At 66.2% G+C, this 57451-nt stretch carries 49 protein-coding genes and 1 tRNA gene (2 of these 50 running past the window's edge); 39 read left to right on the top strand and 11 right to left on the bottom strand.

Annotated features, from left to right (window positions below):
- From DIR46_RS11760 to DIR46_RS11740, 5 genes are all read left to right on the top strand, one after another.
- Positions 1-302: the 3' end of a response regulator gene (locus DIR46_RS11760; RefSeq protein ID WP_109345397.1), read on the top strand. The gene continues 427 nt to the left of window position 1, outside the view; only the last 302 of its 729 coding nucleotides appear in the window; its start codon lies beyond the left edge, outside the window; the stop codon is at positions 300-302.
- The gene (locus DIR46_RS11755; RefSeq protein ID WP_109345396.1) at positions 299-1660 is read left to right on the top strand and encodes an ATP-binding protein; all 1362 of its coding nucleotides are present in this window, start codon (positions 299-301) and stop codon (positions 1658-1660) included. Before DIR46_RS11760 ends, DIR46_RS11755 begins: the two co-directional genes overlap by 4 nt.
- Positions 1661-1787: 127 nt before the next feature.
- The gene (locus DIR46_RS11750; protein ID WP_109345395.1) at positions 1788-2990 is read left to right on the top strand and encodes an efflux RND transporter periplasmic adaptor subunit; all 1203 of its coding nucleotides are present in this window, start codon (positions 1788-1790) and stop codon (positions 2988-2990) included.
- A complete protein-coding gene (locus tag DIR46_RS11745) occupies positions 2987-6121 on the top strand; it encodes an efflux RND transporter permease subunit (protein WP_109345394.1) in 3135 nt (1044 codons plus the stop codon). Before DIR46_RS11750 ends, DIR46_RS11745 begins: the two co-directional genes overlap by 4 nt.
- A gap of 208 nt (positions 6122-6329) precedes the next feature.
- Positions 6330-7271, top strand: a complete 942-nt coding sequence (locus DIR46_RS11740; protein WP_109345393.1) for a hypothetical protein — start codon at positions 6330-6332, stop codon at positions 7269-7271.
- Positions 7272-7336: 65 nt separating this feature from the next.
- On the opposite strand, the gene hemB is transcribed toward DIR46_RS11740, so the two are convergent.
- Positions 7337-8344 carry a porphobilinogen synthase gene (gene hemB, locus DIR46_RS11735; protein ID WP_109345392.1) on the bottom strand — a complete coding sequence of 336 codons (1008 nt, stop codon included), beginning with the start codon at positions 8342-8344 and terminating at the stop codon, positions 7337-7339.
- 20 nt (positions 8345-8364) lie between these two features.
- Positions 8365-9108: a ribosome biogenesis GTP-binding protein YihA/YsxC gene (gene yihA / locus DIR46_RS11730; protein ID WP_109345391.1), complete on the bottom strand. Its 744-nt coding sequence runs from the start codon at positions 9106-9108 to the stop codon at positions 8365-8367.
- 145 nt (positions 9109-9253) lie between these two features.
- Between yihA and DIR46_RS11725 the strand changes: the two genes are divergently transcribed.
- From DIR46_RS11725 to msrQ, 5 genes are all read left to right on the top strand, one after another.
- Complete coding sequence (locus tag DIR46_RS11725) at positions 9254-9928, top strand: c-type cytochrome (protein ID WP_109345390.1); 675 nt, start codon at positions 9254-9256, stop codon at positions 9926-9928.
- Positions 9929-10048: 120 nt separating this feature from the next.
- A complete protein-coding gene (locus tag DIR46_RS11720; RefSeq protein WP_109345389.1) occupies positions 10049-12142 on the top strand; it encodes a cytochrome c biogenesis protein ResB in 2094 nt (697 codons plus the stop codon).
- A gap of 24 nt (positions 12143-12166) precedes the next feature.
- The gene (gene ccsB, locus DIR46_RS11715) at positions 12167-13345 is read left to right on the top strand and encodes a c-type cytochrome biogenesis protein CcsB (protein ID WP_109345388.1); all 1179 of its coding nucleotides are present in this window, start codon (positions 12167-12169) and stop codon (positions 13343-13345) included.
- 68 nt (positions 13346-13413) lie between these two features.
- On the top strand, positions 13414-14394 hold the full coding sequence (msrP, locus tag DIR46_RS11710; RefSeq protein ID WP_109345387.1) for a protein-methionine-sulfoxide reductase catalytic subunit MsrP: 981 nt from the start codon (positions 13414-13416) through the stop codon (positions 14392-14394).
- Complete coding sequence (gene msrQ / locus DIR46_RS11705) at positions 14394-15017, top strand: protein-methionine-sulfoxide reductase heme-binding subunit MsrQ (protein ID WP_109345386.1); 624 nt, start codon at positions 14394-14396, stop codon at positions 15015-15017. The genes msrP and msrQ overlap by 1 nt, the downstream gene beginning before the upstream one ends.
- Positions 15018-15050: 33 nt before the next feature.
- Here the strand turns inward: msrQ and lysA are convergent, their stop codons facing one another.
- Together lysA and lptM are read right to left on the bottom strand one after the other, a co-directional pair.
- The gene (gene lysA / locus DIR46_RS11700; RefSeq protein ID WP_109345385.1) at positions 15051-16328 is read right to left on the bottom strand and encodes a diaminopimelate decarboxylase; all 1278 of its coding nucleotides are present in this window, start codon (positions 16326-16328) and stop codon (positions 15051-15053) included.
- Entirely contained in the window at positions 16328-16519 is a 192-nt protein-coding gene (lptM, locus tag DIR46_RS11695; protein ID WP_109348002.1) for an LPS translocon maturation chaperone LptM, read from the bottom strand. Before lptM ends, lysA begins: the two co-directional genes overlap by 1 nt.
- 41 nt (positions 16520-16560) lie before the next feature.
- Here lptM and cyaY point away from each other — a divergent pair, with 41 nt between their 5' ends.
- Positions 16561-16890, top strand: coding sequence for an iron donor protein CyaY (gene cyaY, locus DIR46_RS11690; protein ID WP_109345384.1), 330 nt, complete (start codon positions 16561-16563; stop codon positions 16888-16890).
- Between the two features lie 64 nt (positions 16891-16954).
- On the opposite strand, the gene DIR46_RS11685 is transcribed toward cyaY, so the two are convergent.
- Entirely contained in the window at positions 16955-19288 is a 2334-nt protein-coding gene (locus DIR46_RS11685) for a penicillin-binding protein 1A (protein ID WP_109345383.1), read from the bottom strand.
- Positions 19289-19611: 323 nt separating this feature from the next.
- Here DIR46_RS11685 and DIR46_RS11680 point away from each other — a divergent pair, with 323 nt between their 5' ends.
- The 8 genes from DIR46_RS11680 to DIR46_RS11645 all read left to right on the top strand — a co-directional run bounded on the left by DIR46_RS11680 (position 19612) and on the right by DIR46_RS11645 (position 29570).
- Positions 19612-20676: a pilus assembly protein PilM gene (locus DIR46_RS11680; RefSeq protein ID WP_109348001.1), complete on the top strand. Its 1065-nt coding sequence runs from the start codon at positions 19612-19614 to the stop codon at positions 20674-20676.
- Positions 20676-21308, top strand: a complete 633-nt coding sequence (locus tag DIR46_RS11675; RefSeq protein ID WP_109345382.1) for a PilN domain-containing protein — start codon at positions 20676-20678, stop codon at positions 21306-21308. The genes DIR46_RS11680 and DIR46_RS11675 overlap by 1 nt, the downstream gene beginning before the upstream one ends.
- The gene (locus DIR46_RS11670) at positions 21305-22009 is read left to right on the top strand and encodes a type IV pilus inner membrane component PilO (protein ID WP_109345381.1); all 705 of its coding nucleotides are present in this window, start codon (positions 21305-21307) and stop codon (positions 22007-22009) included. Before DIR46_RS11675 ends, DIR46_RS11670 begins: the two co-directional genes overlap by 4 nt.
- The gene (locus DIR46_RS11665) at positions 22006-22542 is read left to right on the top strand and encodes a pilus assembly protein PilP (RefSeq protein ID WP_109345380.1); all 537 of its coding nucleotides are present in this window, start codon (positions 22006-22008) and stop codon (positions 22540-22542) included. Before DIR46_RS11670 ends, DIR46_RS11665 begins: the two co-directional genes overlap by 4 nt.
- Before the next feature lie 12 nt (positions 22543-22554).
- On the top strand, positions 22555-24753 hold the full coding sequence (locus DIR46_RS11660; RefSeq protein WP_109345379.1) for a type IV pilus secretin PilQ: 2199 nt from the start codon (positions 22555-22557) through the stop codon (positions 24751-24753).
- A 31-nt stretch (positions 24754-24784) separates the two neighbouring features.
- The gene (locus DIR46_RS26575; protein WP_162819495.1) at positions 24785-26698 is read left to right on the top strand and encodes an Ig-like domain-containing protein; all 1914 of its coding nucleotides are present in this window, start codon (positions 24785-24787) and stop codon (positions 26696-26698) included.
- Between the two features lie 105 nt (positions 26699-26803).
- The gene (aroKB, locus tag DIR46_RS11650; protein ID WP_229446634.1) at positions 26804-28414 is read left to right on the top strand and encodes a bifunctional shikimate kinase/3-dehydroquinate synthase AroKB; all 1611 of its coding nucleotides are present in this window, start codon (positions 26804-26806) and stop codon (positions 28412-28414) included.
- Between the two features lie 10 nt (positions 28415-28424).
- Positions 28425-29570, top strand: coding sequence for a deoxyguanosinetriphosphate triphosphohydrolase (locus DIR46_RS11645; protein WP_109345377.1), 1146 nt, complete (start codon positions 28425-28427; stop codon positions 29568-29570).
- 302 nt (positions 29571-29872) lie between these two features.
- Here DIR46_RS11645 and DIR46_RS11640 read toward each other — a convergent pair whose 3' ends face one another.
- Positions 29873-30388 (bottom strand): DUF3224 domain-containing protein, encoded by a 516-nt coding sequence (locus tag DIR46_RS11640; RefSeq protein WP_307719138.1) that lies wholly within the window; start codon positions 30386-30388, stop codon positions 29873-29875.
- A 123-nt stretch (positions 30389-30511) separates the two neighbouring features.
- Between DIR46_RS11640 and DIR46_RS11635 the strand changes: the two genes are divergently transcribed.
- On the top strand, positions 30512-31333 hold the full coding sequence (locus DIR46_RS11635) for a helix-turn-helix domain-containing protein (RefSeq protein WP_109345376.1): 822 nt from the start codon (positions 30512-30514) through the stop codon (positions 31331-31333).
- A gap of 4 nt (positions 31334-31337) precedes the next feature.
- On the opposite strand, the gene mutY is transcribed toward DIR46_RS11635, so the two are convergent.
- From mutY to mutM, 3 genes are read right to left on the bottom strand one after another with little or no spacing between them, the layout of a single operon-like run.
- A complete protein-coding gene (gene mutY, locus DIR46_RS11630) occupies positions 31338-32462 on the bottom strand; it encodes an A/G-specific adenine glycosylase (protein ID WP_109345375.1) in 1125 nt (374 codons plus the stop codon).
- A 17-nt stretch (positions 32463-32479) separates the two neighbouring features.
- Complete coding sequence (locus tag DIR46_RS11625) at positions 32480-34378, bottom strand: dynamin family protein (RefSeq protein WP_109345374.1); 1899 nt, start codon at positions 34376-34378, stop codon at positions 32480-32482.
- Positions 34379-34403: 25 nt separating this feature from the next.
- Positions 34404-35237 (bottom strand): bifunctional DNA-formamidopyrimidine glycosylase/DNA-(apurinic or apyrimidinic site) lyase, encoded by an 834-nt coding sequence (mutM, locus tag DIR46_RS11620; protein ID WP_109345373.1) that lies wholly within the window; start codon positions 35235-35237, stop codon positions 34404-34406.
- A gap of 108 nt (positions 35238-35345) precedes the next feature.
- Between mutM and DIR46_RS11615 the strand changes: the two genes are divergently transcribed.
- The 7 genes from DIR46_RS11615 (at position 35346) to pth (ending at position 41573) form a co-directional block, all read left to right on the top strand.
- Positions 35346-37217 (top strand): tetratricopeptide repeat protein, encoded by a 1872-nt coding sequence (locus tag DIR46_RS11615; protein WP_109347999.1) that lies wholly within the window; start codon positions 35346-35348, stop codon positions 37215-37217.
- A 68-nt stretch (positions 37218-37285) separates the two neighbouring features.
- The gene (locus DIR46_RS11610; protein WP_109345372.1) at positions 37286-37906 is read left to right on the top strand and encodes an outer membrane lipoprotein LolB; all 621 of its coding nucleotides are present in this window, start codon (positions 37286-37288) and stop codon (positions 37904-37906) included.
- Positions 37907-37909: 3 nt separating this feature from the next.
- Complete coding sequence (gene ispE / locus DIR46_RS11605) at positions 37910-38809, top strand: 4-(cytidine 5'-diphospho)-2-C-methyl-D-erythritol kinase (RefSeq protein WP_109345371.1); 900 nt, start codon at positions 37910-37912, stop codon at positions 38807-38809.
- Positions 38810-38874: 65 nt separating this feature from the next.
- Positions 38875-38951, top strand: a tRNA-Gln gene (locus DIR46_RS11600).
- Positions 38952-39096: 145 nt separating this feature from the next.
- On the top strand, positions 39097-40047 hold the full coding sequence (locus DIR46_RS11595) for a ribose-phosphate pyrophosphokinase (protein ID WP_109345370.1): 951 nt from the start codon (positions 39097-39099) through the stop codon (positions 40045-40047).
- A gap of 194 nt (positions 40048-40241) precedes the next feature.
- On the top strand, positions 40242-40829 hold the full coding sequence (locus DIR46_RS11590) for a 50S ribosomal protein L25/general stress protein Ctc (protein WP_071360693.1): 588 nt from the start codon (positions 40242-40244) through the stop codon (positions 40827-40829).
- A gap of 159 nt (positions 40830-40988) precedes the next feature.
- The gene (pth, locus tag DIR46_RS11585) at positions 40989-41573 is read left to right on the top strand and encodes an aminoacyl-tRNA hydrolase (protein ID WP_071360692.1); all 585 of its coding nucleotides are present in this window, start codon (positions 40989-40991) and stop codon (positions 41571-41573) included.
- Positions 41574-41593: 20 nt separating this feature from the next.
- On the opposite strand, the gene DIR46_RS11580 is transcribed toward pth, so the two are convergent.
- Positions 41594-43474 (bottom strand): DUF3857 domain-containing transglutaminase family protein, encoded by a 1881-nt coding sequence (locus DIR46_RS11580; RefSeq protein ID WP_109345369.1) that lies wholly within the window; start codon positions 43472-43474, stop codon positions 41594-41596.
- 131 nt (positions 43475-43605) lie between these two features.
- Here DIR46_RS11580 and DIR46_RS11575 point away from each other — a divergent pair, with 131 nt between their 5' ends.
- The 6 genes from DIR46_RS11575 (at position 43606) to DIR46_RS11550 (ending at position 51354) form a co-directional block, all read left to right on the top strand.
- Positions 43606-44655 carry a lysophospholipase gene (locus tag DIR46_RS11575; protein ID WP_109345368.1) on the top strand — a complete coding sequence of 350 codons (1050 nt, stop codon included), beginning with the start codon at positions 43606-43608 and terminating at the stop codon, positions 44653-44655.
- A 150-nt stretch (positions 44656-44805) separates the two neighbouring features.
- A complete protein-coding gene (gene ychF, locus DIR46_RS11570) occupies positions 44806-45897 on the top strand; it encodes a redox-regulated ATPase YchF (protein WP_109345367.1) in 1092 nt (363 codons plus the stop codon).
- Positions 45898-46020: 123 nt separating this feature from the next.
- Entirely contained in the window at positions 46021-47532 is a 1512-nt protein-coding gene (locus tag DIR46_RS11565; protein WP_109345366.1) for an AAA family ATPase, read from the top strand.
- Between the two features lie 21 nt (positions 47533-47553).
- On the top strand, positions 47554-49128 hold the full coding sequence (locus DIR46_RS11560) for a DEAD/DEAH box helicase (protein WP_109345365.1): 1575 nt from the start codon (positions 47554-47556) through the stop codon (positions 49126-49128).
- Positions 49129-49228: 100 nt separating this feature from the next.
- On the top strand, positions 49229-50074 hold the full coding sequence (locus tag DIR46_RS11555; protein WP_109347998.1) for an MOSC domain-containing protein: 846 nt from the start codon (positions 49229-49231) through the stop codon (positions 50072-50074).
- A gap of 149 nt (positions 50075-50223) precedes the next feature.
- Positions 50224-51354, top strand: coding sequence for a GGDEF domain-containing protein (locus DIR46_RS11550; protein WP_109345364.1), 1131 nt, complete (start codon positions 50224-50226; stop codon positions 51352-51354).
- Here the strand turns inward: DIR46_RS11550 and DIR46_RS11545 are convergent, their stop codons facing one another.
- Positions 51355-53334, bottom strand: a complete 1980-nt coding sequence (locus DIR46_RS11545; protein ID WP_109345363.1) for a monovalent cation:proton antiporter family protein — start codon at positions 53332-53334, stop codon at positions 51355-51357. It abuts the gene before it with no gap.
- 156 nt (positions 53335-53490) lie between these two features.
- Here DIR46_RS11545 and DIR46_RS11540 point away from each other — a divergent pair, with 156 nt between their 5' ends.
- The 6 genes in view from DIR46_RS11540 to DIR46_RS11515 are tightly spaced (at most 48 nt apart) and all read left to right on the top strand, a layout consistent with a single transcriptional unit that may run on beyond the window.
- Positions 53491-54489 (top strand): KpsF/GutQ family sugar-phosphate isomerase, encoded by a 999-nt coding sequence (locus tag DIR46_RS11540; protein WP_205289115.1) that lies wholly within the window; start codon positions 53491-53493, stop codon positions 54487-54489.
- Positions 54489-55043, top strand: a complete 555-nt coding sequence (locus DIR46_RS11535; protein ID WP_205289114.1) for a KdsC family phosphatase — start codon at positions 54489-54491, stop codon at positions 55041-55043. Before DIR46_RS11540 ends, DIR46_RS11535 begins: the two co-directional genes overlap by 1 nt.
- Before the next feature lie 11 nt (positions 55044-55054).
- Positions 55055-55660 carry an LPS export ABC transporter periplasmic protein LptC gene (gene lptC, locus DIR46_RS11530; protein WP_109345361.1) on the top strand — a complete coding sequence of 202 codons (606 nt, stop codon included), beginning with the start codon at positions 55055-55057 and terminating at the stop codon, positions 55658-55660.
- A gap of 48 nt (positions 55661-55708) precedes the next feature.
- Positions 55709-56257: a lipopolysaccharide transport periplasmic protein LptA gene (gene lptA, locus DIR46_RS11525; RefSeq protein WP_109345360.1), complete on the top strand. Its 549-nt coding sequence runs from the start codon at positions 55709-55711 to the stop codon at positions 56255-56257.
- Positions 56258-56268: 11 nt separating this feature from the next.
- Positions 56269-57021 carry an LPS export ABC transporter ATP-binding protein gene (lptB, locus tag DIR46_RS11520; protein ID WP_109347996.1) on the top strand — a complete coding sequence of 251 codons (753 nt, stop codon included), beginning with the start codon at positions 56269-56271 and terminating at the stop codon, positions 57019-57021.
- 11 nt (positions 57022-57032) lie between these two features.
- Positions 57033-57451 carry the beginning of an RNA polymerase factor sigma-54 gene (locus tag DIR46_RS11515; RefSeq protein ID WP_109345359.1) on the top strand. 1057 nt of this gene lie beyond the right edge of the window, so only the first 419 of its 1476 coding nucleotides appear in the window; it begins with the start codon at positions 57033-57035; the stop codon falls past the right edge of the window.

Here is a 57451-nt window from a genome sequence, read left to right as displayed (position 1 = left end):
CGCTCGACCTCACCGCGCGCCACCTGCTGAACCCGGACGGCATCGTGATCATGCTTTCTGGCGCCGAATTCCGCCTGCTGCGCGTGTTCCTCGAGCATCCGAATCGGGTGCTGAACCGCGACCAGCTGCTCAACCTCACGCAAGGGCGCGACGCCGACCCGTTCGACCGCTCGATCGACATCCAGATCAGCCGCCTGCGCCAGAAGCTGGGCGAGGATGCGCGCATGCCCCAGATCATCAAGACGGTCCGCAACGGCGGCTACGTGCTGGCCGGCCAGGTGACGGTGGAGCCGGCGGCGTGAAGGATTTCTTCGGGTCGATGACGGGCCGGGTGTTCCTCACGCTGCTGCTGGGCGTGTGGATCTCGGCCGCGCTGATCCAGCTGGCGGCCGACTACCAGCGCTGGCGCGACTGGGAGCGCCAGCTCGAGCAGCACAGGCTCGAGCGCGCCGAGCAGCTGGTCATGGCCACCGAGATCGTGCCGGCCGAGGCGCGCTCGATCTATCTCGACGTCGCCAACCGCCCCGGCCTGGAACTCGCAGTCGCCGACACCCAGCCTGAGGCAGCCCCGGCGACGTCCTTCGCCCAGCAGCTGGCCGCACGCCTCGGCAAGGGCTACCGGGTCGAATCGGTCACTGCACGCCCGGCCGCCTGTGACACCGCGCAGCGCCTGCCGATGATGTACGGCCTGCTCAGCATGGCGTATGGCGGCGCCTGCGAATCGCTCAACCTGCACCTGCGCGATGGCGCCGAGCTGCGCCTGTCGGTGCTGCCGCCGCGCCTGGCGCGGGACGGCGACACCGACCTGCGCATCCTGGTGGCCCTGTTCATGGTCAGCATCGCCGTGCTGGCCTACCTGGTGGCGCGCATGACCACCCGGCCGTTCAAGCAGCTGGCCCAGGCCGCGCAAGACCTGGGGCAGGACATCAACCGTCCGCCGCTCGACCTCACGGGCGCCAGCGAGATCCGCCAGGCCAGCGCCGCCTTCAACGCGATGCAGGCGCGCATCCGCCAGTACATCTTCCAGCGCACGCAGATGCTGGCCGCGATCACCCACGACCTGCAGACGCCGCTCACGCGCATGCGCCTGCGGCTCGAGAAAGTATCGGACAACGAATTGCAGGAACGCCTGATCGGCGACCTGTCGGCGATGCAGGAAATGGTGCGCGAAGGCCTGGTGCTGGCGCGCAGCATGGACACCACCGAGGCGATGCAGATGCTGGACCTCGATTCGCTGCTCGAGGCGGTGTGCGCCGACGCCAGCGACGCCGGCCAGGACGTCACGCTGCAGGGCAAGGCCACGATGGCGGTGCTGGGCCGGCCGCTCGACCTGCGCCGCTGCCTGGGCAACCTGATCGACAACGCGGTGAAGTACGGCCGCGATGCGCGCGTTTGCGTCGACCGCATCAACGGCACGGCGCGGGTGCGCATCCGCGACAGCGGACCGGGCATCCCGCGGAGCGAGCTGGGACGGGTGTTCGACCCGTTCTACCGGGTCGAGACCTCGCGTTCGCGCGAATCGGGCGGCACCGGCCTGGGGCTGACGATCGCGCGCAACATCACGGAGCAGCACGGCGGCAGCATCACCCTTGCCAACCACCCGGAAGCCGGGCTGGAGGTGACCCTGATGCTGCCGGCCTACTATCCGAACAAATCGTGAACGAACAACTCGGTACACGCAGCGGTAACAACACTGTGGGACAATGCGCCGCCCTCATTCCAGGGCGGGCGGCATGGCCACCACGATCATTGATGGAGTCGCCGACGACGGGCGGCAAGGGACGAGAATGAAAAAGAAGAATGTCGGCGTCATCGCCGGAATCGCGGCGCTGGTGCTTGCCGGCGGCTGGTACCTGAACCAGAGCAATGATGCCAAGGCCGAGGCAGGATCGGCCCAGGGGCCGGGCGGCGCCGGCGGCCCGCCGCCGGTGACCGTCAATGTGGTGACGCCCGAGCGGCGCGACGTCGGCGTCGAACTGTTCGCCAACGGCAGCGTGACCCCGATGAAGACGGTCAACCTGCATCCGCAGACCGTTACGACGATCCGCAAGGTGCATATCCGCGAAGGCCAGTTCGTCAAGGAAGGCCAGCTGATGTTCTCGCTCGACGACCGCGCCGACATGGCCAACGTCGCGCGCGCCGAAGCGCAGGTGGCGCGCGATTCCGCCACCCTTGCCGACCTGGAGCGCCAGTACAAGCGCAGCCAGGAACTGGTGGCCCAGAACTTCCTGGCCCAGAGCGCCCTCGATTCCCTGCTCAGCCAGGTCGAAGCCCAGCGCGCGCTGGTGCAGTCGAACCAGGCGGCGGCCCGCGCCACGCAAGTGAGCGCCAGCTATACCACGATCCGCGCACCGATGGCCGGCCGCGTCGGCGCCATCGACGTCCACCCGGGCGCCCTGGTGCAGATGACCACCTCGCTCACCACCATCACCCAGCTCGATCCGATCAACGTCTCGTTCACCTTGCCGGAATCGACGCTCGGCGCGCTGCTGTCCGCCCAGAAGCGGGGCAACGTCGAAGTGCGCGTCAACTCGGGCAACAGCGCCGGCAGCGGCAAGGACGAGGATGCACCGGTCGTCGGCCGCCTGAGCTTCATCGACAACGCCGTCGATCCGCAGGCCGGCACCATCCGTGTGAAGGGCGAGTTCGCCAACGGCGACACCTCCCTGTGGCCGGGCCAGTACGTGACCGCCAACGTGGTGGTGCAAACCCTGGCGAATGCGGTGGTGATCCCGCAGACCGCCATCATCACGTCGACCAACGGCACCTTCGTCTACGTGCTCGGTGAGGGGAACTCGGCGCGCCAGGTCCCGGTGCAGCGCGTGTACGCCTTCGGCGACCGCGCCGCCGTTACCGGCCTCAAGGGCGACGAAAAGGTCATCACCGAAGGCAAGCAGAACCTGCGTCCGGGCGGCAAGGTGCGCCTGGCCGGGCAGGGCGCCAAGCCGGCCGCCGCGCCGGCGCCAGCCAAGCAGGGCGAACAGGCATGAATCTGTCCGAATTGTGTATCCGCCGTCCGGTGATGGTGGTGCTGCTGTCGCTCAGCCTGGTGCTGGTCGGCATCCTGTCGTACATGCAGATCCCGGTCGCCGCGCTGCCCAGCTATAACACGCCGGTCATCAACGTCTACGCCAACCTGGCCGGGGCCAGCCCCGAGACGATGGCGTCGTCGGTCGCGCTGCCGCTCGAGAAGCAGTTCTCGACCATCGCCGGCATCAAGCTGATCACCTCGACCAGTACCCAGGGCGACACCAATATCGTGCTGGAGTTCGACAACGAGATCGACGTCGACAAGGCGGCGGTGGACGTCCAGGCCGCCCTGCTGGTCGCCCAGCGCCGCCTGCCGCTCGAGATGACCGAGATGCCGTCGTACCGCAAGGTCAACCCGGCCGACGCCCCGATCCTGTTCATGCACCTGACCTCGCCGTCGATGGACTTGTCGGAGCTGAACGACTACGCCGAGAACCTGATCTCGCCGGCGATCTCGACCGTGCAGGGCGTGTCGCAGGTCTCGATCAACGGCGGCAAGCGTTTCGCCGTGCGCGTGCGCGCCCGTTCCGACCTGATGAACGCCCGTAATATCTCGATGGACGAGCTGGCGGCGGCGCTGCGCGCGGCCAACTCGAACACGCCGCTGGGCATCCTCGACGGCCCGACCCAGGCGCTGACCATCCAGGGCGGCGGCCAGCTGATGCGGGCGGCCGACTTCGCCAACCTGATCATCGCCACCCGCGAGGGCCTGCCGGTGCGCCTGCGCGACATCGCCGAGGTGCAGGACAGCTACCAGTCGGTCAAGGCCATGGGCAGCCTGAACGGCGAGCGCTCGATCTCGCTGATGGTGCAGCGCCAGCCGAATGCGAACACCGTCCAGGTGGTCGACGCGGTGCGCGCGCTGATCCCGCGCTTCGAGGGACAACTGCCGGCCTCGATCAAGATCGAACTCGTCAACGACCGCTCGCTGTCGATCCGCGAGGCGATCCACGACGTCAACCTGACCCTGGCCGGCACCGTGCTGCTGGTGATCCTGGTGATTTTCCTGTTCCTGCACCGCGCGGCGGCTACCTTCATCCCGGCGGTGACGGTGCCGATCTCGCTGCTGGGCGCGCTGTCGCTGCTGTACTGGTTCGGCTACAGCCTGGACAACATCTCGCTGCTCGGCATCACGCTGGCGGTCGGCCTGGTGGTCGACGACGCGATCGTGGTGCTGGAAAACATCGTGCGCCATATGGAGATGGGCAAGAAGCCGATGGCCGCCGCCCTCGTCGGCGCGCGCGAAGTGGGCTTCACCATCATTTCGATCTCGATTTCCCTGGTGGCGGTGTTCATTCCGATCTTCTTCATGCCGGGCGTGATCGGCCTCCTGTTCCGCGAATTCGCCGTGATTGTCGGCCTCGCCGTGCTGGTGTCGGCCCTGGTCTCGCTGACCCTGGTGCCGATGCTGTGCTCGCGCCTGCTCAAGGATGGCGGCCACGTCGATCCGAAGGACATGTCCTGGATCGGCCGCCGCTTCGAGGCCGGTTTCACGCGGGTACGCAATGGCTACGGCCGTACCCTCGACCTGGCGCTGCGCTTCCGCTTCATCGTCCTGATGCTGGCGGCGGGCACCTTCGTGCTGACCGGCGTGCTGTATTCGACCATGCCGAAAGGCTTCTTCCCTGAAGAAGACATCGGCCAGATCCGCGTGATGGTCGAGGCCTCGGAAGACACCTCGTCGATGGCGCTGGCCGAGCTGCAGGGCAAGGTGGTCGACATCATCCGCGCCAATCCCTATGTGAAGGACACGACCTCGTTCAGCGGCGGCGGCAATACCGGCCGCATGTTCCTGGTGCTGAAAGACCGCGGCGAGCGTCCGCCGATGGACCTCGTGATCGACGACCTGCGCAAGGCCACCCGCGCGGTGCCGGGCGTGCAGGTCTTCATGTCGCCCCAGCAGAACCTGCAGCTGGGCGGCCGCCAGAGCAAGGCGCGCTACCAGTACACGCTGCAGAGCGTGTCGGGCGGCGAGATCGGCGGCTGGGCCGAGCAATTCCTGGAAGGCATGCGCAAGGACGAGCGCTTCCGCGACGTCAACAGCGACTCGCAGAACAAGGCGCTGCAGGCGACGGTGGACATCGACCGCGACAAGGCGGCGCTGCTGGGCGTGGAAATGGACGATATCCGGACCGTGATGTACGCCTCCTTCGGCGAGCGCCAGGTGTCGACCATCTATTCGACGGCGGCCAGCTATTACGTGATCCTGGAAGCCGCCGCGAGCGACCGCTACTACGACGAAGCGCTGTCGCGGGTCTCGGTGCGCTCCAAGTCGGGCGAACTGGTGAAGCTGTCGAGCATCGCCAGCGTGCGCCGCACGGTCGGCCCGCTGCAGGTCAACCACCAGGGCCAGCTGCAGGCGATCACCCTGTCGTTCAACCTGGCGCCGGGCGTATCGCTGGGCGACGCCACCGCCGCCATCGACGACATGGGCCGCGCGATGAAGCTGCCGGCCTCCGTCATCGCCACCTATGGCGGCGACGCCGCCGTGTTCCAGGACACGCAGTCGAGCCAGCTGATCCTGATCATCACGGCGGTCGGCGTCATCTATGTGCTGCTGGGTGTGCTGTACGAGAGCTATATCCACCCGTTGACCATCCTGGCCGGCCTGCCGTCGGCGGCCGTCGGCGCCCTGATCACCTTGTGGATTTTCGACAAGGACCTGACCCTGATCGCGATGATCGGCATCCTGATGCTGATCGGCATCGTCAAGAAGAACGCGATCATGATGATCGACTTCGCGCTCGACGCCCAGCGCAACCTGGGCATGAGCCCGCAAGAGGCGATCCGCGAGGCCTGCATCCTGCGTTTCCGTCCGATCCTGATGACGACCCTGGCGGCGCTGATGGGCGCGCTGCCGATCGCGCTGGGCATCGGCGCCGGCGCCGAGCTGCGGCAGCCGCTGGGCCTGGCGGTGTGCGGCGGCCTGATCTTCTCGCAAGTCATCACCCTGTACATCACCCCGGTGATCTACCTGTACCTGGACCGCTACAGCGGCACCGGCCCGATGACCGACGAACAGATCGCCAAGGCGGATCAGGAGCACGCGGCGCATCCGGCCCCGTCGGCGCACCCGGCGCATCCCGTATAAGCCGGGCAGCACGGCAGAAAAGGCTTCCGGCCGCCAGTATCGGATACATTATTGTTCCGATACTGGCGGCCGGAAACATTTGGTAACAACCATCAATGGATCGGATGGGGCGGCCGGGCGGCTAGCGTGATGCGGTTGCGCCGCAAAACGGTTAGACTGCGGCTCTCTGCCGTTTTTTTAGACGTAGTTATCAGGAAACCGATCCATCTTGCGTGACCATTCCCACACCTACGACCAGGACAGTGAAGTGTGTTCCCACTGCGGACAGTCCTTGCCGCCCTCGGGGCCGCGTTACGGGCTGGGGATGAAGTACGGTCGCAAGAAACCGAGCCGCTACGGCGTGGCCGGCACGCTCGCCGTTCACCTGTTGCTGGTGCTGCTATGGTTCTACGAGCCGAAGGAACCGGAGCAGCGCACGGCGCGCCCGGCCTCCGAGGACCAGGGCGACAGCCAGGTCGTCTATGTGGCGCCGCTGCAGGAAACCTCGCCCGTCGAATCGGCGCCGCGTCCGACGCCGCGTCCCCTGCCGGCGCCGCCGGTGCCGCGCGTTGAACAGGAGCGCATCATCGTCCAGCGCCTGCCGGACACCATCACGGTCCCGGACGAGCGTCCCGCGCCCCCGGCCCCGCCGCAACCGCAGCGCCAGCAGCCGCCGACCGAGGTGCCGCCCGACATGGACATGGCGGCCTATGTGAAGGCCCAGCGCGAGCGCCGCGGCGCGCCGACCGGCGCCGAAGTGCCGGCCCAGGAAAGCGACGCCGCGCGCGGCACCCGCAACGCGCTGGCGAACATCGCCGCCATCAATGGCCGCGGCACCGACGACAGCAACGAGACGGGCGGCATCTTCTCGGTGTCGAACAAGACCTTCAATACCATGGACCTCAAGTTCCGGGGCTGGAACCCGAGCTTCAAGCGGCGCTGGCTGACGGCGGTGACGGTGGAGCAGGGCAGCGAGCGCGATATCGAGACCGCCGTCATCAAGAAGATGATCGAGCTGATCCGGCGCGAGAAGAAGGGCGATTTCGAGTGGGATTCGCACCGCCTGGGGCGTGTGGTGAAGCTCAGCGCAAGGCCGCAGGATACCGATCAGCTGGTGGAATTCCTGTACAAGGAAATGTTCCCGGATTACAGGCCGGTGCCGGCACGCTAGGGCAGCGTCAACGTCGCCAACAAAAAACCGTGCCTCGGCACGGTTTTTTCATGGGTCCGGCGCGATCAAGCCGCTTTCAGCTTGCGCGCGATATCCAGCGCGAAATACGTCAGCACGCCATCGGCGCCGGCGCGCTTGAACGCCATCATCGATTCCATCATGACCTTGTCGTGATCGAGCCAGCCATTCAGCGCCGCCGCCTTCAGCATCGCGTACTCGCCGCTGACCTGGTAGGCGAAGGTCGGCACCTTGAACTCGTCCTTGACGCGGCGCACCACGTCCAGGTAGGGCATGCCCGGTTTCACCATCACCATGTCGGCGCCTTCGGCCAGGTCGAGCGCCACTTCGCGCAGCGCCTCGTCGCTGTTGGCTGGGTCCATCTGGTAGGTGTTCTTGTCGGCCTTGCCCAGGTTGGCGCTGGAACCCACGGCGTCGCGGAACGGACCGTAAAAGGCGGACGCGTACTTGGCCGAATAGGCCATGATGCGGGTATGGATGTGGCCCTGCGCCTCGAAGGCGTTGCGAATCGCGCCGATGCGCCCGTCCATCATGTCCGAGGGCGCCACGATGTCCACGCCGGCTTCGGCATGGGTGAGCGCCTGCTTCACCAGCATCTCGATCGTCTTTTCATTGACGATGTATCCGTTCTCGTCCGGCAGGCCGTCCTGGCCGTGGGTGGTGTAGGGGTCGAGCGCGATGTCGCTGATGACGCCCAGTTCCGGGAAATTCTTCTTGAGTTCGCGGATCACGCGCGGCACCAGGCCGTCCGGGTTGGTCGCCTCGATGCCGTCATAGGTCTTGACCGACTGGTCGACCAGCGGGAACAGGGCCATGGCCGGGATGCCGAGCGCAACGCATTCTTCGGCGACCTTCAGCAGCAGGTCGAGCGAGACGCGCTCGACGCCCGGCATCGACGCCACTTGCTGGCGCTGGTTCTGGCCTTCGAGCACGAACACCGGGTAGATCAGGTCGGCGGCGGTGATGGTGTTCTCGCGCATCATGGCGCGCGAGAATGGGTCGCGGCGCATGCGGCGCGGGCGGGCCGCCGGATAGGCGGAGGTGATCATGGTCATCTGTGAACGTCCTTGCAAAATCAGGCGGAAGGATTATCGTCGTCCGCCGACGGCGCAGCACTTGCGTCAATGCCGATATCGTCTCCTGCTTCTTCCTCTTCCGAGTTCAGCCCGGCCAATTCCAGGATCCTGGCGTCCGCCTCCTCGATGCCGATGCGCTTGAGCGCCGAGAACAGCTGCACCGTGAACGGGAAGCCATTGCCGTCTTCATCCACATAGCTGTCGAGCACGGCACGCGCTTCGCGCAGGGCATTGGTCGACTCGTTGCGATTGAGCTTGTCGGCCTTGGTCAGGATGCAGTGGATCGGCTTGCCGGTCGGGGCGAACCATTCCAGCATCTGGACGTCGAGGTCGGTGAACGGACGGCGCGAATCCATGATCAGGATGAGCGCCGCCAGCTGGTCGCGGCGCTGGACGTAGTCGCCCAGCAGCTTTTGCCAGTGCAGCTTGGCGGTGCCCGAGACTTCGGCATAGCCGTAACCCGGCAGGTCGACCAGCAGCGCTTCGATCTCGTCGACCCGGACCGCGTCCTTGCGGTGCTGGCCCACGTGGGCGCCGCCGATCGAGAAGTAATTGATGTGCTGGGTACGGCCAGGCGTCTTGGAAGCGAAAGCCAGACCCTTCTGGTTGGTCAGGATATTGATCGCTGTGGATTTGCCGGCGTTCGAGCGCCCGGCGAAGGCGATTTCCGGTACTTGCGTGCCTGGTAAATCGCGCAACTGGTTAACGGTCGTGAAGAACCGGGCTTGCCATAATCTGGACATTGGGGAGAGGGATTAAGGGCCATGAAATGGCGTTGGAGAAACAAAGCTATTGTACAATAAGGGGTTGATTGCTGCTCCCTCCATCGGCGGGTAGATCAAAGTCGCTGCACTGAACTTTCTAATTTGACTTTATAAGGTGCCAGTTATGAATCGGTTGACGTCCCCCTTGCTCAAAACACTGTTGGTCACTTCGCTGACTGTCTTTGGGGGACTACCGGCGGCGATGGCGGCGTCCGCCGCAACCGCGCCGGCGGTCAAAGCCGATCCAGCCAAGGGCGGCGCCCTGTACGAAGCGGGCGACGCCGCACGCGGCCTGCCGTCCTGCCTGTCCTGCCACGGCGCGGCCGGCAATTCGACGATCGCGGTCAATCCGAAACTGTCGGGCCAGTTCGCGACGTATACGCACAAGCAGCTGGTCGACTTCACGACCGCGCACCGCCAGCAGCCGATCATGACGACCTATGCCAAGATGCTGACGGAGCAGGAGAAGAAGGATATCGCAGCCTGGCTCGCGACGCAGGCGCACAAGCCTGGCGCGGCGAAAAACAAGGAGACCGTGGAACTGGGCCGCAAGATCTACCGCGGCGGCATCGCGGAAAAAGGCGTCGCGGCCTGCGCCAGCTGCCACGGCGCCACCGCCAACGGCATCCCGGCGCAATACCCGCGCCTGGCCGGCCAGCACCAGGATTACACCACCGCCCAGCTGGAAGCATTCAAGACCGGCGCCCGCGCCAACAGCCCGCAGATGACGGTGTTGTCGCAGCGGATGTCGCCGGAAGAGATGCGGGCGGTGGCCGACTATATCGCCGGCTTACGCTAAAAGTGTCGCTTTAGCGCTACGCATGAGCATGAGATGAACGGAAGAGGGCGGCAGCGTCGAGCTGACGCCCTTTTTTCCACGCGCGTTGCAGTTTTTCGCGCAGGATGAAAGTCGTAGAGTATGAGTACCACCGGAATTGAACTGAACACCCGCCGCCGCTGGCTGGCCGAGGCGGTCGAGCTGATCTCGTCGATGCGCTTCGCGATCAGCCTGCTCACCATCATCTCCATCGCCTCCGTCATTGGCACCGTGCTCAAGCAGAACGAGCCGATGCCCAATTACGTCAACCAGTTCGGACCGTTCTGGTTCGAGATCTTCGACAAGCTTGGCCTGTACAACGTCTATTCGAGCTGGTGGTTCCTGGTCATCCTGGTGGTGCTGATCGTCTCGACCGCGCTGTGCGTGGTGCGCAACACGCCGAAGATGCTGCGCGATATGCGCAGCTGGCGCGAAAACGTGCGCGTCGATTCGCTGCGCAATTTCCACCACAAGGCTGAGTGGCAGGCGCCGCTGGCGCGCGCCGAGCTGGCCGAGCAAAGCGCGCTGCGCCTGCGCCACGCCGGCTATGCCACCAGGGTCGTGGAAAAAGACGGCGCCATCCTGGTGTCGGCCAAGAAGGGCGCCGGCAACAAGTTCGGCTATATCTTCGCCCATACCTCGATCATCGTGATCTTGCTGGGTGGCATGCTGGATTCGGAACTCCCCGTGCGTGCCCAGCAATGGTTCTTCGGCACGACGCCCTTCACCGGCAGCGGCGTGATCGCCGAGATCCCGGCCCAGCATCGCCTGGGCACGGGCAATCCCAGCTTCCGCGGCAATACCGCGATCGCCGAGGGCCAGACCAGCCATACCGCGATCCTGAACCAGCCGTCCGGCGTGCTGGTGCAGGAATTGCCGTTCGGGATCGAGCTCAAGAAATTCCACATCGAGTTCTATTCGACCGGCATGCCCAAGCTGTTCGCCAGCGATGTGGTGGTGCACGACCTGGAAAACGGCCACACATTCGAATCGACGATCAAGGTCAACCATCCGCTGATCTACAAGGGCATCGCCGTCTACCAGTCGAGCTTTGACGATGGCGGCAGCAAACTCAGGCTGACCGGCTTCCCGATGACGGGCGCCAGCGCGGCCAGCTTCCCGATCGAGGGTGAAGTCAATGGCGCGACCGAGCTCAAGTTCGGCAAGGATACCTATGCCGTCGAGTGGTCGGGCTTCCGTCCCTTCAATGTCGAGAACATTGCCCAGGGCAATGACACCCGCGCGGTGAGCAAGAACACATCGCTCAATGCGCAACTGAGCGCGACGCTGGGCAAGGCGTCCGGCGCGGCGGCCGACCCGGACGCCAACAAGGACCTGAAGAACGTCGGCCCCAGCGTGCAATACAAGCTGCGCGACCACACGGGCCAGGCGCGCGAGTACATGAACTACATGCAGCCGCTGACCCTCGAGGGCACCCAGGTCTACCTGGCCGGCGTGCGCTCGAATCCGTCCGAGAACTTCAGCTTCCTGCGCATCCCGTCCGACGAGCGCCACGGCGTGGGCGACTGGATGCGCCTGCGCGCGGCGCTGTCCGACCCGGCCGCGCGCCAGGAGGCGGCCGCCCGCTACGCCAGCCGCGCGCTGAGTGCGGATCAGCGCGGCGGCGGCGCGTTGGCCGGCCAATTGAAGGATTCGGCCGCGCGCACGCTCGACATCTTCGCCGGCGCCGACGGCCGCGGCGGTTTCGTCGGCGTGGCCCGCTTCCTGGAACAGATCCCGCAGGCCGAGCAGGAAAAGGCGGCCGGCATCTTCATGAAGATGCTCAACGGCGCGCTGTGGGAACTGTGGCAGGTGGCGCGCGAGAAGAACGGCGACGCCGCCGCCGAACCGACCGACGAGAATGGCCGCTTCCTGCAACTGGCCACCAACGCCCTGTCGGACAGCTTCCTGTACGGCGCGCCGGTGTATTTGCAGCTGGACGATTTCACCGAAGTAAAAGCTTCAGTGCTGCAGATGACGCGTTCGCCGGGCAAGAATGTGGTCTACTTCGGTTGCCTGCTGCTGACGCTGGGCGTGTTCGCGATGTTCTATATTCGCGAGCGTCGCGTCTGGATCTGGGTGCGCGACGTAGATGGAGGGGCCGAGGCCCTGATGGCGATGAGCACCCAGCGCAAGACGCTCGATTTCGAGCGTGAATACGAGGAATTGTCGGCCAAGCTGCCGCAACCGGCGTAAGCTGGCGACGATCTGGAGAAAATGATGGAACTGTCCCAAACGAAAAACAGCGCCCCGGCGCGCTCGCTGGATAAATACCAGGAAAAGGTCGGCTACTTCCGCCGCCTGACCGCGGCCGACTGGCTGTACGGCATCGCGCTGCTTGCCGCGGCCCTGTACGCGCAAATCCAGTACGGCCATTTCATGGATATCTATGAAGAGGCGATCCTGATCTGCGCCGCGCCGGTATTCGCTGCGCTGGGCTGGTACTGGAAGCCGATGCGCTGGCTGTTTTCGCTGGTCGGCGTGCTGTCCCTGGCCGCGATATCGATGTACGACGGCAACCTGGCGGCGGCCGAGCAGAAATTCTTCCTCAAATACATGCTGTCGAGCGGCTCCGCCATTCTATGGATGAGCGCGCTGTTCATGTTCTCGACCGTGTTCTACTGGGTCGGCCTGTTCAGCCGCGGCAAGTTCGGCGGCAGCGTCGGCGCCAACCTGTGCTGGGCCGCGATCGTGATCGGCTCGGTCGGCATGATGGTGCGCTGGTACGAAAGCTACCTGATCGGACCGGACGTCGGCCACATCCCGGTCTCGAACCTGTACGAAGTGTTCATCCTGTTCGCCATCATCACCGCGATGTTCCACCTGTACTATGAGGAACACTACGCCACCCGCCAGCTGGGTCCGTTCGTGATGCTGATCATCGCCGCTGCGGTCGGCTTCCTGCTGTGGTACACCGTGTCGCGCGACGCCGCCCAGATCCAGCCGCTGGTCCCGGCGCTGCAGAGCTGGTGGATGAAGATCCACGTTCCGGCCAACTTCATCGGCTACGGCACCTTCGCCCTGGCGGCGATGGTCGCCAGCGCCTATCTGCTCAAGTCGCACGGCATCCTGGCCGACCGCCTGCCGTCGTTCGAGGTGCTGGACGACGTGATGTACAAGTCGATCTCGATCGGCTTCGCCTTCTTCACCGTGGCCACCATCCTGGGCGCCCTGTGGGCGGCCGAGGCCTGGGGCGGCTACTGGTCGTGGGACCCGAAAGAGACCTGGGCCCTGATCGTCTGGCTCAATTACGCGGCCTGGCTGCACATGCGCCTCATGACCGGCCTGCGCGGCCGCGTGGCGGCCTGGTGGGCGCTGGTGGGCCTGCTGGTGACCACCTTCGCCTTCCTGGGCGTAAACATGTTCCTGTCGGGACTGCACTCGTACGGCGAGCTGTAAACCACCCTAACGCTGGCTTAAGGGAACTTGGTGTAATGTTGAAGCATCAATAGTTCGTGAGGCCAGCCATGCTCTTCAAACGCAATCCGAACGGGATCGACCTCCCGTTCCCGTCCGAGATCACGCCGCAAGCGGTGTACGAAGGGCGGCGCCAATTCATTACCCGCATGGCGGCCACGGCCGCCGTCGGCAGCGGCATGTGGGAGATGGCCAATCGCGAGGCCTTCGCCCAGGCCGCCCCCGCCCAGAAGCTGGCGGCGCGCCCCAACGTGGCGCTGTCCACCGACGAGAAACAGACGCCGTTCAAGGACGCCGCCGGCTACAACAATTTCTACGAATTCGGCCTCGACAAGGACGATCCCGCCAGGAACGCGCACACGCTGGTCACGCGCCCCTGGACCGTGCGCATCGAGGGCGAGGTCAACAAGCCGCTCACGCTCGACATCGACGGCCTGCTCAAGCTGGCGCCGCTCGAGGAACGCATCTACCGCCTGCGCTGCGTCGAAGGCTGGTCGATGGTCATTCCCTGGATCGGCTATTCGCTGTCGAACCTGCTCAAGCAGGTGGAGCCGACCGGCAACGCCAAATTCGTCGAATTCACCACCCTGGCCGACCGCAAGCAGATGCCGGGCCTGCGCAGCGGCGTGCTCGACTGGCCCTATGTCGAGGGCTTGCGCATCGACGAAGCCATGCACCCGCTCACCCTGCTGGGCATGGGGATGTACGGCCAGGTGCTGCCGAACCAGAACGGCGCGCCGGTGCGCCTCGTCGTGCCCTGGAAATACGGTTTCAAGTCGGCCAAGTCGATCGTGCGCATCCGCCTGGTGTCGCGCCAGCCGCGCACCGCCTGGAACGACTCGGCGCCGCGCGAATACGGCTTCTATTCGAACGTGAATCCGAACGTCGACCATCCGCGCTGGTCGCAGGCGAGCGAGCGGCGCATCGGCGAGACCGGCCTGTTCCAGCCCAAGCGCAAGACGCTGATGTTCAACGGCTATGACCAGGTCGCCTCGCTGTACACGGGCATGGACCTGAAGCGCTATTACTGATGGCGCTCCAGCTTTCCAATAAACAGGTTGGGTGGCTCAAGGCCGCCATCTTCGTGCTGGCGCTGCTGCCCTTCGCGCGCCTGGTGTGGGGGACGGCGACCGGCGCCTTCACCGATCCGCTGGCGGCGATCACCAAGGGCAGCGGCGAGTGGGCGCTGTACTTCCTGTGCGTCACGCTGGCGGTCACGCCGCTGCGGCGCCTGACGGGCTGGAACTGGCTGGTGAAGCTGCGGCGCATGGTCGGCCTGTTTACCTTTTTCTATGCATTCGTGCACTTCATCGCCTTCCTGTGGTTCGACCATTTCTTCGACGTCGCCGCGATGCTGGCCGACGTGGTGAAACGGCCGTTCATCCTGGTCGGCTTCATCGCCTTCGTGCTCCTGATCCCGCTGGCGGCCACGTCGACCAATGGCATGATCAAGCGCTTGGGCGGCAAGCGCTGGCAATGGCTGCACCGGCTCATCTATTTGATCGGTCCGCTGGCGATCCTGCACTACTGGTGGATGAAAGAGGGCAAGAGCGACTTTGCGCAGCCGATCCTGTTCGGTGCCATCGTGGCCGTGCTGCTGGGATTGCGTGTGTTCTGGCAGGTCAGGCGCAAGCCGCAAGCCGTGCGCGCCTGAAATGGAAAAGGCCCGCATTGCGCGGGCCTTTTTTTACTTGATCATCGACTCGAGTGCGAACACCTCGGCCGGCGTCTCGCGCCGCCGCACCAGGTGGGTGACGTCGCCATCGACGATCACCTCGGCCGCGCGGCCGCGGGTGTTGTAGTTCGACGCCATCGTCATGCCGTAGGCGCCGGCCGTCATGATGGCCAGCAGGTCGCCCTGGGCCAGAGCCAGTTCGCGCTCGCGCGCCAGCCAGTCGCCCGACTCGCACACGGGGCCGACGATGTCCCACACCAGTTTTTCGCCATCGCGCGGGCTCACCGGCTGCACGCCCATCCAGGCCTGGTACAGGGTCGGACGCATCAGGTCGTTCATCGCGGCGTCGACGATGCAGAAGTTCTTCTCGGCACCGGGTTTGAGGAATTCGGTCTTCGTCAGCAGCACGCCGGCGTTGGCCACGATCGAGCGGCCCGGCTCGAAGATCACCTTGACCGGCTGGCCGCCGTGCTTCTCGGCGCGCCAGGCGTCGATGCGCGCGAACAGGCGGCCCAGATAGTCGCCCACCGGCACCGGCGGCTTGTCGCCGGCCACGCCGTAGTCGACACCGATGCCGCCGCCGATGTCCAGGTGGTGCAGGTGGATGCCTTCGGCATGCAAGGTATCGATCAGTTCGATCAGCTTATCGAGGGCTTCGAGCAGCGGGGCGTCGTCCAGCAGCTGCGAGCCGATATGGCAGTCGATGCCGACCACGTCCAGGTGCGGCAGGCCCGCGGCGGTGCGGTAGGTGTCCAGCGCATCGTCGAAGGCCACGCCGAACTTGTTGGCCTTCAGGCCGGTCGCGATATACGGGTGGGTCTTGGCGTCGACGTTCGGGTTGACGCGCAGCGAGACCGGGGCGCGCATGCCGAGCGTGCCGGCGACCTCGTTGAGGCGGTGCAGTTCGGGGATCGATTCGACGTTGAAGCAGAGGATGCCTTTTTCCAGCGCGAGGGTCATCTCTTCAACAGTCTTGCCGACGCCTGAAAAAATGGTCTTGCCCGGGTCGCCGCCGGCCGCGATCACGCGCAGCAGTTCTCCGCCCGAGACGATGTCGAAGCCCGCACCCTGGCGCGCCAGCAGGTCGAGCACGGCCAGGTTCGAGTTGGCCTTCATCGCATAGCAGACGAGGGCGTCGCGGCCCTGGCAGGCGTCGTGGTAAGCGGAGAAGTTGTCGAGCAGGGCGGCTTTCGAGTAGACGTAGGTCGGCGTGCCGAACTGTTCCGCGATGGCGGACAGCGAAACGTTTTCGGCGTGCAGGACGCCGTCTTGGTACGGGAAGTAGGACATCAGCGGTGCGGTGCAGGGGTGGAGGCGTTGTTCGAAGGGACGGGCTGGGGTGGCTGATCGACCGGGGCCGCGGGCGGCGCCGATGCGGGCCTGGCGGGCGGCGTCGGCATGTACAGGTCGCCGGTCTGGCCGCAGCCCGACAGGGCGGCGAGCAAAACAGCGGCCGGGAGAAGCGCAAGAGAGGACTTCACGATTAGAATCACGGTTTGATTAGCAGATTCTGGAGTGTAGCATGACCGAAACCGAATTTTTGGACCTTGCCGACCTGACCCTCAAGCAGATCGAGGACGCCTTTGACCGCCTGAACGACGAGGACGTGATCGACGTCGAATGCAAGCGCAGCGGCAATGTGCTGGAGATCGAGTTCATCGATAACGGCTCCAAGATCATCGTCAACAGCCAGGCGCCCTTGCAGGAAATGTGGGTGGCGGCGCGCTCGGGCGGTTATCACTACAAGCGTGTGGGCGACGAGTGGCGCAACACGCGGGATGACAGCGAGTTCTTCGCGTCGTTGTCCAAGTATGCGGGGGAGCAGGGCGGGGCGCAGGTGTCGCTGGCCTGAACGGTCGGCTCGGCAACGACAAAGGCGGCCATTGGCCGCCTTTGTCATTTCTGCATCATGCCAATCAGAACAACTCGTTCCTCACCGCATCACGTTCCTTCTGCTGTTCCGGCGCCGGAGGCGGCCCCACATCCAGCGTCTCGACCCCGCTGCCCGGCGGCGTCTCGGCGTAGTAGTAATCCGACCCGTACTGCACCAGCCCGGCCGGCACTTCGCGCTCGACGTTCGGCTCGCCCTTGAGCGCCTTCTGCATGTAGCCGATCCAGATCGGCAGCGCCAGGCCGCCGCCGGTTTCGCGGGCGCCCAGGTTGCGCGGCTTGTCGTAGCCCATCCAGGCGATGCCCACCACCTTCGGCTGGTAGCCGGCGAACCAGGCGTCGATCGAGTCGTTGGTGGTGCCGGTCTTGCCCGCCAGGTCGGTGCGCTTGAGCGCCATCGCCTTGGCCGCGGTCCCGTAGCGCACCACGTCCTTGAGCATGCTGTCCATCAGGAAGGCGTTGCGCGCGTCGATCACGCGGTTGGCCTCGTCGCCGGCGCGCGCCGGGCGCGCCTCGGACAGCACCTTGCCGTCGCTGTCGGTGACCTTCGAGATCAGGTAGGGGCTGATGCGGTAGCCGCCGTTGGCGAACACCGCGTAGGCGCCGGCCATCTGCAGCGGCGTGGTGGCGCCGGCGCCCAGCGCCAGGGTCAGGTAGGCCGGATTGCGTTCAGGCTCGAAGCCGAAGCGGCTCGCGTATTCCTGGCCGTAGCGCGCGCCGATCTTGTTCAGGATGCGGATCGAGATCATGTTCTTCGACGAGGTCAGGCCGCGCCGCATGGTCATCGGACCTTCGTACTTGTTGTCGTAGTTCTTCGGCTCCCAGGCCTGGCCGCCGGTCTGGCCGGCGTCGAAGCTGATCGGAGCGTCGTTGACGATCGTCGCCGGCGACAGGCCGCGCTCGAGCGACGCCGAGTAGATGAAGGGCTTGAACGAGGAACCCGGCTGGCGCCAGGCCTGCGTCACGTGGTTGAACTTGTTGCGATTGAAGTCGAAGCCGCCGACCAGGGCGCGGATCGAACCGTCCTCGGTATTGGCCGCCACGAAGGCCGATTCGACTTCCGGCATCTGGGTGATCAGCCACTTCGACTCGTCGTCCTGCATCACACGGATCACGGCGCCGCGGCGCACGCGGCGGTTCGGGGCCGCCTTGTCCGACAGCCAGGCGCGCGCGAAGGCGAGGCCCGGGCCCGAAATGGTGATCGTGTCGCCCGAGGCGATGGTCGCCTGGACCTGCGTCGGGGAAGCCTGCAGCACGACGGCGGCGATGATGTTGTCGCTGTCCGGATGCTCGGCCAGCTCGGCCTCGATCGCCTCGTCCGCGTCCAGCTTGGCGCCCGGGATGTCGATGAACGATTCGGGGCCGCGGTAGGGGCGGCGGCGCTCGTAGTCCATCACGCCGCGGCGCAGGGCCAGATAGGCGGCGTCCTGGTCGGCCTTGGTGATGGTGGTGAACACGTTCAGGCCGCGGGTATAGGTGTCTTCCTTGAACTGTTCATAAACCAGCTGGCGCGCCATCTCGGCCACGTATTCGGCATGCACGCCGAAGGCGGTGCTGTCGGTCTTGATCTTGAGCGGCTCTTCCTTCGCCTGGGCGAACTGGGCGTCGTTGATGTAGCCGAGCGAGTGCATGCGCTGCAGGATGTATTGCTGGCGGGTCTTGGCGCGGGTCGGGTTGACGACTGGATTGTAGGCCGACGGCGCCTTCGGCAGGCCGGCCAGCATGGCCGCTTCGGCCACGGTGATGTCGCGCAGGTCCTTGCCGAAATAGATCTGGGCCGCCGACTGGAAGCCGAAGGCGCGCTGGCCCAGGTAGATCTGGTTCATGTACAGCTCGAGGATCTGGTCCTTGGTCAGGTTCTTCTCGATCTTCCAGGCCAGCAAGGCCTCGTAGGCCTTGCGCTTGAAGGTCTGCTCGGACGACAGGAAGAAGTTGCGCGCGACCTGCTGGGTGATGGTCGAGGCGCCCTGGCGCGCGCCACCGGTGGCGTTGCGGAAGGCGGCGCGCAGGATCCCCAGGTAATCGATGCCGCTGTGCTCGTAGAAGCGGTCGTCCTCGATCGACAGCACGGCCTTTTTCATGACATCCGGGATGTCCCTGAAGTGGACCAGGGTGCGGCGCTCCTCGCCGAACTCGCCGATCAGGACGTTATCGGCTGTAAAGATACGCAGCGGCATCTTGGGCCGGTAATCGGTGATGGTGTCCAGCGCCGGCAGGTTCGGGTAGGCCATCGCAAGGGCGAACACGAGCACCAGCACGCCGATGGCGCCCAGGCCGAACAGGCCGGCGACGGCCATCAGGATCAGGCGCTTGGGGCTGAACTTCGAAGAGGAAGAGGATGCTGCTTGTTTCTCTTTCATGCTGACTTTCGCTTTGTTGATCCGCCTCATTATAAGGCAGCGGTCTGGTGGCCGATACTCGCCAGAGCTTAACGGGACTCAAGGGCAATATTGGCCTGGCAATGAAAACGCCGGAGTGTGGCGCGCACGCCCCGGAAAGGAGTGTTCCAGTGCAGAAATTTCTTGTCCGCAGTCATCCTTTGTTGCTACGATCCGAGGCGGTGCTGCACGTAAGTACCGGATTTTTATAAGAAAGTTACAAGAAGTACATAGCTGTTTTATTTACGACAACATCCAATTTCGGGCGGTTTGCAAGCCCATTTTGCGGCCAAGGGGTGGTTTTGGTGATCAATCTGGGTTCCTTGTTTGGAAAGTCGAGTCCGCCCATGGTCGGGCTCGATATCAGCACGTCGGGCGTCCGCCTGGTCGAGCTGGCCGATGCCGGCAAGGGTATCGTGCGCCTGGAGCGCTATGCCACCGAAGCGCTGCCGCGCGGCGCCGTGGTGGACGGCAATATCGAAAACATGGACCAGGTCGCCGACGCGGTGCGCCGGGTCTGGAAGAAGAGCGGCACCCGCGCCCGTCACGTGGCGCTCGGCATGCCGCCCGCTGCCGTGATCACCAAGAAGATCATCCTGCCGGCCGGCTTGTCGGAAGACCAGTTGGAAGTGCAGGTCGAGTCCGAGGCCAGCCAGTATATCCCGTTCGCGCTCGATGAGGTCAGCCTCGACTTCGACGTGATCGGCCCGGCCCCGAATTCGCTGGACGACATGGAGGTGATGCTGGCCGCCGCACGCCGCGAAAAGGTCGAGGACCGGGTCGCGATCGCCGAAGCCGCCGGCCTGACCGCCACCGTGATGGACATCGAATCGTACGCCGCGCGCAGCGCGCTCGAACACGGGGCCCTGCCGCGGCAGGACCAGATCGTGGCCCTGTTCCAGATCGGCGCCCACGCCACCCACGTGTCGGTGCTGCTGGGTGGCGAAGCGGTCTACGAGCGCGAGCAGCCCTTCGGCGGCAATGCGCTGACCCAGGACATCGTGCGCAGCTACGGCATGGCGTTCGAGGAAGCCGAGACGCGCAAGAAGGCGGGCGACCTGCCCGAGAACTACCGCGCCGACATCCTGGCGCCGTTCCTGGAAAGCGCGGCGCTGGAAATCACGCGCGCCATCCAGTTCTTCTACACCTCGACCCCATATACCCGGATCGACGCGCTGTACCTGGCCGGCGGCTGCGCGCTGCTGCCCGGGATCGTCGACATCGTGGCCGGCCGCACCCGCCTCCCGGTCAGCCTCGCGGCGCCCTTCGAGGGCATGCAGCTCGGTTCCGGCGTGCGCGAACACCAGATGCGCCAGGACGCCCCGGCCTACCTGGTCGCCTGCGGCCTGGCGCTGCGGAGGTTCGGCTGATGATCCGGATTAACCTGCTGCCCCACCGCGAAGCCAAGCGCAAGCAGAAGCAGGCCGCCTTCGTCGCCCTGCTGGCGCTGGGCGGCGTGCTGGGCGCCATCGTGGTGATGCTGGTCGGCGGCTATAACGCCAGCCAGATCTCGGTCCAGAACCAGCGCAACGACGTCCTGAAAAAGGCCAGCGCGGAGCTGGACAAGAAAATCGGCGAGATCACCAACCTGAAGGAAGAGATCGCGGCGCTGCAGGCGCGCCAGCAGGCGGTCGAGGACTTGCAGGGCGACCGCAACCAGCCGGTCCACCTGCTCGACGAGCTGGTGCGCCAGACGCCGGAAGGCGTGCACCTGAAATCGGTCAAACAGAGCGGCCAGCGCGTGATCCTGACCGGCAACGCCCAGTCGCAGGAGCGGGTGGCCGAGCTGCTGCGCAACCTGTCGAGCGGCTCGGCGTGGCTGCAGAACCCGGACCTGACCGAGGTCCGCGCGGTCAGCCTGACCCAGGGCAAGACCAGCCGCAATGTGGTCGAGTTCACGCTCGGCGTGTCGATCAAGCGTGCGCGCCTGAGCGACGAGGGTGAAGAGGCTGCAGACGGCGGCAAGCCGGCCGGGACCAAGCGTGCGGCGGAGAAGTCATGAACATCGACATCAAAGAACTCGGCGCCCGCCTGGCGGCGCAGTTCCAGGACCTGCAGGGCCGTCCGCCAGGCCAGTGGCCGCTGGCGCCACGCCTGCTGTGCGCGGCCGGCGTGCTGCTGGCGGTCGTCGGCCTGGGCTACTACTTTTACTGGAACGACCAGTTCGCGGCCCAGGAGCGTGGCGCGCGCGACGAGGAAAAGCTGCGCGCTGAATACAAGACCAAGATGGCGCAGGCGATCAACCTGGAAGCGCTCAAGGCGCAGAAGGCCCAGGTCGACGGGTACGTGGTGCGCCTGGAGAAGCAGTTGCCGAGCAAGTCGGAGATGTATTCGCTGCTGTCCGACATCAACCAGTCGGGCGTCGGCCGCGGCCTGCAGTTCGAGCTGTTCAAGCCGGGCCAGGAAGTGGTGCGCGACTACTACGCCGAGCTGCCGATCGACATCAAGGTGAGCGGCCGTTACCACGACATGGGCGCATTCGCCGCCGACATGGCCAACCTGCCGCGCATCGTCACCCTGAACAACCTGACGCTGCAGGCCGGCAAGGACGGCCGCCTGGGACTGCAGGCGGTGGCCAAGACCTTCCGCTACCTCGACCAGGAAGAGCTGGCGGCCCAGCGCGCCGCGCGCGCGGCCGAGAAGAAGAAGGGCAAGGGCAAGGGTAAGGGTAAGGCCAAGGCGAAAACCGGGGGCCGGAAATGATGCGCGCACGACTGATGGTGCTGCTGGCAGGCAGCCTGCTGGCCGCCTGCGGCGATGGCGGCGTGGGCGAGACCCGGGCCTGGATGAAGGGGGTGGAAAAGCAGACCGTGCCGAAGGTCAAGCCGCTGCCGGAGCCGAAGACCTTCGAGCCCTATGGCTACGATGCGCGCCAGGCGCCGGACCCCTTCGATCCGGGCAAGCTGCTGGGCGAGATGGCGCGCATGGCGCAGGCCAGCGGCAATGCCAACCAGCCCGATCTCGAACGGCCGAAGGAATTGCTGGAGACCTTCCCGCTCGACACGATGCGGATGGTGGGCACGATCCAGAAGGGCGGCGTGGATTACGCGCTGGTGCAGGTCGAGCGCTCGCTGTACCGGGTGCGCAGCGGCCAGCGGATTGGACAGAACTATGGGCGCATCACGCGTGTGAGCGAGGGCGCAATCGAGATCAGGGAATCGGTGCAGGACGCCACTGGCGACTGGGTGGAACGCGTGGCCCACATCGAGCTGCAGCACCGCGCCGCGGCAAAATAAGGAGAGCAGTAAATGACCTTCAACGTCAAGATCCGCTTCGCACCGCCGGCATGGCTGGCGCGCGCCGCGGCCGCACTCATGCTCATGATGTGCGCCGGCGCCGCCCTGGCACAGGGCAATGCGATCGAGTCGATCACGGCCAACCAGCAGGGCAGCAACGTGGTCATCAACGTGACCATGCGCGAGGCCCCGGCGCGTGCGCCGATCGGCTTCGCGATCACCAATCCATCACGCATTGCGCTCGACTTCGGCGCCACCGCCAACGCCACCGGCAAGACGGTACACGAGATGAACCTGGGCGACGTGCGCAGCCTGAACGTGGTGCAGGCCGGCGAGCGCACCCGCCTGGTGCTGAACCTGGCGCGCGCCCTCAACTACGCCACCACGATCGACGGCAAGTCGGTGATCGTGACCGTGGAAGGATCGGGCGGCGTGGCGCGCGCGCTCGACGCCAGCGGCATGCCGGCGGCGGCTGCGGCGCCAACCGCGCTGCCCGCGACGCGGCCTCAATTGCGCGACCTCGACTTCCGCCGCGGCGCCAATGGCGCCGGCCGGGTCGTGGTCGACCTGCCCGCCAACCAGGTGGCGGTCGACGTGCGCCAGACCGCCAGCGGCGTGACCGTCGACTTCCTCAATGCGCGCCTGCCGGAGTCGCTGCGCCGGCGCCTGGACGTGACCGATTTCGGCACGCCGGTCACCCGCGTCTCGACCCTGGCCCAGGGCGACAATGTCCGCATGACGGTGGAGGCGCAAGGCGACTGGGAACAGTCGGTATTCCAGAGCGACTCCCAGCTCGTGGTCGAGGTGCGCAAGGTCGAGACGGATCCGAATCGCGGTAGCACGGGCTCGCGCGACAACCCGCAGGGTTATCGCGGCGAAAAGCTGTCGTTCGATTTCCAGGATGTCGAAGTGCGCGCCGCGCTGCAGGCGGTGGCCGACATCTCGGGCCTGAACATCATCGCCAGCGACTCGGTCACCGGCTCGCTGACCCTGCGCCTGAAGAACGTGCCGTGGGACCAGGCGCTGGACGTGATCCTGACCGCCAAGGGCCTGGACCAGCGCAAGAACGGCAACGTGGTGTGGATCGCGCCGAAGGAAGAACTGCTGACCAAGGAAAAGCTCGAACTCGAGCAGCGCGCCCAGATCGCCGAACTCGAGCCGCTGCGCTCCGAGATCTTCCAGCTCAATTACCAGAAGGCGGAATCGTTCCGCAACGTGTTCGGCCTGGACGCCGGCGGCGCCACCGCGAGCAGCGATGCGGGCGGGCGCAACCGCGTGCTGTCGCGGCGCGGCAGCGCGATCATCGATCCGCGCACCAACCAGCTGTTCGTGACCGACATCGCCTCCCGGATCGAGGACATCCGCAAGCTGATCCAGAAGACCGACATCGCCTCCAAGCAGGTGCTGATCGAGGCGCGCCTGGTCGAGGCCAACGACGGCTTCTCGCGCAACCTCGGCGCCAAGCTGGGCTTCAACGACCTGCGCACCCAGCGCGGCGGCGACTCCGGCTGGCAGATCAGCGGCAACGAGCGCGTCGCCATCGGCGGCAACCTGGCCGGCGTCGGCCAGGTGACGGGCCAGACCCCGGCCAGCACCAGCATCGACAACACCACCATGGTCAACCTGCCGGCGGCCGGCATCGGCGGCGTTCCGGCCTCGACGCTGGCGTTCTCGCTGTTCTCGTCGGCCGCCAACCGCTTCCTGAACCTGGAACTGTCGGCGCTGGAAGCCGACGGCAAGGGCAAGATCATCTCCAGCCCGCGCGTGGTCACCGAGGACAAGCAGGTCGCCGTGATCGAGCAGGGCGTCGAGCTGCCCTACGAGCAGGCGACCAGCAGCGGCGCCACCTCGATCTCGTTCAAGAAGGCCAACCTGCGCCTGGAAGTGACGCCGCAGATCACGCCGGACGGCAACGTGGTGCTGGAAGTGGACGTCAACAAGGATTCGAAGGGCGAAGAGACCCGCGCCGGCTTCGCGATCAACACCCAGCACGTCAAGACCAAGGTGATGGTCGAGAACGGCGGCACGGTGGTGCTGGGCGGGATCTACCAGCAGACCGAGCGCAACAACGTGACCAAGGTGCCGCTGCTGGGCGACGTCCCGTTGCTGGGCTATCTGTTCAAGACCAGCGGCACCGAGCACAGCAAGACCGAGCTGCTGGTCTTCATCACCCCGAAGATCGTGAACGAGAACGTGGCGGGCACGCGCTGAACCTACTTCAACAACAAGCGATAACAACAATATGAACAACCAGCACATCAAGTACGGCAGCCTGGCGCTGCTCCTGGCCGCGACCCTGTCCGCCTGCGGCGGCGGCGGCGGCAATCCGGGCACCCCGGGGGGCAGCGGCGGCACCGGCAACGGCGGCACGCCGGTCACGCCGGCCGCGCCGACCGTCGGCGTCAGCCTGGTCGGCGCCACGGGCACGGCCAGCACCTCGCTGTCCGGCGCCACCCCGCTGACGGTGCGCGCCCTGGTGCTCGACGCCAACAAGCAGCCGGTACCGAATGCGCTGGTCACCTTCACCACCGCCGCCGACCTGGCCGTGTTCGCGCCCGGCGCCGGCACTGCCCTGACCGATGCCAGCGGCACCGCCAGCATCACCATGCGCGTGGCCAGCCTGGCGGCCGGCGGCGCCGGCACCGTCACGGCCAGCGCCACCGTGGCCGGCACCGCCGTCACCAGCACCGCCAACTACTCGGTCAATGCCACCGCGCTGACCTTCAGCGCGCTGCGCCTGGAGCCGGCCAGCATCAACGCCTATGATTCGAGCAAGATCTCGGTCGACCTGCTGGCCAATGGCGCCAAGTACAGCGGCCAGGTGAACGTCAACTTCACGTCGGCCTGCGTCGCCGCCGGCAAGGCGACCCTTGCCGCCGTCGTCGCCACCAGCAACGGCACCGCCGAGACGGTCTACCGCGACCAGGGCTGCGGCAACAACGACACCATCACCGTGACCGCCGACGGCGTCACGACCCCGGCCACGGGTGCGCTCGTGATCGCCCAGCCGGGCGCCGCGTCGGTGCAGTTCGTCGAAGCGCTGCCGACCGACAAGTCGATCGTGATCCGCGGCCAGGGCGGCATCAACCGCACCGAGACCGCGACCCTGCGCTTCCGCGTGTTCGACCTGTTCAACCGTCCGCTGGCCAACAAGGAAGTGCGCTTCTCGCTCGAACCCGGTGGGCTGGTCACGCTGAACAAGAATATCGACCGCACCGACCAGAACGGCGAGGTGATCACCACCGTCAACTCGGGCGCCGTGCCGACCTCGTTCCGCGTGCGCGCCGTGCTGCCCGGCACCGCCAGCGGCAATGGCGCCGACATCTCCACCACCTCGGACTCGATCGTCGTGACCACCGGCCTGCCGGTGCAGCGCGCCTTCTCGCTGAGCGTGACCCAGGGTAACGTGGATGGCTGGGAATTCGACAGCGGTCCCGTCACGCCGGCCGCCACCGTCAACGTGCTGCTGGCCGACGCCTTCGGCAACCCGGTCGCCGACGGCACCCCGATCGTGTTCCAGACCAATATGGGCGCGATCGGCTCGTCGGACAAGGGCGGCTGCACCACCGTCAACGGCGGCTGCTCGGTGCCGTTCCGCACCCAGGAACCGCGCAAGGCCATCCCGAACATTCCGGCTACCCCTTGCAACACCGGCCCCGGATCGAGCCCGGACGTCAACCGCATGGGCGTGGCCACGATCTGCGCCAGCACGACCGACGGCACCAATACCCAGTTCGCCAGCACGACGATCACCTTCAGCGATGCCGACGTGGCGAACGTCTACCTCGACAATGCGACGCGGCCGTCGACCACCATGCCGATCGACCTGGGCAGCGCCAACGCCAACGAATCGAAGGTGTTCACGCTCAAGCTCACCGACCTGAACGACAACCCGCTGCCGGCCGGGACCACGATCTCGGTCAGCGGCGCGGTGAATGCCGCCGGCGTGGAAGTGATCCCCGAGACCGTGCCGAGCATCTTCGTCACTGCCGCCACCGGCACCGTGGGGTCGAGCCACACCATCACCGTGGCCGCGACCGGCGAAAAGCCGTGCACGACCTCGAGCGCGGCCACGTTCAACGTGCGCGCCACCACGCCACGCGGCAAGATCACCTCGATCCCGTTCAAGCTGGCCTTTACGTGCACCCGTCCATAAAATTCGCGGATTGACAGGCGGCCAGTCTATACTGGCCGTCTTTTCATTGGAGCGGGTTTGGTAGTGCCACATCCCAAGAACGACAATATCTTCCTTGTTGGCCTGATGGGGGCGGGGAAGACCACGATCGGTCGATTGCTTGCACGCAAGCTCAATCGCCGCTTCGTCGATTCCGACCACGAGATCGAGGCGCGCACCGGCGCCACCATCCCCTGGATCTTCGAGATCGAGGGCGAGGCCTGCTTCCGGCGGCGCGAAGCGGACGTGATCCGCGATCTCTCCGGCCAGCAGGGCCTGGTGCTGGCCACCGGCGGCGGCGCCGTGCTCAACCCGCAAAGCCGCGCCCTGCTGGCCGAGCGCGGCACCGTGATCTACCTGCGCGCCTCGATCGGCAGCATCCTGCAGCGCACCGCCCATGACAAGAACCGTCCGCTGCTGCAGACGGCCGACCCGCGCGCGAAACTCGAAGAGCTGTGGACCCAGCGCGATCCGCTGTACCGCGAGATTGCGCACCTCGTCATCGACACCGGCCGTCCTAACGTACAATCGATGGTACAGACCATATTGGATCAGCTGGCGGCGCAGGAAACGGCGCGCGCGCGCCGGCTGGCAAGGACATCGATGAACGAACAGGACCACATCACCCTCAACGTCGAACTCGGCGAGCGCAGCTACCCGATCGCGATCGGCCCCGGCCTGCTGGACGACGCCGCGCTGCTCGCGCGCCACATCGGCGGCAACAAGGTGGCCATCGTCACCAACACCACCGTCGCGCCGCTGTACCTGGCCAAGGTGGCCGGCCACCTGCGCGCCGCCGGCCGCGACGTGGTCGAGATCGTGCTGCCGGACGGCGAAGAGCACAAGAACTGGCAGTCGCTCAACCTCGTCTACGACGCGCTGCTGCAACACAAATGCGACCGCAAGACCACGCTGGTGGCGCTCGGCGGCGGCGTGATCGGCGACCTGACGGGCTTCGCCGCCTCGAGCTATATGCGCGGCGTGCCTTTCGTGCAGATTCCGACCACCCTGCTGGCCCAGGTCGATTCCTCGGTGGGCGGCAAGACCGGCATCAACCACCCGCTGGGCAAGAACATGATCGGCGCCTTCTACCAGCCGCGCGCCGTCATCGCCGACACCGCGACCCTGGACACCTTGCCGGCGCGCGAGCTGTCGGCCGGCCTGGCCGAGGTGATCAAGCATGGCGCCATCCTCGACGCGACCTTCTTCGACTGGATCGAAGCCAACATCGAGCAACTGATGGCGCGCGAGCCGCAAGCCATCGCCCATGCGATCGCGCGCTCGTGCGAGATCAAGGCCGACGTGGTGCGCAAGGACGAACGCGAGGGCGGCCTGCGCGCGGTGCTGAACTTCGGCCATACCTTCGGCCACGCGATCGAGAACGGCCTGGGCTACGGCGAGTGGCTGCACGGCGAGGCGGTCGGCTGCGGCATGGTGATGGCGGCCGATATGTCGGCGCGCCTGGGCCTGATCGAACCGGCCGCCGTGGAGCGCGTGCGCGCCCTGGTGCGCGCCGCCGGCCTGCCGGCCGTGGCGCCCGATCTTGGCGAGGCGCGCTGGATCGAGCTGATGGAAGTCGACAAGAAGAACGAGGGCGGCGAGATCCGCTTCATCCTGCTCAAGCCGCTCGGCAGCCCGTCGATCACCACGGCGCCGCTGGACATCCTGCGCTCGACGCTGGCGGCGTGCAGCGGCTGAGGGGCGATTGATGAACGCGACGCGCAGCTTCGACGACGGCCTGGCTCCCTTTGCTGCGCACTCGTCGCAGTCGCGCGGCCGGCGCCACCTCGAGCCGGGACCGGGCTCGCGCAGCGAATACCAGCGCGACCGCGACCGCATCATCCACTCGACCGCCTTCCGCCGGCTCGAATACAAAACCCAGGTGTTCCTGAACCACGAGGGCGACCTGTTCCGCACCCGGCTGACCCACAGCATCGAGGTGGCGCAGATCGGCCGCACGCTGGCGCGCAGCCTGCGCCTGAACGAAGACCTGGTCGAAGCCACCGCGCTCGCGCACGACCTGGGCCACACGCCCTTCGGCCACGTCGGCCAGGACGTGCTCAACGACTGCATGAAGGATTTCGGCGGCTTCGAGCACAACCTGCAAAGCCTGCGCGTGGTCGACCACCTCGAAGAGCACTACGGCGCCTTCGACGGCCTGAACCTGACGTTCGAAACGCGCGAGGGCATCCTCAAGCACTGCTCGCTGAACAATGCGCGCCAGCTGGGCGAGCTGGGCCAGCGCTTCATCGAGCGCAGCCAGCCCAGCCTGGAAGCGCAGCTGACCAACCTGGCCGACGAGATCGCGTACAACAACCACGATATCGACGACGGTTTGCGCTCCGGCCTGCTGACCATGAAGCAGATGGAAGAGGTGGAGCTGTTCGCGCGCCTGCGCCACCAGGTGGAGCTCCAGTATCCCGGACTGGCGGGGCGGCGCGCGCTGTACGAGACGATCCGCCTGATGATCACGGCGATGACGGCCGACCTGGTCGAGACCTCGGCCCAGCGGATCCTGGACGCGGACCCGCGGACCATCGACGACGTGCGCGCCGGCCCGCCGCTGATCCGCTTTTCGGACAAGATGCGGGCCGAGACCACGGCCCTCAAGCGCTTCTTGTACGCCAACCTGTACCGCCACTTCCAGGTCAACCGCATGCGGGTGAAGGCGAGCCGCATCGTGCGCGAGCTGTTCCAGGCCTTCCTGGACGACCCGGTGCTGCTGCCGAACGACTACCAGGTCGAGGGCGACCCATCGAGGCAGGCGCGCAAGATCGCCGACTACATCGCCGGCATGACCGACCGCTACGCGATCCGCGAGCATCGGCGCATCTTTTCTCTCGATCATTTCTGAACCGCCTGCCCGGCTTCCGCTACTGGCCGAGGATGGCAGGCAAGTTTGAAAGCAAGATATCGAGTGTGGACGGCGCACGGGCGCGCTGGAATGTAAGCTCTTCCATTCCAGGAGTCCACCATGAGTTCAAGACTTTTGCCGGCCTCACGCCGAAGGCCTTTCACGTGGCCTGCAGCGCCGGGCGCCTCCTTGAGGCATCCAGCTGTCACCAGACGTGGTGCTGCCGCGGCGCAGTGCGTCCGATCACAGGCGATCGCGTGCGCGTCAACGCCGCAACGTCGGGAAACCGCGTGCGCAGCCGATCAGGGAAGAACGTAATCCATCGTGTAGCTGTGCTTGCCGTTGTCGATCTCGATCGTCATCGCGCCACGCAATCCCGTCAGCTCACCGGTGCCGGAATCGGGGACGACCATCAGTACCAGCGACGATGCCCCGCGGTCCATCGTGCCGCTGTGCTGCAGTACGAAGCTGCCTGTGCGACCGTGCAATGTCCCTGTCACGCGTTCCAGTGCAACATAACCGGCCGAGCCTTGCACCTGGGTGCGAATCGCCAGCATTTCGCCGAGGCTGGCTGCGGCCAGGTCGCCCTGGAATTGCTTGTCGATCGTCATGCGACTGAGCTCTGCCGTTTCGATTCCGGGCGCTGCGGCTTGCGGTGTCAGCTTGACGTTGAATGATCCTGTCGCATGCATTCTTGCCATCTCTTTCATTGCGGTCGGTGATGCGGCTGCATCGTCATGGGATTGCGCATTGGGTAGCGGGCCGAGCACCAGAACCAATGCTGCCAGGCAGGCCAGTCCGTCGAGTCGTACAGGCATCGTTATCATTCCAGTAAGATATGACGGCGAGCAACTGAGCCGCGGAGACATGACTATAGCAAGGGCGGGAACACCGATGATAGGAAAAACGCGACAGGCAAACGCCTGGGGCGGTGGCGCGCAATGAGCGGCAAGCCTGGCGAGCCGCGCGGCGTACTGCGCCGGCAGGGCGCACATGGCCGGTTCCAGCACGAACGCCGCCTGCCGTCGTCAGGGCTGGCCGGCCTGGTCGAGCTTTACTGGTACGTCAGTTGGGACCAGCGCTTGCTGCCGCCGCAGCTGCAGGCGACGCTTCCCCATCCCAATGTCCATCTGGTGGTCGAAAGGAATGCATCGACGCTCTACGGCGTGCAGACCGAGCGCTTCGAGCGCTGTCTCGAGGGCCAGGATGTCGTCTTCGGCATCAAGTTCAGGCCGGGCGGTTTCCATCCCTTCCTGCAAGCACCCGTAGCGACGCTGGCGAACCGCTCGCTGCCTGCGCAAGACGTGCTCGGGATTGCTTGCGAGTCGCTGGCGCCGCGGATCGCCGCCTGCGCCACCGTGGACGCGATGACGGCCGTGGCAGAGGCCTTCCTGCTCGAGAACCTGCCCCCTCCCGATCCTGACGTCGCGCGCGCCGGCGCGCTCGTGTCCGCCATTGCCGACGACCTCGGGATCACCTCGGTGGACTGTCTGATGGCCACGGCGGCGATCGACAAGCGTACCCTGCAACGGCTATTCCAGAAATACGTCGGCATCGGCCCCAAATGGGTGATCAAGCGCTATCGCCTGCATGAGGCGATCGCGCGGATACAGGACGGCGCGCCCGTGGACTGGGCCGCGCTCGCGGCGGAGCTGGGATACTTCGATCAGTCCCATTTCGGACGCGATTTCCGCGCCCTGGTGGGACAGTCGCCGACCGGATATGCGCAGTCCCTGATCGCGTCGGCAGCGGACGACGAATAATTGATCAGCCGAACAGGCTGGGCTGCGCCAGGTCCAGCAACAACTTCTTGACCGGCGCCGGCAGCGGCGCCTCGCCGATCGTCTCCAGCGGCCACCAGACGTGGCCAGGCGCCAGCTCTGCGCGCGTCGCCAGCGTCACCGCGAACGGCGCGATGTGCAGCTTGTAGTGGGTGAAGACATGCACCAGCGGGCTCAGTGGCCGCACTTCGTCGATCGTGCCGAATGGTCCTGCGGCGACAGCAACGTCCGAGGTACAGACCAGCGCCTCATCCTCATCCATCGGCACGTGTCCACCCACTTCCGGCAGCGACAGCAGGCCGCCCCAGATGCCGGTTGGCGGGCGCTGTTCCAGCAGCACTTCACCGCGGTCGATGACCACCAGCAGCGCGGTGCGCTTTTCCGGCGTCGCCTTCTTTGGTTTACGCACCGGCAGTTCGGCGGTGCGGCCGGTGGCGAAGGCGACGCAGCGCGCCTGCAGCGGGCAGCGGCCGCAGTCGGGCCGCGAGCGGGTGCACAGGGTGGCGCCCAGGTCCATCAGGCCCTGGGTATAGGCCTCGATGGCGCCCGGGTTGCCGGCCACCTCGGGCAGCAGGGCGTCGGCGCGCCGCCACAACGCATTCTCGATTGGCTTGAGGCCCGGATAGGCGTCGATGCCGAACACGCGCGCGAACACGCGCTTGACGTTGCCGTCCAGGATGGCGGCGCGCACGCCGCCCGAAAACGCCGCGATCGCCGCCGCCGTCGAGCGGCCGATGCCGGGCAGGTCGGCCAGCAGCGCCGGGTCGCTCGGGAACACGCCGTCGTAGTCCTGCACCACGCGCTTCGCGCAGGCGTGAAGATTGCGCGCGCGGGTGTAGTAACCGAGGCCGCTCCAGTGGGCCATCACGTCCTCCGAAGGCGCTTCGGCCAGCGCGTGGACGGTCGGGAAGCGTTCCAGGAAGCGGGCGTAATAGCCCAGCACCGCGGCGACCTGCGTCTGCTGCAGCATGATTTCGGACAGCCAGACGCGATAGGCATCCTGGGTGTTTTGCCAGGGCAGGGTGTGGCGGCCATGGCTGCGCTGCCAGTCGATCACGGCCTTGGAGAAGGTCGGATCGGCCAGTTGGTCGAACTCGGTGAGGCGTTTCATGCGGTGTCGTGTGGGCGCTAGGCCTCAAGTAGGGTGGTGACGCCCGCCGCGACGGCGGCCAGGCGGGTGCGCGTGGTCTCGAGCTCGGCCTGGCCGTGCTCGAAGGCGCCGATTTTCTGTTCCAGGCTGTCGCTGGCGTCGTGGATGCGCTGGACCGTGGCCTGGCGCTGGCGCAGGCTGTCGCGGTGCTGGCGGATCTGCGCTTCCAGCGGCGCGTTGGCGACCTTCAGCCAGGCTTCGACGTCGGCGTTGGCGGCGCGGTAGACGCGCCGCACGCGCGAGGCGATCGAATCGAAGAAGCGCTCGAGCAGCGTCGCGCGGCTGGTCATCAGCAGGGTCGCGGTGCCGAACTGGCGCTCGAACAGCGTTTCGATGGCATCGATCTCGTCGACGTGGCGCGTCAGCGACAAGGCTTGCGGCAGCGCCAGCGACAGGCCGTGTTCGGCCGCGAAGCGGCGGTGCATGGCGTCCATCATGGACTTGATCTCGTCGACCTTGGCGCAAGCGTCGAGCAGGCCGGCGCGCGCGCCGGCGAAGTAGTTGCGCACCGGCGCGCGCATGCCGGTGGCGAAGCGCGCGGCCGACATCGCGGCGCGCACCGTCTCGGTCCGGTCCTGCAGGCCGTCCATGCCGACCAGGGTGTACAGCTCGGTCGACAGGCGCGTGAACACGGCGCGCGTGCCCTGCAGCTTGAACAGGCCGGCGTCGAATTCCTTCTTCTCGGCCTCCACCCGGCGCACCATGTGGGCGATCATGCCCTGGTTCTTGCCGCGCAGGCTGCGCAGCTCCTGCAGCTGCTCGACCAGCTCGCGCAGGCGCGCCGCCATCAACACCTGCTGGCCTGCCGCCAGGATCTCGAGGTCGGCCCGCAGCTGGCGCGCGTTGATCGCGCGCCGCGCCGGGATCAGCTGGTGGAAGAGGGCCGATTCGAGCGCGCCCAGGCGGCTGCGCTCGAACAAGTCCATGTCGCCGCCGATGCGGCCGACGAGCGCCTTGTGGGCCGAGACCGGATAGACCTGGCCGGCGTCCAGCCCGAGCAGGCGCGCGACGTCGTGCTGCTGGCGCGCGATCTCGGTTTGCACGGCTACCGGGCTCTTGAGCTCGTCCCACATGGCGTCGATCTTGTTCAGCACCGCCAGGCGGCCCGGCCCGGCGCCGATATGGGTGCGCCAGACCTCGATGTCGCTGCGCGTCACGCCGGTGTCGGCGGCCAGCACGAACAGCACCGCGTGCGCGTTCGGGATCAGGTTCAGCGTCAGTTCCGGCTCGGTGCCGATCGCGTTCAGGCCTGGCGTGTCGAGGATCACCAGGCCCTGCTTGAGCAGCGGATGCGGCAGGTTGATGATGGCGTGGCGCCAGCGAGGGATCTCGATGCCGCCGTCCGCAACGACGCTGTCGGCCAGGTCGGGATCCTGCGGATCGAACAGGCCGTAGCGCTCGGCCTCTTTCACCGGTACGTGGCGGGTCTGGCTGACCTGGCGCAGCGTCTCGTGCATCGCGTCCGGATCGTCGAGGTCGAGCGGCACAACGGTCCAGGCGCCGGGATCGTCGCGGTAGTCGCCCAGGGACAACTGGCCGGCGCGGGTTTCGATCGGCAGCAGGCGGATGCAGGGCGGCAGCTGGGCATCCCACAGCAGCTCGGTCGGGCACATGGTGGTGCGGCCGGCGCTGGACGGCAGGATGCGCTGGCCGTAGTCGGCGAAGAACAGGGCGTTGATCAGCTCGGTCTTGCCGCGCGAGAACTCGGCCACGAAGGCGACCGACAGCCGGTCGTCGCGCAGGCGTCCGAGCGCGCGCGCCAGCACCTGTTCGCCGGCGGCGTCGATCAGTCCGGCTTCGCGCAGGGCTTTGCCGTAAGCTTCGAGGCTGGCGGCAACGCCGGCCCGCCACGCTCCATACTGTTGTAGATCCTGCATCTTTCTGCCCGTAGCCCTTATGTCCCTAGCGCTGGCACTGCGCGCAATAGAAAGTCGAGCGCTGGCCCTGCTTGATCTGGCGGACCGGCGCCTCGCACTGGCGGCAGGGCACACCAGCACGATCATAGACGAAATATGTCTGCTGGAAATATCCAGACTGGCCATTTACAGCAATAAAGTCACGCAGGGTACTGCCGCCCTGGACGATGGCGGCGGCCAGGATCTCGCGGATCGCTTCGGCCAGCCGGTCGTAGCGCGCGCGGCTGATGCGCGAGGCCGCCGTCCTGGGGCTGATCCCGGCGCGGAACAGGCTCTCGCAGGCGTAGATATTGCCGACGCCCACCACGATGTCGCCGGCCAGCAGCACCTGCTTGATCGGCGCGCTGCGGCGCCGCGTTTCGCGATGCAGCAGGGCGCCATCGAAGTGCCCGCCGAGCGGTTCCACGCCCAGGCCGCGCAGCAGGATGTGCTCTTCCAGGTCGCCATCCTCGTTGGCATGCCACAGCACGGCGCCGAAGCGGCGCGGATCGTGCAGGCGCAGCACCTGCACGCCTTCCGGGCCATTGACGACGAGGTCGAAATGGTCGTGCTTGCGCGGTTCGATGCCCGGCGGCAGTACGCGCAGGTGGCCGGACATGCCCAGGTGGATGATCAGTGTGCCGTGCTCGAAATGGATCAGCAGGTATTTGCCGCGCCGGCCGGTGGCCAGGATGCGGCGGCCGGCCAGCAGCGCGCCCAAGCCGGGCGGGAAGGGCCAGCGCAAACCGTCGCGGCGGCAGACGACCTGCTCGACCACGCGGCCTTCGATATGGGGCGCGACACCGCGCCGGGTGACTTCTACTTCTGGCAGTTCAGGCATGGGGGAGACGAATCGTGTAAAGTCGGGTTGCCGTCGCGGCTGGGCAGCCTGCGGGCCGGGCTGGCGCCAGGAATCCTGACGCAGCTCATGCGCGGCAGGCGCCTGCGCATGAGCGTAGAATCAAATCAAAACATCAACTCGGATTTTGGACTTGCTTTGAAAAACGCTTTCGCCATTGTAACCGTCTCCGGGCTGCTTGCAGGCCTGCTCTCAGGATGTGCTGCCTCGCCGCAACAGCAGTCGCTCGCCGCCGGCGGGCAGGCCGAGTTCGGCCAGCAGCAATCCGCGCAGCAAGAGGCCGAGCTGGACGAGGAAGAGCTGGCGGCCAAGCAAAAGGCCGAGGAAGAAGCGCGCCTGCCCAAGGTCGAGCTCACGCCCGTCATGCTCGAGCAGCTGATGAAGGCGGAATTCGCGTTTCGCAACGGCGACTGGCAGGGGCCTTATCTCACCGTCTACAACCTGGCCCAGCGCACCGGCGATCCGCGCCTGGCGCGCCGTGCGGCCGAGATGGCGGTGGCCGCCAAGCAGGCCGACGACACCCTGGCCGCGGTGCGCCTGTGGTACCGGCTCGACCCGGAATCCGACGAAGCGACCCAGTATTTCGTCGGCATGGCGGTCACGTCCGACAAGATCGCCGAACTCGAACCGATTTTCGAGCAGCGCCTGCGCGAGGCGACACCGGCCCGGCGCGGCGTGCTGCTGTTCCAGGTCCAGCAATTGCTGGGCCGCGCGAAGGACAAGGAAGCGGCGATCGCCATGCTCGAGCGCCTGATCGCGCCCTACGACAACACGATGGAAGCGCGCGTCGTGCGCGCCCAGATCGCGCTGGTGAAGGGCGACAAGGCGCTGGCCCGCAGCGAAGCCCAGGCGGCCCTGGCCATCAAGCCCGACGCCGAGATCGCCCTGCTGATGCTGGCGCAGGTGACCGAGGACGAGGCGCAAGTGGTGGCCTTGATGCAGAAATTCCTCAAGAGCTATCCGAAGGCGAGCGATGTGCGCGCCGCCTATGCGCGGGTGCTGGTCAACCGCAAGGATTATCCGGCTGCGCGGCGCGAGTTCGAGCTGCTGGTCAAGGCCCAGCCCGACAACGTCGCGCATCTGTATGCGCTGGGCATCCTGGCCACGCAGATGAACGATGCCCTCGGCGCCGAACAATATTTCACGCGTTTCGTGGAAGTGCTGGGGCGCAATCCGGACGACGAACGCGATCCTTCGCGCGCGCTGTTGATCCTGTCGCAACTGGCGGAGGAGCGCAACGACCTGGTCGGCGCCCTGCAATGGCTGGACAAGGTGCCCGAAGGCACGGATGCGCAAACCCGCTTCAATACCCAGCTGCGCCGCGTCCACCTGGTCGGCAAGGGCGGTGACCTGAACAGCGCGCGGCGCCTGCTGGCCGAGATCAAGACCGACGATCCGGCGCGCCAGGCCCAGCTCATGGCGGCCGAGGCGCAACTGCTGCGCGACGCCAACCAGCTGCAGGAAGCCTATGCGGTGATGGAAGCGGCCACCAAGCGCTTCCCGAAGAATCCCGACCTGCTGTACGACTTCGCGCTACTGGCCGAAAAACTGGGCAAGGTCGACGTGATGGAAGCGCAATTGCGTGAGGTGATGGCGCAGGCGCCCGACAATCACCATGCCTACAACGCCCTTGGCTATTCGCTGGCGGAGCGCAGTGTGCGCCTGCAGGAAGCCTACGGCCTGATCGCCAAGGCGCTCGACATGGCGCCGGACGATCCCTTCATCATGGACAGCATGGGCTGGGTCCATTATCGAATGGGTAACCTGGCTGAAGCCGAGAAATTCCTGCGCCGCGCCTACGGCCTGCGCAAGGACCCCGAGATCGCCGTCCACCTGGGCGAGGTGCTGTGGCAGAAGGGCGATAAGTCGGCGGCCGAGAAGCTGTGGCGCGAGGCGCGCGCCAAGGATCCGCAGAACGATACGCTGCGCACCACGCTGGCGCGGTTGCGGCCTGCCTTGTGAAATAATCCAGCCTGGCGGCGGACCGCATAGCGCTGTCCGCCGCGTTTGTCCAATTTCCGATCGTTCCTATGCCACTGACCCGACGTCTCACCCTGCTCGCCGCCGCGTGCTCCTTCGCTGCCGCGCTTGCCGGCTGCGCCACCGGCACCGCCAACCTGTCCACCGCCACCGTCGGCGACTACCGCGACACCATCGACCTGTCGGGCAAGCTGTCGGTCAATTACCAGAAGGATGGTAGGCAGGAGTCGATCACCGGCAATTTCAACTGGGACCAGCGTCCCGAGGCGATCGACGTCACCCTGATTTCTCCGCTGGGCCAGACCGTGGCCACGATCAATGTCACGCCCACTTCCGCGACCCTGGTCCAGGGCGGCCAGGAGCGCACGGCGGGCGACATCGACAGCCTGACCCAGCAGACGCTGGGCTGGCCGCTGCCGGTGTCAGGCCTGCGCGACTGGCTGCAGGGTTATGCGCTGGACGCGCAGGGGCAGCGCTTCCGCGCCTCGCCGGCCAATAATAGTGTGACGACCAGGGATGGCTGGCGCCTGCGCTTCGTCGAGTGGCAAGATCCGGCGACCGGCGACCCGGCGGCAAGCCAGCCGGCGCCGCGCCTCATCCAGGCCGAGCGCGCCGCCTCGGGCGACATCACGGACCTGGCGATCCGCATCGTCATCCTGCCGGCAGCCTGATCCATGCGTTCGCTGCACGATTGCCCGGCTCCGGCCAAGCTCAACCTGTTCCTGCACGTCACCGGCCGCCGCGCCGATGGCTACCACCTGCTGCAAAGCGTATTTCAGCTGATCGACCGTGCCGACCGCTTGCATTTCGACTTGCGCGACGACGAGCAGATTCGCCGCACCAACGACGTACCGGGCGTGCCCGAAGACCAGGACCTGGTCGTGCGGGCGCTGCGCCTGCTGCAGGCCGAGTTCGCGCGCCGCCATGGCCGGCTGCCGCCGGGCATCTCGGTCCGGGTGGACAAGGTCTTGCCCATGGGCGGCGGGCTCGGAGGAGGATCGTCGGATGCGGCCACCGCCTTGATGGCGGCCAACGCGCTCTGGCAAGCCGGCCTGAGCCGCGAGGAACTGATGGCGCTGGGCCTGCCGCTGGGCGCCGACATCCCGTTCTTCCTGTTCGGCGAAACCGCGTTCGCGGAAGGCGTGGGGGAGGCCTTGCAGGCGGCGCCGGGGCCGGATTGCTGGTATGTGGTGATCGAACCGGGGGTCGCGGTGCCGACGCCCGCAATTTTTTCTGCGCCGGATTTGACAAGAGATTCAAAGCCCGTCAGAATAGCGGACTTTTCCAGCCACACCGATTCATGCACTACGGTTGGGTTTGGGAAAAATGATTTGCAGGACGTGGCGATGCGCCTGTTCCCGCCGGTAGCAGAGGCGGTTGAATGGTTGAGCAGCCATGGCGATGCCAGGATGACTGGCTCAGGGGCGTGCGTGTTTTGCGCGTTCTCCAGCGAAGACGCTGCCGACCAGGTGTTGGCGCAAGTGCCGGGCAAATGGACGGCATGGAAGGCGAAGTCGCTGAAGACACACCCGCTGATGAAATCGCTCTTGCAAAATCAGGGAGTTATAGAATAAAATACTGCCTGTCGCGGCGCTGAGTAGCAAGTTGAAGTTCCAGCGACAAGCAGTAAAGATCGTGTAGGGGAATCGCCAAGCTGGTTAAGGCACCGGATTTTGATTCCGGCATACCAAGGTTCGAATCCTTGTTCCCCTGCCAAAGTTTTCTTGTTCTGTCGATGCGGATGCGTCCAGCAAGAAGATCGCGATGCGGTGCCGAGCGCCACGTCAGCATGCTAATCAGCCGGTACATCCGGCTGATTGTTTTTCTACCGTACAAACGCTTTTTACCTTTTGGGACTCCCATGGCTTACGAAAACCTGATGGTTTTTACCGGCAATGCCAATCCGGCACTAGCAGAGGGGGTCGCAAAAAGCCTCGGCATTCCTCTCGGTAAAGCAGTCGTCTCCAAGTTCTCCGACGGCGAAGTCATGGTCGAGATCAACGAGAACGTGCGTGGCAAGGATGTCTTCGTCCTGCAATCGACCTGCGCCCCGACCAATGACAGCCTGATGGAAATCATGCTGATGGTCGACGCCCTCAAGCGCGCCTCGGCCGGCCGTATCACCGCCGCCATCCCTTACTTCGGTTATGCCCGCCAGGACCGCCGCCCGCGTTCGGCGCGTGTCGCGATCTCGGCCAAGGTCGTCGCGAACATGCTGGAAGAAGCCGGCGTCGAGCGCGTCCTGATCATGGACCTGCACGCCGACCAGATCCAGGGTTTCTTCGACATCCCGGTCGACAATATCTACGCATCGCCAATCCTTCTGGGCGACCTGCAGAAGCGCAACTACGACGACCTGCTGGTCGTGTCGCCTGACGTCGGCGGCGTGGTGCGCGCACGTGCCCTGGCCAAGCGCCTGGGCTGCGACCTGGCGATCATCGACAAGCGTCGCCCGAAGGCGAACGTGTCGGAAGTGATGAACATCATCGGCGAAGTCGAAGGCCGCAACTGCGTGATCATGGATGACATGGTCGACACCGCAGGCACCCTGTGCAAGGCCGCCGAAGTGCTCAAGGAGCGCGGCGCCAAGAAAGTCGTTGCCTATTGCACGCACCCGGTCCTGTCCGGCCCGGCGATCGATCGCATCGCGAACTCGCCGCTGGACGAACTGGTCGTCACCGACACCATCCCGCTGAGCCCAGCCGGCGCCGCTTGCGGCAAGATCCGCCAGCTGACCTGCGCACCGCTGCTGGCCGAGACCTTCAAGCGGATCGTCAAGGGCGACTCGGTGATTTCGCTGTTCGTCGACTAAGCAATACAGTCGCTGTTTTTCGCGGCGCGCCTGGCTGAAACAGCCGGCGCGCCGTTGTAGCATCAGGATTTCTTGAGCGCGCAGCCTTGGCGCTCGTTCTTGACCGTCCCTGGTCGCGGGGATGGTCGCCACTGGGCAACCGGGCCGTGGAATTTTCTGCGGCATTCGGGCCCGATTTATTTTTGGAGTTTCACATGAAAGTAGTCGCATTCAACCGCACTCAGCAGGGGACCGGAGCGAGCCGCCGCCTGCGCAACGCTGGCCAGACCCCAGGCATCATCTACGGTGGCACCGAAGCCCCGGCACTGATCGCCCTGGACGGCAACGCGTTGTACCACGCGCTCAAGAAAGAAGCATTCCACGGTTCCGTGCTGGACCTGGAAATCGACGGCAAGACCCAGCAAGTGCTGCTGCGTGACTTCCAGATGCACGCATACAAGCAACTGGTCCTGCACGCTGACTTCCAGCGCGTCGACACCTCGAAGCCGATCCACACCAAGGTCACCCTGCACTTCGTGAACGCCGAAGTCTCGCCAGCCGTCAAGCTGAGCGGCGCCATCGTGTCGCACGTGCTGAACGAAGTCGAAGTGTCGTGCCTGCCAGGTCAACTGCCAGAGTTCATCGAAGTCGACCTGTCGAAGCTGGAAGCCGGCCAATCGATCCACACCGGCGACCTGGTCCTGCCAGAAGGCGTGACCGCGCTGACCCACGGCCAGAACCTGACCATCGTCACCACCTCGATCCCACGCGGCGCAGCGACTGCTGAAACCGCTGCTGAGTAATATCGGCTGAGGGCGCCGCTTCGGTGGCGCATCGATAAAAAACCCGTCGTGGCTTGCCCGGCGGGTTTTTTGTTTTGGGTTGGCCTGCACCGAACGTCGTTGTGTACGCCAGCTGGCCCGTTTGAGCGATAATCGCGTTTTCTCCAAAGAACACCACGCATGTCCATCCGTCTGATCGTCGGCCTCGGCAACCCTGGCCCGGAATACGAACAAACCCGCCACAACGCCGGCTTCTGGCTGGTCGACAACCTGGCCAACAGCCTGCCGGGCTGCCGCCTGCAGCGCGAATCGCGCTTCAACGCCCTGGTGGCCAAGACCTCGATCTCGGGCAACGACGTCTGGCTGCTCGAGCCGCAGACCTTCATGAACCGCTCCGGCCAGTCGGTCGGCGCGCTGGCGCGCTTCTACAAGATCAACCCGGACGAGGTGCTGGTCGTGCACGACGAACTGGACCTGATGCCCGGCGTCGCCAAGCTCAAGAAGGGCGGTTCCTCGGGCGGCCACAACGGCCTGAAGGACATCACCGCGGCCCTCGGCACCCAGGAATACTGGCGCCTGCGCCTCGGCATCGGCCACCCGCGCAGCCTCAACCTGCAACAGGGCGTGGCCGATTTCGTGCTGCATCGCCCGCGCAAGGAAGAACAAAGCCTGATCGAGGAATCGATCGACAAGAGCCTGCGCATCATCCCGCTCGCCTGCGAAGGCAAGCTCGACGTGGCGACGATGCAGTTGCATACGGCCTGAGGCCGCGATCTTCATCCAGTTCATCCTCCCCGCACCACGACCTGCGAGCGCAGGTCGCGCAGCATGCGCTCGAGCGCCGGCCGCATGCGCCGGTAGTCGTCGGGCGAACAGGTGGCCGCCGTGTGCCTGAACTTGAGCTGGCGCTTGACCGTCACCAGCGCGCCGCGCCGCTGGTAATGCGAGCGGTAGGCGAAGTTGGCATCGATCACCTTGATGGCGCGCGGCAGGGCCAGCACCTGCGCGCGCCTGGGCAGGTGGAAGCGTAGTTCATCCTCGGCATCGATCGCCGGACAGACGAATTCCTGGCGCCGCTCGGGTTCCTGCGTGAACGCGAACACGGCGTCGCCCAATCCTCCCCAGAAGTTATACGTGGTGGCCAGCCCCGTCGGCCCCGGCAGTTGCGTGAAGCCGCTGCTGGCGCCGCGCAGCGACAGGGTATAGTCGTCGGCCTCGCCTTCGGTATCGCCCGGCTCCAGCACGCCACCGCCCTGTTGCCCCAGCCCTTGCAGCATGCGTTCGACGAAGCGGTCGCGTTCTGCCGCCGGCGTGGCGCGCACCACGCGGCGGTAGGGCTCGGCCTGGGCGCCGCTGCTGGTGCGCGTGACCCTGAAGCGGCTGCCGCCGTCGGGTTGGATGTCGAACTGGGTGAATGTGCGGCTGCGCGCCTGCTGGAAGAAGGGGACCATCGCGAACTCTCCCGAGCGCGCCAGCACCGCCGGCTTGCCGAGCAGCGCCGCGGGCAGGAAGCCGCCCGCCACCGATTCGGCGGTCGGGTCGAGGTACAGCTGCAGCGAAGGAATATAGACGATCGCGTGATTGAGCACGCCCAGCGTGGGCACGCCGGGCAGGCGATAGGCGTCGCCGTTATTGACCAGCGCCACCGTGCTGTCGATGCCGGAGCTGGCCAGCAGCGCCTCGAGCAGTGTTGCATGGTCCTTGCAGTCGCCATAGCGGTTGGCCAGCACGCTGGACGCCGCATGCGGCACCACGCCGCCGGGGCCGAGATAGACGCCGACGTAGCGCACGTTCTTGCGCACCCAGTCGGAGAGGGCGATCGCGCGGGCGCGGCGGTCGACGGTAGTGCCCGTGATGCTGGCCGCCAGCGCCGCCACCGTGTCGTCGGGCAGCGCCTTGCCGGCGGCGCGCTCCTGGTAGGCGCGCGCGAAGGCGGCGTAGTCGGCGAAGGTCGAGACCGCGAGCCGCTTGCCGTAGTCGAGATAGCTGACCGAATCGGCCTCGAGCCGCGCATTGTCGCCGTCGACGTAGCGCCAGGCGTAGCGGCGCTTGCCGGGCGCGGGTGCGGGCATGCTCATCGTGGCAATCGCCTCGAAACCGACCGCGTCGGCGTGCAGCGGCATCGAAGCCGGCATGTCGTAGACCAGGCGGAAGTCGCGCTGGCGCTGGAAGCGCGCCGAGGTCAGGTCTTCGAAGTGGCCGGGAAACAGCGGCGTGTGGCGCCGCGCGACGTAGCGCACCGCGACCTTGTCGCCCGCTTCGACGTCGGGGAAGACGACGATCTTGAGCCGCGTGTCCTGGAACATCGGGGCGTCGAGCGAGGCGGCTTCTTGCTGGTCGCGGATCTGGTGCGGCTGCACCGCCAGGCGCCGGCCGTCGGCTTTCTCGGTATGCGCCTCGACGGACACGACTTCGTCGAGCGACTGGTTGTAGCCGATGTAGAACTGGGCATGTTCGTGCAGCGCCGCGCGGTTGACGATGGTCTTGGCCAGTTCGACCGTGAGCGTGTAGGCGCCGCTGGCGTCGACGACGAAATGCTGGACGTGGCGGTCCACCACCACCGAGCGGTCGGTGCCGCTGTCGGCCTCGAGCGCGCTTGCAGACGCAGGCAGGCCCAGCAATGGACACAGAAGCAGACACAGCATGACGACGAAGCGCAGGGGCATGGCATTCTCCGGACACGCGACCGGCCCATGTTACGCAGCAGTACGGTGACAGGATTGATCGGGCGCAAGCGCATGCTTCCTGCGATAATTTCGGCATGAAGGCGCTCACTTTTCATGCCGGGCCATTGGCCATGGCGCAGATTGCAGAACATGGCTTGCGGGCCCGCGACGTGGCCATCGTGCCCGCCGCGGCGGGCGGCCCCAAGGGATTGATCTTCCAGTCGCTGGACCAGTGGATGTTCGGCGAATGGTTCCCTTCGGCCCCGCGCGAACGCACCCTCATCGGCGCCTCGATCGGCGCCTGGCGCATGGCGGCCGCCTGCCAGAAGGATCCGGCCAAGGCTTTTGCCCTGCTGGGCGAGCTGTATGCGGGCCAGCGCTACACGAGCCTCAAGCCCACGCCGCAGGACATCGACGCGGTCGTGCAGGCCCTGCTGGGCGAACTGGTGCGCGGGCATGAAGACGACATCGTCAACCACGAGCACTACCGGCTGCACCTCTTGACCGTGCGCGGGCTGCGTTCACTGGCGGCGCCGGCGCACCGCTATGCCGAGATGCGCGGCTTCCTGTCGGCGGCGCTGCACAACGCCGGCTCGCGCGCCTGGCTGGGGCGCCTGATGGAGCGGGTGGTGATTGGCGATGCACGAAGCCAGGCGCCATGGCTGCGCGAGCGCTTCGACAGCTTCAACACGCACTTCTCGACGCTCACGCGCGACAACCTGGCGGCCGGATTGCTGGCTTCGGGCACGCTGCCCTTGATCATGAAGGCGGTGACCGGCATCGCCGAGGCGCCCGCCGGCAGCTACTGGGACGGCGGCATCATCGACTATCACCTGGCGCTGCCGTATTCGCGCGCCAGGGGCGAACTGGTGCTGTACCCGCATTTCACCGAGCACATCGTGCCGGGATGGCTGGATAAGGGATTCCCGTGGAGAAGGGCGGCGCGCGGCGCCAATCGTGGCTGGCTCGACAACGTGCTGCTGGTGGCGCCGTCCGACGAATTCCTGCGCACGCTGCCGCGCGGGAAACTGCCGGACCGCGCCGATTTCAGGTTCTATGGCCTGGATCACGATGCCCGTGTGCGCACCTGGAAGCGGGCGATCGGGGAAGGGGAGCGGCTGCGCGACGAGCTGGCCGAATTCGCCCTGCGGCCGGAGCTGGGGCGCGTCAAACCGATCTAGCTTGTCACAGTAGAAACCAACCATTGCAACGGGCACGGAAAGCGCCGTTTTTTGCGGCAGTCAAGCCTGTCCGGGTTACAATGCAGGGTTTAGGGCGGTCGATCGATCGCTCGCGCTCACCGCGCGCTTACCGAATTAGGAATAGTATCCATGACCCTCAAATGCGGCATCGTCGGCCTGCCCAACGTTGGCAAATCCACCCTGTTCAACGCACTGACCAAGGCCGGCATCCCGGCTGAGAACTACCCGTTCTGCACCATCGAGCCGAACGTGGGCGTGGTCGAGGTGCCGGATCCGCGCATCGACGCGCTCTCCGCCATCGTCAAGCCGGAACGCGTGGTCAAGGCCATCGTCGAATTCGTCGACATCGCGGGCCTGGTGGCCGGCGCGTCGAAGGGCGAGGGCCTGGGCAACCAGTTCCTGTCGCACATCCGCGAAACCGACGCCATCGTCAACGTGGTGCGCTGCTTCGAAGACCCGAACGTGATCCACGTGGCCGGCAAGGTCAGCCCGATCGACGACATCGAAGTCATCCAGACCGAACTGGCGCTGGCCGACATGGGCACCGTCGAGAAAGCCATCCACCGCGAACAGAAGAAGGCGCGCTCGGGCGACAAGGACGCGGCCAAGCTGGTCGCCCTGCTGGAGCGCCTGATGCCGCACCTGAACGAAGGCCAGCCGGTGCGCACCATGGGCCTGGACAAGGAAGAGATGGCCATCATCTATCCGCTGCACCTGATTACCGCCAAGCCGGCGATGTTCGTGGCCAACGTGTCGGATACCGGTTTCAAGGATAACCCGCTGCTGGACCAGCTGACCGAGTTCGCCAACAAGCAGAACGCCCCGATCGTCGCCATCTGCGCCGCGATCGAATCGGAAATCGCCGAGATGGACGATGCCGACAAGGTCGACTTCCTGAACGATATGGGCATGGACGAGCCGGGCCTGGATCGCCTGATCCGCGCGGCGTTCAAGCTGCTGGGCCTGCAGACCTATTTCACCGCCGGCGTGAAGGAAGTGCGCGCCTGGACCGTGCCGATCGGCGCCACCGCGCCGCAGGCCGCGGGCGTGATCCATACCGACTTCGAGCGCGGCTTCATTCGCGCGCAGACGATTTCGTATGACGACTTCCTCACCTACAAGGGCGAGGCGGGCGCCAAGGAAGCGGGCAAGATGCGCGCTGAGGGCAAGGAATACATTGTCAAGGATGGGGATGTGCTGAACTTCCTGTTCAACGTCTGATCCACCGGGCGCGCACTGCGCCCGACCCGACGCAAGCCCTTCCTTCCGAAGGGCTTGTTGTTTTTTGGCTTATACAAAAACAATAAGGCATGCCGTCTGGATACGGTTGAGCTACAGGAAAACATGAACGATACAGTCCAGAACCGCTTGCTGCCCTTGCCGTACTGGCGCGCCGCACTGGCCGAAGTCAGCCTGCTGCATCCCGAGGTGGCGCCCGACAGCAAACCGATCGCGCTCGCGGAAAACGACGGCGCGTGGCGGGTCGCGCAAGCCGCGCCCGACCTGGCGAGCTGGATCGAGGCGCAGTTCAATGCCAGCAAGCTGGAACGGGGCGGCCGCATCCCCTTCGTGCTGATTCCGGCCCGCCTGGCGCTGGAAGCGAGCCATGGCGCCAAGCAGGACGGCGCCGAGCTGCACAAGGGCGCCTCGGTGCTGTGCATCCCCTGCCTGCTGGATCGCCAGGGCGGGCTGTCGCCCGATCCCGAGCGCATGCCGTGGATTCCGCGCGAGCTGCTGGAGCCGACCCTGCAGCGCACGTCGGTCGGCGCGCTGGCCAGTGTCGACGCATTCATCGGCGCGCTGCCGGAGCAGGCAACCGGCATGGGCGATACCTTCCACGTGGCGGCGCGCCTGTTCGAAGCCGTGACGGGCGCCGGGCTGCCCGGGCTTTCCGCAATGGCGCCGGCCGGGTCAGGCCAGCGGCTGCCGGATTTCGTGCTGGACGAGCACCGCCTGGTGTCGGGCTGGCACGGCATGCCCTACGAGCCGCCGATCGTCGCGCGGCATCTCCTGAAGCTGTACGACCGGATCGTCGCCGAGGGCCCCCCCACGCCGCTGCTCGACACCTTGCGCACCATTGCCGACCGGCCGGCGCGCGCGCCGCTGCCGCTGCAGCAGACCGCGCCGTATGACGGCCAGACGGTCGGCCACATGCATCCGCTTCACCACTTGTCGCCGTCCCAACGCACGGCGATGGTCGAATTGCAGCGCCTGGGCGAGGGACAGATCCTGGCGGTGAACGGGCCGCCCGGCACCGGCAAGACCACCTTGCTGCAAAGCGTCGTGGCCCAGCTCTGGGTCGATGCGGCCCTGGCCGGCGGCGATTGCCCGCTGATCGTGGTTGCCTCGACCAATGTGAAGGCGGTCGAGAACGTGCTCGACAGCTTTGCGAAAATCTCGGCCGAGACCGGGCATCGGCGCTGGCATCCCTACGGGCGCGGCTTCGGGCTGTTCCTGGCGTCCGAATCGCGCCAGACCGGGCATCCGGTCTGCACCGGCAAGAGCCACCCCTTCGAGGAGTTCGAGACGCCGGAAATGCTGGCGGCGGCGGAGCGCCATTATCTCGACTGCGCGGCGATGCATTTCAGGCGGCGCGGCGATGGCGTCGGCACCGTGGTCCACGACCTGCACGCCGAACTGAAAGCGCTGGCCGCCCGCCTCGACACGCTGGTGGCGGCGCGCCATACGCTGTTCCATGCGCTCGGCCAGGATGTCGACGACGGCGCCGTCGCCTCGTACCGCGCCTTGCTGGCGACCTTGAATGAGGAACTCACGCGTTGCCGTGAACAGCTGGCGCAGCTGCGCGCGCGCCTGGACGAGAGCGAGCAGGCCGCCGACGCCGCTTTGCGCGCCTAAGAGGCGCGCCGCGACGACATCATGCAGGCCGAGAAGTCATGGGCGGCCTACCTGGCCGACGCCTCGATCTGGCTCGACCTGTTCAGTTTCGTGCCGGCCGTGCGCCGGCGCCGCATGGCGCGCGACCGCCAGGTGTTGATGGCGCATCCGCTGACCGCCGACCTCCGGCACCGCGCCGACGGCGTGCCGGGGCATTTCCATACACTCAAGAAGGAAGCGCTGCAGCGCAAGAACGATACCGTGGCCGAGCTGCTCGCCTTGAAAGGGGAGCTCGCGCGCCAGGGGGACGAGGTCAAGCAGGAGATGGCGCGGGCCGAGACGGAGCGCTCCCGCATCACCAGCGCCTTCGCCGCCTGGCGCGACGTGGCCGGCGACGATCCGGAACTGCTCGACGCCAGCCTGTCCAACCTGAACGAACACCTGGACAAGAAGGTACGCGCGCGCATGTTCGCCGTCGCCGACTGGTACTGGTCGGGCCAGTGGATCCTGGAAGTGCGGCACCGCATCAGGAGCGGCATCAAGGATACGAAGGGGCGCAGCAAGCTCGAAGCCAAATACCGCCGCTTCGCCAAGCTCGCTCCCTGCCTGGTGTCGAACTTCCACATGGCGCCGTCGTTCTTCACCGCCTGGGAAGGCGAAGACATGCCGTTCTGGAACACGATCGACCTGCTGGTGGTGGACGAGGCGGGGCAGGTCTCGCCCGATATCGGCGCGCCGATGTTCGCCCTGGCGCGGCGCGCGCTGGTGGTCGGCGACACCTTCCAGATCGAGCCGGTCTGGAACAGCGGTGAAGCGACCGACCGCGCCAACGCCGTCAAGTTCGGCCTGGCGCCGGCCTTCCACGACCCCGCCTACGACCGCCTGGAGCAGGGCGGTTATGCATCGGCCAGCGGGAGCCTGATGCGCATCGCCAACCGCAGCTGCATGGTCCAGCAGTACGAGGACGTGCGCGGCCTGATGCTGACCGAACACCGCCGCTGCGTGCCGGAACTGATCGATTACTGCAACCGGCTGATCTACGAGGGCCGGCTCGAACCGAAACGCGCATCGCTGTCGCCCGCCAAGCGAATCCTGCCGCCATTCGAACTGATCCACGTCGGGGGCAGGGATGCGCGGCGCGGCGGCAGCCGCTACAACGAGCTCGAGGCGGCCGCGGTCGTCGACTGGATCAAAGCCCACCGCGAGACCATCGAACGGCATTACCTCGATGACGCCGGCAAGCCGACGCCGATCTGGCAACTGGTGGGCATCGTGACCCCGTTCGCCGCGCAGGCGGGCGCCATCGAGCGGCGCCTGCGCCGCGACATGCCGGACCTGCTGCGCAAGGACAGCCGCCTGACGGTCGGCACCGTGCATGCGCTGCAGGGCGCCGAGCGCGCCATCGTGCTGTTCTCGCCGACCTATGGCGAGAATTTCAATGGCGGCGCCTTCTTCGACCAGAAGCCGAACATGCTGAACGTCGCGGTATCGCGCGCCAGGGACAGCTTCATCGTCATCGGCAACCGCAAGGTGTTCGATGCAGGCCGGACTGCGCTGCCGTCCGGCCTGCTGGCGACGTATCTGGTGGAACGCAGCCGCGAGACGGTCGAGGGCTGACGCAAGGGGAGGGCGGATTCCATCGAATCCGCCTTTCGGAATGGTGCCGGCAGCGCCGATTGCTGCCATACTGATGGCTTCCCACCATCCCGATCACAGCATGGCCACCGTCTCCGAGCTCCTCCTTTATCCGATCAAGTCCTGCGCCGGCCTGTCCGTGCCCGAAGCGACGCTTGCCCTCGACGGACTGTCGGCAAACGGCGTGCATGACCGCGAATGGATGGTGGTGACGCGCGAAGGCCTGTTCCTGACCCAGCGCGAATACCCGCGCATGGCGACCATCGCGCCGCGGGTCGAAGGTGACGATCTGGTGGTCGAGGCCCCCGGCATGCAGCCAATCCGCCTGGCGCTGGCGCACGACCTCCAGGCGCCAACGCTCGAAGTGCTGATCTGGGACGACCACGTCCTGGCCGCCGACTGCGGCGACAATGCCGCCGCCTGGTTCTCCGACGCCGTCGGCGCCCCATGCCGCCTGGTGCGCTTCCACCCCGACGTCGTGCGTCCGAAGATCAGCCCATGGACCGGCGGCCTGCCCGCCGCCGCACGCTTCTCGGACGGCTACCCGATCCTGCTGATCGGCCAGTCCTCGCTCGACGACCTGAATGCCAAGCTGACAAGCGCCGGGCGCGCCGCGCTGCCCATGAACCGCTTTCGTCCCAATATGGTCGTGGAAGGCATCGACGCCTTCGAAGAAGACTTCGTGGAGACTTTCAGCGATGGCGAGATCAAGCTGCGTCCTGTCAAACCCTGCGCCCGCTGCCCCATCCCATCGGTCGACCAGGCCACCGGCATCCCCGGCCCCGATCCCCTCGACATCCTGCAGACCTACCGCGCCAACGCCCGCATGGAAGGCGCCGTCACGATGGGCATGAACGTCATCGTCCAGGACGGCATCGGCCGCACCCTGCGCGTGGGCCAGGAACTAAACGCCGAGCTTGCTTTCTAAGCACCAGGACAGGCCAAGCGCCGGCGACACCGCGACAGTGTCGCAAAATCGCCCATTCCCGCGTCTTCCACGATATTGACAAGCGGTTTTTCATATCCAAGCAAGAGTGGATGGCGTAATGTTACGGTTATTGCTGAAAGGAATGCTCCATGCATGAGCCGAGCGCGTCGACGCGAGAACTGATGGCGGAAAACGAGACCTTGCGCGCGCGCATGGCGTACCTGCTCGAGCAGGCCGAACGCAACCACGAAATCATGTGCCGCCACCAGGCCTTCGACCTGCAGATCGTGGGCGCCGGCAGCTTTCCGGAGCTGGTCGGCACGATCTTCCGCACGCTGCCGGTGATCTCGGAACTGGACACCGTCACCCTGTCGCTGGTCGACCCGGATGCCGACATCTATACCGTCATGCACCGACTGGGCGTCGATTTCGAGGGGTTCCCCAACCTGATGTTCTGCGAGCATGCGGTGGAACTCGGCTTCGACATGTCGCCCGAGCGCCGTCCGCGTCCGATCCTGGGCGCCTATGCGCCGTCGCAGCACTGCGCCGTGTTTCCGCATCCGCCCGCCGGCCTGCAGAGCGTGGCCCTGGTGCCGCTGCTGCGCAATACGCGCCTGATCGGCAGCCTGAACCTGGGCAGCACCGACCCGACCCGCTTCACGCCGAACCTGGGCACCGATTTCGTCGAGCACATGGGCTCGATCATCGCGATCTGCCTCGAAAACGTGATCAGCAACGAGATGCTGAAATACATCGGCCTCACCGATTCGCTCACCGGCGTCTACAACCGCCGCTACATGGACCGCCGCCTGCTCGAAGAGATCGCGCGCGCCCGGCGCCAGGGCTATCGCCTGTCCTGCATGTACATCGACATCGACCACTTCAAGCGCGTCAACGACACGGTTGGCCACCAGGGTGGCGACGACGTCCTGCGCGAGGTGTGCGGCCGCATCAAGGCAGAGTTGCGCATGTCGGATGCGCTGGGCCGCTTCGGCGGCGAAGAATTCGTGGTGCTGCTGATCGACGCCGACCTGGAAAGCGCGAGCACCGTCGCGCAGCGTATCCGCGCCAGCGTGGCCGCCGAGCCGGTGAGCCTGAGCAGCGGCGAGCGGGTCGACGTGACGGTGTCGATCGGCGTCGCCGCGCTATCGGCGCAGTTGTCCGATCGTGCGCGCGACAACGCGATCGAAGGCGTCGCGCAGGAACTCGTGGCATCGGCCGATGCGGCGCTGTACCAGGCCAAGGCCGGTGGCCGCAACAAGGTCGTCACGTTCGCGTAATCACAACAATCTGTCCTCGGCCCGGCTGACCGCCTCGCCATCCCCGCGCACCACCACCACGTCGCCCTCGGCCAGCACCACATCCGGCCCGGGCTCGACGTCTTCCCCGCCACGCCGCAGCGCCGCCACTTCCGCCGCCACATCGCCAAGCCCCAGGTCGGCCAGGCTGCGGCCGACCGCGCCGGCCTGTGCGTGCAGCCGCACCGAATGCAGCCGCACATGCCCTGGCTCGAGATCGGCGCCATTGTCGCCGGCCCCATGGAAGTAGCCGCGCAAGGCAGCATAGCGTTCCTCGCGCGCGGCCTGCACGCGGTGCACCACGCGCCGCAGCGGCACGCCCAGGGTCACCAGCGCGTGCGAGGCCAGCATCAGGCTGCTTTCCAGCGCCTCGGGCACCACTTCGGTGGCGCCGGCCGCCTTCAGCATGTCCGTGTCCCGATCGTCATAGCTGCGCACGATCACCGGCAAGCTCGGGGCCAGCTCATGGACCAGGTTCAGCACCTTCAAGGCCAGCCGCGTGTCGGCGAAGGTGATCACCAGTGCGCTGGCGCGATTGACGCCGGCCGCGACCAGGCTTTCGCGGCGCGCCGCGTCGCCGTACGAGACGGTGGCGCCGGCCGCCTGCGCTTCTTGCACCCGTTCCGGATCGAGGTCGAGCGCATGCCATGGCTGCGCCTCTTCCTTCAGCAGGGCGGCCAGGCGCTGGCCGTTGCGCCCGAAGCCGGCGATGATCACATGGTTCTGGGTCTTCATGGTGCGCGTGGCGAGCTTGGTCAGCTGCAGCGACTGCGTCATCCACTCGTTGGCCGCCAGCTTCATCACGATCCGGTCCATGCTGGCGATGACGAAGGGGGCGAGCAGCATCGACAGCACCATCGAGGCCAGCACCAGCTGCATCACGAACGGGTCGACCAGCTTCGAGCCGGAAGCGTGATTGAGCAGCACGAAGCTGAATTCCCCCGCCTGGGCCAGCGCCAGGCCGGCGCGCATCGCCGTGCCAAGGGATGCCCCGAAGCCGCGCGCGAGCAGCGCGATCAGGCCGAACTTGAGCAGCAGCACCGACGCCAGCAGGAGCAGCACCAGCCACCAGTGCCTGGCCACCATCCCCAGGTCGAGCAGCATGCCGATCGTGATGAAGAACAGCCCGAGCAGCACGTCGCGGAACGGCTTGATGTCTTCTTCCACCTGATGCTTGTACGGGGTCTCGGAGATCAGCATGCCGGCGACAAAGGCGCCGAGGGCCAGCGACAGGCCGGCCTGCTCGGTGATCCAGGCCGCGCCCAGGGTCACCAGCAGCAGGTTGAGCATGAACAGCTCCTGCGAGCGGCGCTTGGCGACGATGGTGAACCAGCGTCCCATCAGCTTCTGGCCGAAGAACAGCAGCAGGGCCAGCACCAGCGCCGCCTTGGCCGCTTCCACCCCGAGCGTGATCGCCATGTCTTCCGGATCGCGCGCCAGCGCCGGGATCATGATCAACAGCGGCACCACCGCCAGGTCCTGGAACAGCAGGATGCCGACGATGCGCCGCCCATGCTCGCTTTCGAGCTCCAGCCGCTCGGTGAGCAGCTTGACGACGATGGCGGTCGAGGACATCGCCAGCGCGCCGCCCAGCGCGAAGGCGGCCTGCCAGCCGAGCGGAATGCCGGGCAGGGCCCAGGCCACCAGCAGTCCGATCCCCATGGCGGCCACGATGGTCGACACCACCTGGGCCAGGCCCAGCCCGAACACGATGCGCCGCATCGATCGCAGCTGCCCGAGCGAGAACTCCAGGCCGATCGAGAACATCAGGAACACGACCCCGAACTCGCCCAGCGCATGGGTGGTCGGGCTGTCTTCGGCCAGGGCCAGGGCGTGGGGGCCGATCAGCACACCGACGGCGAGGTAGCCGAGCATCGGCGGCAGATGAAGGCTACGGAAGGCGACCACGCCCAGGACGGCGCAGCCCAGAAGGAGGAGGGTGAGTTCGAGACCGGAATGCATTGATGCGATGCTGGGATAAATGGCAAAAATGTTGATCTTATGGCACTAGCCAGGTGTGGTGCGGCATGCGCTTGTTATCGTTTGTTACGACTGGCAAGTTTTTTGCTTTCCCAATTCGTTTATACTTCCAAAATGAGTGTAACCGATGAAAAAATAATGCCGAAAAGTTTTGACGAGACCCTCGCCCGGCGCGTGCTGGAATTGGGTCGCGAAACGCTGTCGATCGAAGCCGACGCCATCCGCGCGCTGCAGGCGCGCCTGGGCGACGACGACAGTTTCGTGAACGCCGCGCGGCTGATCATGGCCTGCGACGGCCGCGTGGTCGTGTCCGGGATGGGCAAGTCGGGCCACATCGGCCGCAAGATCGCCGCCACCCTGGCGTCCACCGGCACTCCGGCCTTCTTCATGCACCCGGGCGAAGCCGCGCACGGCGACCTGGGCATGGTCACCAAAAACGATGTCGTGATCGCGATTTCCAATTCGGGCGAATCGTCCGAGATCCTCGACATCCTGCCGGCCGTGAAGCGCCTGGGCGCACGCGTGATCGCCATGACCGGTAAACCATCCTCGCGCCTGGCCATGCTGGCCGACGTGCACCTGAACATCGCGGTGGACAAGGAAGCCTGTCCGCTCAACCTGGCGCCGACCACCAGCACCACCGTCACCCTTGCGATGGGTGATGCGCTGGCCGTGGCGCTGCTCGATGCGCGCGGCTTCCGGGAGCAGGACTTCGCGCTCTCGCATCCGGGTGGCGCACTGGGCCGGCGCCTGCTGACCCATGTGCGCGACGTGATGCGCAGCGGCGACGCGGTGCCGAGCGTCGGCCCCGAAACCTCGCTGGTCGAGGCGCTGCTCGAGGTCACCCGCAAGGGCCTCGGCATGACCGCCATCGTCGACGCCGAAGGCCGTCCGGTGGGCGTGTTCACCGACGGCGACTTGCGCCGCGTGATCGAGCGCATGCACGACTTCTCGGACATCCAGATCCGCGACGTGATGCATGTCAACCCGCGCCGCGTGCGCCCCGAGCAGCTGGCGGTCGACGCCGTCGCCGTGATGGAAGAATTCCGCATCAACCAGATGCTGGTGGTCGACCAGGACGACCGCCTGGTCGGCGCGCTGCACATCCACGACCTGACCCGCGCCAAGGTGATCTGATGAGCGACACGTTTATCCCAGCCATTACCCCATTGGCCCACATGGAACGCGCGGCGCGCATCAAGGTCATGATCTTCGACGTCGACGGCGTGCTGACCGACGGCAGTCTGACCTATGGTCCGGAAGGCGAAGTCACCAAGACCTTCAACGTCCTCGACGGCCTGGGGATCCAGTTATTGAATAAAACCGGCGTGCAGACCGCGATCATCAGCGCGCGCCTGTCGCCGATCGTCGTCAAGCGCGCGGCCGATCTCGGCATCTCGCACGTCCACCAGGGCATCCACGACAAGCGCATCGGCTTCGCCAGGCTGCTGGAAGCGACCGGCTTCACGGCCGAGCAGTGCGGCTACATCGGCGACGACGTGATCGACCTGCCGCTGTTCGCGCGCGTCGGCTTCGCCGTCGCGGTGCCGACCGGCCACCCCGAGGTGCAGCATCGCGCGCACTACGTCACCAGGAATGGCGGCGGCCGCGGCGCGGTGCGCGAGGTGTGCGACCTCGTGATGCGCGCCCAAGGCACCTACGACCAGGCGCTCGCGCCGTACTTCGCCTGAGGTTATAAAAAATGGCTACCGTCGTCGTCAACAAGCGCACCGCGCACCGCTGGAATCTCCTGGCGATGATCGTGATCGGCACCTTCTTCGCCTTCGGCAGCTTCTGGCTGCTGCAGCTGATGCAGGCGTCCGACATCGACGCCCAGCTCGGCGGGCCGCCGGACGAACCTGACTACATCGTCGAGAATTTTTCGTTCGTGCGCATGACCGAGAATGGCCAGCCGAGCTATCTGGTGTCGGGCAAGCGCCTTGCGCACATTCCGAATGGCGACGTGTCGCACGTCGACGAGCCGGTGCTGCGCGGCGTCGAGCCGGGCCGCCCGCCGATGACGGTGGTCGCGAAGAACGCGCAGATTCATCACCAGGAGCACCGGGTCGAACTGATGGGCGACGTCGACCTGCAGCGTCCCAAGACCGCGCAGAGCGAGGCGCTGCGCGTGCGCAGCCAGGCGCTCACCGTGCTGCCCGATGAAGAAATCGTGAAGACCGATCTGCCGATCGACATGCAACTTGGCGCGTCCACGCTCAAGGGCACCGGCATGGTCGCCAACAATGCGACCCAGCAGATGCACCTGTCCAGCCGCGGCCAGATCGTCTATCCGCCACGCCAGCGCTGATCCTTGAACGACGTGCGCCGCGTGCCAACCCGAGACCCGTTTCCAACCATGAAAAAACTCCTTGCTGCCGCTTTCCTTTCCCTGCTGTCGCTGACCGCGGCCGCCGAGCGCGCCGACTCGCTCAAGCCGGCCACCATCGAATACGACTCCGCCGACGTCGACGGCATCACGGGCACCCGCGTCTTCACCGGCAACGTGGTCCTGACCCGCGGCACGCTGCTGCTCAAGGCCGACCGCGCCGTGGTCAACGAGTCGCCGGAAGGGTATATGAGCGTGACGCTCACCGCGTCCAACGGCAAGCTGACCACCTTCCGCCAGAAGCGTGACGGCGGCCCCGACCTGTGGGTCGAAGGCCAGGCCGAGCGCATCGAGTACGACGAGCGTTCCGAGCTGGTGCGCCTGTACTCGAACGCCCTGATCAAGGAGCTCGAGAATTCGCGCATGACCAACCAGATCACCGGACCTTTCATCTCCTACGACAACCGCAAGGAAGTGGCCACCGTGCGCAACGACGTCAGCGGCCAGACCAAGGCCGGCGGCGGACGCGGCACCCTGATCCTGTCGCCCAAGCGCGCCCCGGCCGGAGGCGCGCAATGACGGCGATCCCGATGGAGCTGGGCGATTGCAGCACCCTGGTCGTCAAGGGCCTGCAGAAAAGCTATGGCAAGCGCCTGGTGGTGCGCGATGTGTCGCTGCAGGTCGAATGCGGTGAAGTGGTCGGCTTGCTGGGTCCGAACGGCGCCGGCAAGACCACGTCGTTCTACATGATCGTCGGCCTGGTGCCGTCGGATGCCGGCTCGATCGACATCAACGGCACCGACATCACCAGCCTGCCGATCCACCGCCGCGCGGTATTGGGCCTGTCCTACCTGCCGCAGGAGGCGTCGGTGTTCCGCAAGCTGACGGTGGAAGAGAACATCCGCGCCGTGCTCGAGCTGCAGAAGGACAACGGCAAGCCGCTGTCGAAAGACCAGATCAACGAGCGCCTCGACACCCTGCTGGCCGACCTGCAGATCGAGAAGCTGCGCGAGAATCCGGCGCTGTCGCTGTCGGGCGGCGAGCGCCGCCGCGTGGAAATCGCGCGCGCGCTGGCGACCAATCCGCGCTTCGTGCTGCTCGACGAACCGTTCGCCGGCGTCGACCCGATCGCCGTGATCGAGATCCAGCGCATCGTGCGCTTCCTGAAGGAGCGCCGGATCGGCGTTTTGATCACCGACCACAACGTGCGCGAGACGCTCGGCATCTGCGACCGCGCCTACATCATCAACCAGGGCGCGGTGCTTGCCTCCGGCCGCCCTGACGACATCATCGCGGACGAGTCGGTCCGCCGCGTGTACCTGGGTGAACACTTCCGCATGTGAGCGACGCCTAGATGAAACAGTCCCTGCAACTTCGCACTTCGCAGCACCTCGCGCTTACGCCGCAACTGCAGCAGTCGATCCGGTTGCTGCAACTGTCGACGCTCGAGCTGCACCAGGAGATCGAGCAGATACTGGGCGATAACCCCTTGCTCGAGCGGCTCGACGATCCGCTCGACCGTTCGGTACGCTTGCTGGCCGATGGCGCGATCAACAATGCGCCCGCCAACGGCGAGGCGCCACCGGCCCCCGGCCAGCAGGCCGAAGGCCAGGACGCGCCGGCGCAGGAGGGCGAGGGTTTCGAGAACGGCGCGGACCACGATCGCTTTGATGCCGACTGGAGCGAAGGCGGCGCGCCATCGTCGGGCGGCGGCGAGGACGAGGACGGCCGCCCGCAACTGGAAGCCTGCGCTATAACCCTGCGCGAACATCT

Source organism: Massilia oculi, from assembly GCF_003143515.1.
Lineage (GTDB): Bacteria > Pseudomonadota > Gammaproteobacteria > Burkholderiales > Burkholderiaceae_D > Telluria > Telluria oculi.
This window is presented reverse-complemented; position numbering and strand designations above follow the sequence as displayed.

What these genes read in the sequence shown, in the direction of transcription:
- DIR46_RS11595 (WP_109345370.1), top strand. Translation starts at nt 39,097, where the DNA reads ATGGCTTACGAAAACCTGATGGTTTTTACCGGCAATGCCAATCCGGCA.
- DIR46_RS11565 (WP_109345366.1), top strand. Translation starts at nt 46,021, where the DNA reads ATGAACGATACAGTCCAGAACCGCTTGCTGCCCTTGCCGTACTGGCGC.
- ychF (WP_109345367.1), top strand. Translation starts at nt 44,806, where the DNA reads ATGACCCTCAAATGCGGCATCGTCGGCCTGCCCAACGTTGGCAAATCC.
- DIR46_RS11535 (WP_205289114.1), top strand. Translation starts at nt 54,489, where the DNA reads ATGAGCGACACGTTTATCCCAGCCATTACCCCATTGGCCCACATGGAA.
- DIR46_RS11635 (WP_109345376.1), top strand. Translation starts at nt 30,512, where the DNA reads ATGAGCGGCAAGCCTGGCGAGCCGCGCGGCGTACTGCGCCGGCAGGGC.
- DIR46_RS11615 (WP_109347999.1), top strand. Translation starts at nt 35,346, where the DNA reads ATGAGCGTAGAATCAAATCAAAACATCAACTCGGATTTTGGACTTGCT.
- msrP (WP_109345387.1), top strand. Translation starts at nt 13,414, where the DNA reads ATGCTCTTCAAACGCAATCCGAACGGGATCGACCTCCCGTTCCCGTCC.
- DIR46_RS11590 (WP_071360693.1), top strand. Translation starts at nt 40,242, where the DNA reads ATGAAAGTAGTCGCATTCAACCGCACTCAGCAGGGGACCGGAGCGAGC.
- DIR46_RS11540 (WP_205289115.1), top strand. Translation starts at nt 53,491, where the DNA reads ATGCCGAAAAGTTTTGACGAGACCCTCGCCCGGCGCGTGCTGGAATTG.
- DIR46_RS11670 (WP_109345381.1), top strand. Translation starts at nt 21,305, where the DNA reads ATGAACATCGACATCAAAGAACTCGGCGCCCGCCTGGCGGCGCAGTTC.
- DIR46_RS11625 (WP_109345374.1), bottom strand. Translation starts at nt 34,378, where the DNA reads ATGCAGGATCTACAACAGTATGGAGCGTGGCGGGCCGGCGTTGCCGCC.
- DIR46_RS11645 (WP_109345377.1), top strand. Translation starts at nt 28,425, where the DNA reads ATGAACGCGACGCGCAGCTTCGACGACGGCCTGGCTCCCTTTGCTGCG.
- DIR46_RS11555 (WP_109347998.1), top strand. Translation starts at nt 49,229, where the DNA reads ATGGCCACCGTCTCCGAGCTCCTCCTTTATCCGATCAAGTCCTGCGCC.
- DIR46_RS11675 (WP_109345382.1), top strand. Translation starts at nt 20,676, where the DNA reads ATGATCCGGATTAACCTGCTGCCCCACCGCGAAGCCAAGCGCAAGCAG.
- DIR46_RS11610 (WP_109345372.1), top strand. Translation starts at nt 37,286, where the DNA reads ATGCCACTGACCCGACGTCTCACCCTGCTCGCCGCCGCGTGCTCCTTC.
- DIR46_RS11660 (WP_109345379.1), top strand. Translation starts at nt 22,555, where the DNA reads ATGACCTTCAACGTCAAGATCCGCTTCGCACCGCCGGCATGGCTGGCG.
- DIR46_RS11745 (WP_109345394.1), top strand. Translation starts at nt 2,987, where the DNA reads ATGAATCTGTCCGAATTGTGTATCCGCCGTCCGGTGATGGTGGTGCTG.
- DIR46_RS11580 (WP_109345369.1), bottom strand. Translation starts at nt 43,474, where the DNA reads ATGCCCCTGCGCTTCGTCGTCATGCTGTGTCTGCTTCTGTGTCCATTG.
- DIR46_RS11725 (WP_109345390.1), top strand. Translation starts at nt 9,254, where the DNA reads ATGAATCGGTTGACGTCCCCCTTGCTCAAAACACTGTTGGTCACTTCG.
- cyaY (WP_109345384.1), top strand. Translation starts at nt 16,561, where the DNA reads ATGACCGAAACCGAATTTTTGGACCTTGCCGACCTGACCCTCAAGCAG.
- DIR46_RS11560 (WP_109345365.1), top strand. Translation starts at nt 47,554, where the DNA reads ATGCAGGCCGAGAAGTCATGGGCGGCCTACCTGGCCGACGCCTCGATC.
- aroKB (WP_229446634.1), top strand. Translation starts at nt 26,804, where the DNA reads ATGGGGGCGGGGAAGACCACGATCGGTCGATTGCTTGCACGCAAGCTC.
- mutM (WP_109345373.1), bottom strand. Translation starts at nt 35,237, where the DNA reads ATGCCTGAACTGCCAGAAGTAGAAGTCACCCGGCGCGGTGTCGCGCCC.
- lptB (WP_109347996.1), top strand. Translation starts at nt 56,269, where the DNA reads ATGGAGCTGGGCGATTGCAGCACCCTGGTCGTCAAGGGCCTGCAGAAA.
- ccsB (WP_109345388.1), top strand. Translation starts at nt 12,167, where the DNA reads ATGGAACTGTCCCAAACGAAAAACAGCGCCCCGGCGCGCTCGCTGGAT.
- DIR46_RS11640 (WP_307719138.1), bottom strand. Translation starts at nt 30,388, where the DNA reads ATGCCTGTACGACTCGACGGACTGGCCTGCCTGGCAGCATTGGTTCTG.
- lptC (WP_109345361.1), top strand. Translation starts at nt 55,055, where the DNA reads ATGGCTACCGTCGTCGTCAACAAGCGCACCGCGCACCGCTGGAATCTC.
- DIR46_RS11720 (WP_109345389.1), top strand. Translation starts at nt 10,049, where the DNA reads ATGAGTACCACCGGAATTGAACTGAACACCCGCCGCCGCTGGCTGGCC.
- pth (WP_071360692.1), top strand. Translation starts at nt 40,989, where the DNA reads ATGTCCATCCGTCTGATCGTCGGCCTCGGCAACCCTGGCCCGGAATAC.
- ispE (WP_109345371.1), top strand. Translation starts at nt 37,910, where the DNA reads ATGCGTTCGCTGCACGATTGCCCGGCTCCGGCCAAGCTCAACCTGTTC.
- yihA (WP_109345391.1), bottom strand. Translation starts at nt 9,108, where the DNA reads ATGTCCAGATTATGGCAAGCCCGGTTCTTCACGACCGTTAACCAGTTG.
- DIR46_RS11575 (WP_109345368.1), top strand. Translation starts at nt 43,606, where the DNA reads ATGGCGCAGATTGCAGAACATGGCTTGCGGGCCCGCGACGTGGCCATC.
- DIR46_RS11685 (WP_109345383.1), bottom strand. Translation starts at nt 19,288, where the DNA reads ATGAAAGAGAAACAAGCAGCATCCTCTTCCTCTTCGAAGTTCAGCCCC.
- DIR46_RS11750 (WP_109345395.1), top strand. Translation starts at nt 1,788, where the DNA reads ATGAAAAAGAAGAATGTCGGCGTCATCGCCGGAATCGCGGCGCTGGTG.
- DIR46_RS11550 (WP_109345364.1), top strand. Translation starts at nt 50,224, where the DNA reads ATGCATGAGCCGAGCGCGTCGACGCGAGAACTGATGGCGGAAAACGAG.
- DIR46_RS11665 (WP_109345380.1), top strand. Translation starts at nt 22,006, where the DNA reads ATGATGCGCGCACGACTGATGGTGCTGCTGGCAGGCAGCCTGCTGGCC.
- hemB (WP_109345392.1), bottom strand. Translation starts at nt 8,344, where the DNA reads ATGACCATGATCACCTCCGCCTATCCGGCGGCCCGCCCGCGCCGCATG.
- lptA (WP_109345360.1), top strand. Translation starts at nt 55,709, where the DNA reads ATGAAAAAACTCCTTGCTGCCGCTTTCCTTTCCCTGCTGTCGCTGACC.
- lysA (WP_109345385.1), bottom strand. Translation starts at nt 16,328, where the DNA reads ATGTCCTACTTCCCGTACCAAGACGGCGTCCTGCACGCCGAAAACGTT.
- DIR46_RS26575 (WP_162819495.1), top strand. Translation starts at nt 24,785, where the DNA reads ATGAACAACCAGCACATCAAGTACGGCAGCCTGGCGCTGCTCCTGGCC.
- DIR46_RS11545 (WP_109345363.1), bottom strand. Translation starts at nt 53,334, where the DNA reads ATGCATTCCGGTCTCGAACTCACCCTCCTCCTTCTGGGCTGCGCCGTC.
- msrQ (WP_109345386.1), top strand. Translation starts at nt 14,394, where the DNA reads ATGGCGCTCCAGCTTTCCAATAAACAGGTTGGGTGGCTCAAGGCCGCC.
- mutY (WP_109345375.1), bottom strand. Translation starts at nt 32,462, where the DNA reads ATGAAACGCCTCACCGAGTTCGACCAACTGGCCGATCCGACCTTCTCC.